The 45,634-nt window shown below is 73.6% G+C and carries 40 protein-coding genes; 14 read left to right on the top strand and 26 right to left on the bottom strand.

Annotation, left to right across the window (positions count from 1 at the left end):
• Positions 1-137: 137 nt before the first annotated feature.
• From ACI79H_RS19090 to ACI79H_RS19070, 5 genes are all read right to left on the bottom strand, one after another.
• Positions 138-1,814 (bottom strand): ABC transporter substrate-binding protein, encoded by a 1,677-nt coding sequence (locus ACI79H_RS19090; protein ID WP_456556003.1) that lies wholly within the window; start codon positions 1,812-1,814, stop codon positions 138-140.
• Positions 1,815-2,040: 226 nt separating this feature from the next.
• Entirely contained in the window at positions 2,041-3,720 is a 1,680-nt protein-coding gene (locus ACI79H_RS19085) for an ABC transporter substrate-binding protein (protein WP_456556002.1), read from the bottom strand.
• Positions 3,721-3,962: 242 nt separating this feature from the next.
• Positions 3,963-5,618 carry an ABC transporter substrate-binding protein gene (locus tag ACI79H_RS19080; protein WP_456556001.1) on the bottom strand — a complete coding sequence of 552 codons (1,656 nt, stop codon included), beginning with the start codon at positions 5,616-5,618 and terminating at the stop codon, positions 3,963-3,965.
• Positions 5,619-5,886: 268 nt separating this feature from the next.
• Positions 5,887-7,566 carry an ABC transporter substrate-binding protein gene (locus ACI79H_RS19075; protein ID WP_456556000.1) on the bottom strand — a complete coding sequence of 560 codons (1,680 nt, stop codon included), beginning with the start codon at positions 7,564-7,566 and terminating at the stop codon, positions 5,887-5,889.
• A gap of 190 nt (positions 7,567-7,756) precedes the next feature.
• Positions 7,757-9,031, bottom strand: coding sequence for a PucR family transcriptional regulator (locus ACI79H_RS19070; protein ID WP_456555999.1), 1,275 nt, complete (start codon positions 9,029-9,031; stop codon positions 7,757-7,759).
• A gap of 100 nt (positions 9,032-9,131) precedes the next feature.
• Between ACI79H_RS19070 and ACI79H_RS19065 the strand changes: the two genes are divergently transcribed.
• Positions 9,132-10,445, top strand: coding sequence for an acyl-CoA dehydrogenase family protein (locus ACI79H_RS19065; RefSeq protein WP_456555998.1), 1,314 nt, complete (start codon positions 9,132-9,134; stop codon positions 10,443-10,445).
• Positions 10,446-10,536: 91 nt separating this feature from the next.
• On the opposite strand, the gene ACI79H_RS19060 is transcribed toward ACI79H_RS19065, so the two are convergent.
• From ACI79H_RS19060 to ACI79H_RS19045, 4 genes are all read right to left on the bottom strand, one after another.
• Positions 10,537-11,082, bottom strand: coding sequence for a hypothetical protein (locus ACI79H_RS19060; protein WP_456555997.1), 546 nt, complete (start codon positions 11,080-11,082; stop codon positions 10,537-10,539).
• A gap of 76 nt (positions 11,083-11,158) precedes the next feature.
• A complete protein-coding gene (locus tag ACI79H_RS19055) occupies positions 11,159-11,680 on the bottom strand; it encodes a hypothetical protein (protein WP_456555996.1) in 522 nt (173 codons plus the stop codon).
• Positions 11,677-12,264: a hypothetical protein gene (locus ACI79H_RS19050; protein ID WP_456555995.1), complete on the bottom strand. Its 588-nt coding sequence runs from the start codon at positions 12,262-12,264 to the stop codon at positions 11,677-11,679. Before ACI79H_RS19050 ends, ACI79H_RS19055 begins: the two co-directional genes overlap by 4 nt.
• Positions 12,265-12,302: 38 nt before the next feature.
• A complete protein-coding gene (locus ACI79H_RS19045) occupies positions 12,303-12,770 on the bottom strand; it encodes a PPOX class F420-dependent oxidoreductase (RefSeq protein ID WP_456555994.1) in 468 nt (155 codons plus the stop codon).
• Between the two features lie 77 nt (positions 12,771-12,847).
• On the opposite strand from ACI79H_RS19045, the gene ACI79H_RS19040 reads away from it, so the two are divergent.
• From ACI79H_RS19040 to pabB, 3 genes are all read left to right on the top strand, one after another.
• Positions 12,848-14,197, top strand: a complete 1,350-nt coding sequence (locus ACI79H_RS19040; RefSeq protein ID WP_456555993.1) for an AI-2E family transporter — start codon at positions 12,848-12,850, stop codon at positions 14,195-14,197.
• 79 nt (positions 14,198-14,276) lie between these two features.
• Positions 14,277-15,239 (top strand): proteasome assembly chaperone family protein, encoded by a 963-nt coding sequence (locus ACI79H_RS19035; protein ID WP_456555992.1) that lies wholly within the window; start codon positions 14,277-14,279, stop codon positions 15,237-15,239.
• Positions 15,226-17,007, top strand: coding sequence for an aminodeoxychorismate synthase component I (gene pabB / locus ACI79H_RS19030; protein WP_456555991.1), 1,782 nt, complete (start codon positions 15,226-15,228; stop codon positions 17,005-17,007). The genes ACI79H_RS19035 and pabB overlap by 14 nt, the downstream gene beginning before the upstream one ends.
• Positions 17,008-17,068: 61 nt before the next feature.
• Here pabB and ACI79H_RS19025 read toward each other — a convergent pair whose 3' ends face one another.
• From ACI79H_RS19025 to ACI79H_RS18995, 7 genes are all read right to left on the bottom strand, one after another.
• A complete protein-coding gene (locus ACI79H_RS19025) occupies positions 17,069-18,730 on the bottom strand; it encodes a catalase (RefSeq protein ID WP_456555990.1) in 1,662 nt (553 codons plus the stop codon).
• Positions 18,727-19,194 carry a Fur family transcriptional regulator gene (locus tag ACI79H_RS19020; protein WP_456555989.1) on the bottom strand — a complete coding sequence of 156 codons (468 nt, stop codon included), beginning with the start codon at positions 19,192-19,194 and terminating at the stop codon, positions 18,727-18,729. The genes ACI79H_RS19025 and ACI79H_RS19020 overlap by 4 nt, the downstream gene beginning before the upstream one ends.
• Before the next feature lie 70 nt (positions 19,195-19,264).
• Positions 19,265-20,131: a formyltetrahydrofolate deformylase gene (purU, locus tag ACI79H_RS19015; protein ID WP_456555988.1), complete on the bottom strand. Its 867-nt coding sequence runs from the start codon at positions 20,129-20,131 to the stop codon at positions 19,265-19,267.
• A gap of 88 nt (positions 20,132-20,219) precedes the next feature.
• Positions 20,220-21,152 carry a non-homologous end-joining DNA ligase gene (ligD, locus tag ACI79H_RS19010; RefSeq protein ID WP_456555987.1) on the bottom strand — a complete coding sequence of 311 codons (933 nt, stop codon included), beginning with the start codon at positions 21,150-21,152 and terminating at the stop codon, positions 20,220-20,222.
• A complete protein-coding gene (gene ligD / locus ACI79H_RS19005; RefSeq protein ID WP_456555986.1) occupies positions 21,149-22,609 on the bottom strand; it encodes a non-homologous end-joining DNA ligase in 1,461 nt (486 codons plus the stop codon). The genes ligD (ACI79H_RS19010) and ligD (ACI79H_RS19005) overlap by 4 nt, the downstream gene beginning before the upstream one ends.
• 1 nt (position 22,610) lies before the next feature.
• Positions 22,611-23,621: a non-homologous end joining protein Ku gene (gene ku, locus ACI79H_RS19000; protein WP_456555985.1), complete on the bottom strand. Its 1,011-nt coding sequence runs from the start codon at positions 23,619-23,621 to the stop codon at positions 22,611-22,613.
• A gap of 124 nt (positions 23,622-23,745) precedes the next feature.
• Positions 23,746-24,351: a DUF1360 domain-containing protein gene (locus ACI79H_RS18995; protein WP_456555984.1), complete on the bottom strand. Its 606-nt coding sequence runs from the start codon at positions 24,349-24,351 to the stop codon at positions 23,746-23,748.
• 186 nt (positions 24,352-24,537) lie between these two features.
• Here ACI79H_RS18995 and ACI79H_RS18990 point away from each other — a divergent pair, with 186 nt between their 5' ends.
• Positions 24,538-24,978: a hypothetical protein gene (locus ACI79H_RS18990; RefSeq protein ID WP_456555983.1), complete on the top strand. Its 441-nt coding sequence runs from the start codon at positions 24,538-24,540 to the stop codon at positions 24,976-24,978.
• 259 nt (positions 24,979-25,237) lie between these two features.
• Positions 25,238-25,636 (top strand): STAS domain-containing protein, encoded by a 399-nt coding sequence (locus tag ACI79H_RS18985; protein ID WP_113832304.1) that lies wholly within the window; start codon positions 25,238-25,240, stop codon positions 25,634-25,636.
• Between the two features lie 51 nt (positions 25,637-25,687).
• Here ACI79H_RS18985 and ACI79H_RS18980 read toward each other — a convergent pair whose 3' ends face one another.
• Together ACI79H_RS18980 and ACI79H_RS18975 are read right to left on the bottom strand one after the other, a co-directional pair.
• Positions 25,688-26,674, bottom strand: a complete 987-nt coding sequence (locus ACI79H_RS18980) for a DNA topoisomerase IB (protein ID WP_456555982.1) — start codon at positions 26,672-26,674, stop codon at positions 25,688-25,690.
• Positions 26,675-26,754: 80 nt separating this feature from the next.
• A complete protein-coding gene (locus ACI79H_RS18975) occupies positions 26,755-28,602 on the bottom strand; it encodes a SpoIIE family protein phosphatase (RefSeq protein WP_456555981.1) in 1,848 nt (615 codons plus the stop codon).
• A 211-nt stretch (positions 28,603-28,813) separates the two neighbouring features.
• On the opposite strand from ACI79H_RS18975, the gene ACI79H_RS18970 reads away from it, so the two are divergent.
• Both ACI79H_RS18970 and ACI79H_RS18965 read left to right on the top strand, forming a co-directional pair.
• Positions 28,814-29,311 carry an ATP-binding protein gene (locus ACI79H_RS18970; protein ID WP_456555980.1) on the top strand — a complete coding sequence of 166 codons (498 nt, stop codon included), beginning with the start codon at positions 28,814-28,816 and terminating at the stop codon, positions 29,309-29,311.
• Complete coding sequence (locus ACI79H_RS18965) at positions 29,308-30,249, top strand: RNA polymerase sigma factor SigF (protein ID WP_456555979.1); 942 nt, start codon at positions 29,308-29,310, stop codon at positions 30,247-30,249. The genes ACI79H_RS18970 and ACI79H_RS18965 overlap by 4 nt, the downstream gene beginning before the upstream one ends.
• 49 nt (positions 30,250-30,298) lie before the next feature.
• On the opposite strand, the gene ACI79H_RS18960 is transcribed toward ACI79H_RS18965, so the two are convergent.
• Entirely contained in the window at positions 30,299-31,516 is a 1,218-nt protein-coding gene (locus ACI79H_RS18960; protein WP_456555978.1) for an SPFH domain-containing protein, read from the bottom strand.
• Between the two features lie 77 nt (positions 31,517-31,593).
• On the bottom strand, positions 31,594-32,031 hold the full coding sequence (locus ACI79H_RS18955; RefSeq protein ID WP_456555977.1) for an NfeD family protein: 438 nt from the start codon (positions 32,029-32,031) through the stop codon (positions 31,594-31,596).
• A gap of 57 nt (positions 32,032-32,088) precedes the next feature.
• Here ACI79H_RS18955 and ACI79H_RS18950 point away from each other — a divergent pair, with 57 nt between their 5' ends.
• From ACI79H_RS18950 to ACI79H_RS18940, 3 genes are all read left to right on the top strand, one after another.
• Entirely contained in the window at positions 32,089-32,826 is a 738-nt protein-coding gene (locus ACI79H_RS18950) for a hypothetical protein (RefSeq protein ID WP_456555976.1), read from the top strand.
• Positions 32,827-32,875: 49 nt separating this feature from the next.
• Positions 32,876-34,324, top strand: a complete 1,449-nt coding sequence (argG, locus tag ACI79H_RS18945; RefSeq protein ID WP_456555975.1) for an argininosuccinate synthase — start codon at positions 32,876-32,878, stop codon at positions 34,322-34,324.
• 168 nt (positions 34,325-34,492) lie between these two features.
• Positions 34,493-34,864, top strand: a complete 372-nt coding sequence (locus tag ACI79H_RS18940; protein WP_456555974.1) for a hypothetical protein — start codon at positions 34,493-34,495, stop codon at positions 34,862-34,864.
• A 4-nt stretch (positions 34,865-34,868) separates the two neighbouring features.
• Here ACI79H_RS18940 and ACI79H_RS18935 read toward each other — a convergent pair whose 3' ends face one another.
• The 4 genes from ACI79H_RS18935 to ACI79H_RS18920 all read right to left on the bottom strand — a co-directional run bounded on the left by ACI79H_RS18935 (position 34,869) and on the right by ACI79H_RS18920 (position 38,035).
• Positions 34,869-36,011, bottom strand: coding sequence for a ferrochelatase (locus tag ACI79H_RS18935; protein WP_456555973.1), 1,143 nt, complete (start codon positions 36,009-36,011; stop codon positions 34,869-34,871).
• A 51-nt stretch (positions 36,012-36,062) separates the two neighbouring features.
• Positions 36,063-36,836 (bottom strand): enoyl-ACP reductase FabI, encoded by a 774-nt coding sequence (gene fabI, locus ACI79H_RS18930; protein ID WP_456555972.1) that lies wholly within the window; start codon positions 36,834-36,836, stop codon positions 36,063-36,065.
• Positions 36,836-37,540, bottom strand: coding sequence for a 3-oxoacyl-ACP reductase FabG (gene fabG, locus ACI79H_RS18925; protein ID WP_456555971.1), 705 nt, complete (start codon positions 37,538-37,540; stop codon positions 36,836-36,838). The genes fabI and fabG overlap by 1 nt, the downstream gene beginning before the upstream one ends.
• Before the next feature lie 93 nt (positions 37,541-37,633).
• On the bottom strand, positions 37,634-38,035 hold the full coding sequence (locus tag ACI79H_RS18920; protein WP_456555970.1) for a DoxX family protein: 402 nt from the start codon (positions 38,033-38,035) through the stop codon (positions 37,634-37,636).
• A gap of 61 nt (positions 38,036-38,096) precedes the next feature.
• On the opposite strand from ACI79H_RS18920, the gene ACI79H_RS18915 reads away from it, so the two are divergent.
• Entirely contained in the window at positions 38,097-38,900 is an 804-nt protein-coding gene (locus ACI79H_RS18915) for a crotonase/enoyl-CoA hydratase family protein (RefSeq protein WP_456555969.1), read from the top strand.
• A gap of 3 nt (positions 38,901-38,903) precedes the next feature.
• Here the strand turns inward: ACI79H_RS18915 and ACI79H_RS18910 are convergent, their stop codons facing one another.
• Both ACI79H_RS18910 and icmF read right to left on the bottom strand, forming a co-directional pair.
• Entirely contained in the window at positions 38,904-39,656 is a 753-nt protein-coding gene (locus ACI79H_RS18910) for a helical backbone metal receptor (protein ID WP_456555968.1), read from the bottom strand.
• Entirely contained in the window at positions 39,656-42,874 is a 3,219-nt protein-coding gene (gene icmF, locus ACI79H_RS18905) for a fused isobutyryl-CoA mutase/GTPase IcmF (protein ID WP_456555967.1), read from the bottom strand. Before icmF ends, ACI79H_RS18910 begins: the two co-directional genes overlap by 1 nt.
• Before the next feature lie 145 nt (positions 42,875-43,019).
• On the opposite strand from icmF, the gene ACI79H_RS18900 reads away from it, so the two are divergent.
• Positions 43,020-44,522: a flavin-containing monooxygenase gene (locus tag ACI79H_RS18900; protein WP_456555966.1), complete on the top strand. Its 1,503-nt coding sequence runs from the start codon at positions 43,020-43,022 to the stop codon at positions 44,520-44,522.
• Positions 44,523-44,584: 62 nt separating this feature from the next.
• Entirely contained in the window at positions 44,585-45,511 is a 927-nt protein-coding gene (locus ACI79H_RS18895) for an alpha/beta hydrolase (protein ID WP_456555965.1), read from the top strand.
• Positions 45,512-45,634: the final 123 nt, after the last annotated feature.

Genomic DNA, 45,634 nt, shown 5'->3' with positions numbered 1-45,634 from the left:
AGTCCCCGCCCCCCCCCCCCCCCCCCCCCCCCCCCCCCCCCCCCCCCCCCCCCCCCCCCCCCCCCCCCCCCCCCCCCCCCGCGGGCCCCGCCCCCCCCCCCCCCCCGCCGCGTGCTGTCGGTCCTGCGGGTGCGGTGCTACTCGGTGGTCCAGACGTGGCCCCACATGGCGGACGCGTTCGCAGCGCCGTTGCCCTTCGTGCCGTCCGGGAAGACCCAGCCGTCCATGTTGCTGACGACGTCACGGGCGGCCATCACGGTCAGCGTCCCGCCGGCGAACGTGTTGGGCACGTTCTCGTTGAGGATCAGGCCGATCTCCTCGATCGCCGCCTTCCGCTCGTCGAGGTCGGCGGTGGCCTTGAGGATCTCCAGCTGCTCGTCGATCTCCGGGCTCTGGAAGGCCGTCATGTTCAACGGCCCCGGCTGGAACGCCTGGCTCAGCAGGATGTACGGGTCGTTGTCGCCGCCGACCCGGGTGCAGCCGGTCTCGTAGTCCCGGGCCAGCATCTGCTGGATCCAGGCCGCCTGCTCGGTCTGCTCGAGCTCCACCTGCGCACCCAGCGCACCCCAGAAGGCCTGGATGATCTGGGACAGCTCGTTGAGGCTGGGGTCCGGCGGGCACTGGAACGTGAACGACAGCTGCGTGCCGACCGGCTGCCCGTCCGAGCGCTCCGGGTCGTTGATGTAGTCGTCGTACAGCTCCTGCGCCTTCTCGACGTCGTAGGTGGGGTAGGCCTCGGCCACCTTCTCCGACCAGTACGGCGAGTCCTCGCTGAAGAACTGCGTGGAGGGCGGCGTGACGCCGGCCCCGCCGAGGACCTCGATCAGGGCCTCCTGGTCCAGCGCGTGGGCCAGCGCCTGGCGGACCCGGACGTCGTCGAACGGCGCGATGCTGGTGTTCACCGTCGTGCCGCCGGAGTTGCTGCCCAGCCACTCGAAGTTGTTGACGCCGTCGATCTCGCGGGCCCGCAGGATGGTGCCCTGCCGGAGGCTCTGCATGACGTCGATGTCACCGCTCTGCAGCGACGCCAGGCGGGTGTCCTCGTCGGGGATGGGCCGGAAGATCAGCTCGTCGAGGTGCGGGAGCCCCTCCTGCCAGTAGTTCTCGTTCTTCTGCAGCACCAGACGGCTGTCCCGCTGCCACTCGACGAACGTGAAGGGCCCGGTGCCGACGGGGTTCGCGCCGGCGTCGGGGCCGAACTGCGCCGCGGCGGTGGGCGAGAACGGCCAGCCCGAGGCACCCGTGAGGATGTCCGGGAACGCCGCGTTGGTCTCGGCCAGGCGGTAGACGACGGTCAGCTCGTCCACCACGTCGAGCGCGTTCACCTCGGCCAGCGTCGCGGCCACCCGCGACGAGGGCGCCTTGAGGTAGGTGTCGAAGACCGTCTTGAGGGCCTCGGCGTCCAGCGGCGTCCCGTCGTGGAACTGGATGCCGGGGCGCAGCGTGAGGGTCCACTCGGTGAGGTCCTCGTTGGACTCCAGCGACTCGGCCAGGTAGGGCTTGACCTCACCCTCCTCGGTCCGCTGCATCAGCGGGTCGTAGATCGCGTACGCGACGTTGAGGCCCGGCTGGTTGAACGTGCCCTCGCCGGGCAGCCAGCTGTTGGTCTCCGCCTCGAGACCGACGGTGATCGAGCCCCCGTCGACCGGGTCACCGGCGTCGACGACGTCGCTCTGCGCACCCTCCTCGACGTCCCCGCCGCCGTCCCCGTCCCCGCCTCCGCACGCAGCGCTCCCGAGCAGGAGCCCCACGATCCCCACGGAGACGAGCGCCCGCTTCCACGGGCCCCGCACCGGGTGCCGAAGTCCTCGCATGTGTTGTCTCCCCGACCATGTCGCGTGCCGACACACGGAGGCGGCCGACCGACCCCTCGGTGTGCGCGCTCCGTGAGCGCCGTCGGAGTGTGCACCACGCCGGTGAGCTGCGTCACTACTTGTTGTCGCTCTATCACGAACGGGTGCGCCACGCGGCGGAGCCGGCAGCACACGCCGAGCGGCCCGGACGAATCGCTCCGTCCGGGCCGCTGCGGTGCGGGTCAGCTCACTCGGTGACCCAGACGAACCCCCACATCGTCGTGGCCCCCGGGACGCCGTCCCCGGCCGTGTCGTCCGGGAAGACCCAGCCGTCGACGTTCTTCACCGTGTCCCGCACGGCGACGTCGGTGAGCGTGTAGCCGGTGAACAGGTTCGGGATGTTCTCCGAGATGTCCAGGCTGATCTGCTCGACCGCGGCCTTGCGCTCGTCGATGTCGGCGGTGGTGCGCAGGGTCTCCAGCCCCTCGTCGATCGCCGGGCTGGTGTACCCGGTGAAGTTCAGCGGGCCCGGCGTGAAGGCGTTCTTCAGCGTGAAGTACGGATCGGCCTCGTCACCGACCCGCCAGCACTGCACGTCGTAGTCCTTCGCGATGCCGTTCTGGATGTGCGCCGCCTGCTCCACCGAGTTGAGCTCCACCTGCATGCCGAGGGCGCTCCAGTACGACTGGTAGAGCTGGGAGAGCTCGGCGAGGGTGGGGTCGGGCGGGCAGTTGTAGGTGAAGGACAGGTCGGTCCCGACCGGCTGCCCGTCGGAGCGCGCCGGGTCGTTGATGTAGTCGTCGTAGTACTCCTGCGCCTGCTCCACGTCGAAGGTGGGGAACGCCTCCGCGGCCTCCTCGGAGTAGTAGGGGCTGTCCGGGCTGAAGTACTGGGTGGCCTCCGGGGTCAGCCCGGTGCCGCCGATGACGTCGATGAGCGTCGGCTGGTCGATGGAGTAGGCCAGCGCCTGCCGCACCCGCAGGTCGTCGAACGGCGGCTTGCTGGTGTTGATGATCGAACCGCCGCTGTTGTTGCCCAGGTACTCGTAGTTGTCCACGCCGTCGACCTCGCGGGCCCGGGCGACCGTCGCCTGCCGCAGGGTCTGCATGGCGTCGATGTCACCGCTCTGCAGGGAGGCCAGGCGGGTGTCCTCGTCGGGGATCGGCCGGAAGGTGATCCCGTCCAGGTAGGGCAGCCCCTCCTGCCAGTAGTCCTCGTTCTTCTCCAGGACCAGCCGGCTGTCCCGCTGCCACTCGACGAACCGGAAGGGCCCGGTCCCGACCGGGTTGGCGCCGGCGTCCTCGCCGAACTGCGCCGCCGCGGTGGGCGAGAACGGCCATCCCGGCGAGCCGGTCAGCACGGAGGGGAAGGCGGCGTTGGGCTGGGTGAGGTTGTACTGCACCGTCAGCTCGTCCACGACGTCCAGGGACCCCACCTCGGCGAGCGTGTTGGCCACGTTCGAGCCCGGGGCCTTCAGGTACTCGTCGAAGACCGTCTTGAGCGCCTCGCCGTTCAGCGGGGTGCCGTCGTGGAACTGCACGTCCGGACGCAGCGTCAGCGTCCAGGCGGTGAAGTCCTCGTTGGGCTCCATCGACTCGGCGAGGTACGGGCGCACCTCGCCGTCCTCGGTGCGCTTCATCAGCGGGTCGTACAGCGCGTAGGCGACGGTGGTGCCCGGGTTGCCGAAGCTGCCCGTACCGGGCAGCCAGCTGTTCGTCTCGGCCTCGAGGCCGACGGTGATCTCGCCGCCCTCGACCGGATCGCCCTGCTCCGAGATCTCGTCGCTGCCCACCTCGGGGGCCGCGCCGCCGTCCTCGTCGCTGTCGCCACCCCCGCAGGCGGCCGTGCCGAGCATGAGAGCGGCGAGACCGGCGCCGGCCAGCGTGCGCCGCCAGCTCCCTCTCGTCAGACGCGGATGTCCTCGCATGTGATTCCTCCTCGACCAGGTGCTGCCGGCACACCGACGGGTCCGGGACCCGTGCGCGTGTGCGCGCTGTTCGTGCGCGGAGGGGAATCCTGCATGCCGGAGGTGACCCGCGTCACCGGGTTGCGCGCATCGATACACCACCGTGACCCAGACCACAGCTCCGTGACCGGGCGGTGACAGCGCCCGGACGCACGACGGCCCGGGCGAGGTGCTCGCCCGGGCCGTCGTGTGCGCTGCTCAGATCAGTCGGTGACCCACACGTGGCCCCACATGACCTGCGCGGTGGCGGCACCGTTGCCCTTGGTGCCGTCGGGGAAGGTCCAGCCGTCCAGGTTCTTGACCGCGTCCCGGGTGGCCATGACGGTCAGCGTGCCGGCGGAGAAGGTGTTGGGCACGTTCTCGTTGAGGACCTCGCCGATGGCCTCGACGGCGGCCTTGCGCGCCTCGATGTCGGTCGTGGTCTTCAGCACCTGCAGCTGCTCGTCGATCTCCGGGCTCTGGAACGCCGTCATGTTCAGCGGGTTGGGCTGGAAGGCCTGGCTGAACACGATGTACGGGTCCCGGTCGGCACCGACACGGGTGCAGCCGGCCTCGTAGTCACGGGCGAGCATGTCCTGGATCCAGGCGGCCTGCTCGGTCTGCTGCAGCTCTACCTGGGCACCCAGCGCGCTGAAGAACGCCTGGTAGAGCTGCGAGAGCTCGTTGAGGCTCGGGTCCGGCGGGCACTGGAAGGTGAAGGAGATGGGCTCGCCCACCGCCTTGCCGTCGGAGCGCTCCGCGTCGTTGACGTACTCGTCGTAGAGCTCCTGCGCCTTCTCCGGGTCGTACGTCGGGTAGCTCTCCTCGAGGGCCTCCGAGTAGTACGGGCTGTCCGGGCTGAAGAACTGCGTCTGCGGCGGGGTGACGCCGGAACCGCCGAGCACCTCGATGAGCGCCTCCTGGTCCATGGCATGGGCCATGGCCCGGCGCACGCGGACGTCGTCGAACGGCGCCCGGCTGGTGTTCATCGTCATCCCACCGGAGTTGCTGCCCAGGTGCTCGTAGTTGTTCACGGCGTCGAGGTCACGGGCGCGGACCACGGTGCTCTGCCGCAGGGACTGCAGGGCGTCGATGTCGCCGCTCTGCAGCGACGAGAGCCGGGTGTCCTCGTCGGGGATGGGCCGGAAGACGATCTCGTCCAGGTAGGGCTTGCCCTCCTGCCAGTAGTTCTCGTTCTTCTTCACGACCAGGCGGCTGTCGCGCTGCCAGCTCTCGAACACGAACGGACCGGTGCCGACCGGAGCGGCGCCGGCGTCCGCACCGGCGGCCGCGGCCGCGGTCGGCGAGAAGGGCCAGCCGGCGGCCAGGACGAGGTTGTCGGGGAAGGCCGCGTTGGGCTCGGCGAGCCGGTAGACGACGGTGAGGTCGTCGACGACGTCGAGCGAGGTCACCTCGGCGAGCGTGGCGGCGAGGTTGGAGCCCGGCGCCGTGAGGTAGTCGTCGAAGACCGTCTTGAGCGCCTGGGCGTTCAGCGGGGTGCCGTCGTGGAACTGCACGCCGGGACGCAGGGTCAGCGTCCACTCGGTCAGCTCGGCGTTGGGCTCCATCGACTCGGCCAGGTAGGGCTCCAGCGTCCCGTCCTCGGTGCGCTGCATCAGCGGGTCGTAGATCGACCACGCGACGTTGACGCCCGGCTGGTTGAAGGTGCCCTCGCCGGGCAGCCAGCTGTTCGTCTCGGCCTCGAGGCCCACGGTGATGGACCCGCCCTCGACCGGGTCGCCGGCCTCGGCGACGTCGCTGACGGCGCCGGCCTCGGCGTCGCCGTTCCCGTCCTCGTCCCCGCTGCCGCAGGCGGCGGTGCCCAGCAGGAGCCCCGCGAGGCCCGCTGCCAGGAGGACCCGCTTCCACGGCCCTCTCATCGGACGCCGGTGCTGTTGCATGTCTGTTGCTCCTCGACCACGTTGCTGTTCCACCCCGACGCCGGCCCGGGAACGGGCATGTCGGGGCGCGGGCGCACGGGGCGCCTGGTCGAAGTGTCCCTGCGGATGTGCGGAGAGTCATTGGGCGGCTCGCAACCGTCACGGACGGTCACCCCCGGCGGTCCGCACAGCGGGGTCGGTGTGCTAACCGCGCGCACGACGACGGCCCGGGCGGGAGGATCCGCCCGGGCCGCCGTGCGCGCTGCGGCTACTCAGCCAGCCAGACGTGGCCCCACATCGCGGTGCCGTCGGGCGTGCCGTTGCCCTCCGAACCGTCCGGGAACACCCAGCCGTCGACGTTCTTGACCTCCTCGCGGACCGCGATCACGGTCAGCGTGCCGCCGGTGAAGGTGACGGGCACCTCCTCGGCCAGCACCAGGCTGATCGCCTCCGCGGCGGCCTTGCGCTCGTCCACGTCGGTCGAGGTGCGCATGATCGCGAGGTTCTCGTCGATCTCCGGGCTGGTGAACTTGGTGACGTTCGGGATGCCCGGCGTGAAGGAGCGGAAGAACACGTAGTACGGGTCCCGCGCGGCGCCGTGCCGCGTGCACCCCGCGTCGTAGTCCCCGGCGATGACCTGCTGGGTGTACGCCGCCTGCTCCACCTGCTCCAGCTCGACCTGCATGCCCAGCGCGTTCCAGAAGGACTGGTACAGCTGGGAGAGCTCGTTCAGGCTCGGGTCCGGCGGGCAGGTGTAGGTGAAGGAGATGTCCTCACCGACCGCCTTGCCGTCGCTGCGCGCCGGGTCGTTCTTGTAGTCGTCGTACAGCTCCTGGGCCTGCTCGGGGTCGTTCGTCGGCCAGGCCTCGGCCGCCTTCTCCGAGTAGTAGGGGTCGTTCGGCCCGAAGAACTGGGTCGACGGCGGGGTGAGCCCGGTGCCGCCGAGGACGTCGATGAGCGCTTCCTGGTCCAGCGCCAGGGCCATGGCCTTGCGCACCCGGACGTCGTCGAACGGCGCCTTGCCGGTGTTGATGTTGGAGCCACCGGTGTTGTTGCCGAGGAACTCGTAGTTGTCGACGCCCTCGATGTCGCGCGCCCGGGAGACGGTGCTCTGCCGCAGCGACTGCAGGGCGTCGATGTCACCGCTCTGCAGGCTGGACAGGCGGGTGTCCTCGTCGGGGATCGGCCGGAAGGTGATCTTGTCGAGATAGGGCAGACCCTCCTGCCAGTAGTTCTCGTTCTTCTCGACCACCAGCTGGCTGTCCCGCTGCCAGCTGACGAACCGGAACGGGCCGGTGCCGACCGGCTGCGACCCGGCGTCCTCGCCGGCCGCCGCCGCCGCGGTGGGCGAGAACGGCCAGCCCGCCGGGTCGGTGAGCAGGTCGGGGAAGGCCGCGTTCGGCGCCGTCAGCGTGTACGTGACGGTCAGCGGGTCGACGACGTCCAGCGAGCTCACGTCGGCGAGGTCGGCCGCCAGCCGGGACCCCGGCGCCTTGAGGTAGGTGTCCCAGATCGTCTTGAGGGCCTGACCGTCCAGCGGCGTGCCGTCGTGGAACTGCACGTCCGGACGCAGCTTCAGCGTCCACACGGTGAGGTCCTCGTTGGGCTCCAGCGACTCGGCCAGGTAGGGCTCGGGGGCGCCGTCGGGCGTCCGCTTCATCAGCGGGTCGTAGATCGCGTAGGCGACGTTGTAGCCCGGGTTGCCGAAGTTGGCCGTCCCCGGGAGCCAGCTGTTGGTCTCCGCCTCGAGGCCGACGACGATCTCGCCACCCTCGACCGGGTCACCGGCGTCCGAGGCATCGACGACCGCGCCCTCCTCGGCGTCGCCGCCGTCCCCACCGTCGGAGCCGCAGGCCGCCGTCGCGATGAGCAGCCCGACGATCCCTGCGGAGGCGACGGCGCGTCCCGTCCGCCGCCACCGTCCCGACCAGTGCGAATGTCCGCGCAATGTGTCCACCCCTCGACGTGTTGCCTGCCAGCACGGGCGACGGCCTGCGGAGGCCGTGGCTGTGCACGCGCGCTCTTCGCGCTGCGGCGAGTGTGCTCCATCACAGTGATCGACGTCACTAGTCGTCATGCCACTGTCACGAGGGGTTCGACTATGCGGACCGCACAACGGAGCCGGTCTAGTGGTCGGGTCAGGCGCTGCCGGCGTCGCCCAGCACAGCCGGCTCGAGCAGGCGCAAGGCCTCGATGGCGACGAACAGGCGGGCGACGCTGCGGGGGTCCTCCAGGGACTGACCGCTGAGCTGCTCCAGCCGGGCCAGCCGGTTGCGCACCGTGTTGCGGTGGCAGAACAGCAGCCGGCCGGTCTCGGTCGAGTTCCCGTTGGTGGCCAGCCAGGTGGCCAGCGTCGCGAGCAGGGTCTGCTGCTCGGCGTCCGGGAGCTCCATGACCGCCCCCAGGAGCAGCCGGGAGACCTCCGTCGAGGTCTCGACCGAGGAGGCCAGCAGCGCGGCCACGGGGTCGTCGTCGATCGCGGTCACCCCGATCGCGCCGGCCGGCAGGCAGCGGCGGGCCACCATCGCCCGCGCCACGGCGGTCGAGGTCTGCAGCGCGTCGTCGTAGGACCGGCTGAGCCCGACCCGCCCGGTGGCCAGGGTGCCCAGGAGCTCGCGGATGGAGGTGACGGTCCGCCACTCGCCGATGGCGACGAGGCCCACGGTGCCGTCGGCGGTCGTCCGCCAGGCCGAACGGACGCCGTGCCCGGCGAGGAAGTCCTCGGCACCCGGGAGGGCCGGTGCGCCGTCGGCGCCCCGTTCGGCCGCCACCGCGACGTAGGGACCGTCCTCGGGCAGGCCGAGCCGGGTCAGGCTGCCGCCCAGCCGGGACCACTCCCCCAGCCGGCCGTCGACGAGGGCGTCGAGCAGCACGCGGCGGCGTTCCCGGTCGGCGTCCAGGAGCGCGGTGAGGCCCTGGTCGTGCCCGGTGGCCAGCGCGCCCGCGTGCTCGTCGAGCACCGCCCACACCAGGACCGACTCGCGCAGGCAGGCCGCCACCTCCTCCGGTGCGCGCACCGCCACCCGCTCGGCGAGGGCGCGCCACACCAGCGACACGGCCGTCCGCACGCCTCGCAGGGCGACGGGCAGCGGCACCTTCTGCTCGGCCAGCCGGCGGCCGAGCGCGACCGCCACCGCCGGGCGCTCCCCCGCCGACGGCTGGGCGCCCAGCCGGGAGAGCACCGAGCCCAGCTGCGCGGTCACGTCGGCGGTGAGGACGTCGGCGTCGAGCCGCCGGTAGGCCTTCTCCTCCGCGCGGAGGACCGCGACGGCCGCGCCCGCGAGGTCGTCCACGCCCTCGGCGAGCAGTTCCGCGGCGAGCGCGGCGAGCACCGGGGCGGCGGTCGCCGCGTCGCCGCCGGGACGGCAGGGCGGGCCCGACGGCGCCTGGTCGGTCTCGAGCGGCTCGGGCACGGGGCCTCCGGGATCGCGGGCGGATTCGATTAGTTAGAGCCTTGCACTTTTCCAGGGGGCCACTAGGTTCGGGGAGACCCGAGCGCCCGAAGGAGTGCGTATGGCTACCGAGACCACCACGGCCGAGCAACTGGACACCCCCAGCCAGGTCCGCCAGGCCGTCAAGGCCTTCCTCGACGAGCAGTGGGACCCGCAGCTGTCCCTCGCGGACTGGCTGGGCCGGCTGGCTGACTCCGGCTGGGCGGTGCCGCAGTGGCCCGCGCAGTGGTTCGGCAAGGGCCTGAACAACGAGCTGGCCGCCGTCGCGTACGACGAGTTCAAGGCGGTCGGCGCCGTCGGGCCGCCGGCGGGCCTGTCCCGCATGCTGGCCGCGCCGACGATCATCGCCCACGGCAGCGACGAGCAGAAGAGCCAGTTCGTGCGGCGGATCCTGGTCGGCGAGGACGCCTGGTGCCAGCTGTTCAGCGAGCCCGGCGCCGGCTCCGACCTCGCCTCGCTGTCGACGCGCGCCGAGCTCGACGGCGACGAGTACGTCGTCAACGGCCAGAAGGTGTGGACCTCGGGCGCCATGGGCTCCGACGTCGGCATGCTCATCGCCCGCACCGACCCCGACGCCGTCAAGCACGCCGGCATCACCTACTTCGCCATCGAGATGGACCAGCCGGGCATCGAGGTCCGCCCGCTGCGGCAGATCACCGGCGAGGCGCACTTCGCCGAGGTCTTCATCACCGACGCCCGCGTCAGCGCCGACAACATCATCGGTGGCCTGAACAACGGGTGGAACGTCGCCCGCACGACGCTGGCCAACGAGCGCGTCGGCCTCGGCGGTGGCGGCTCCCTCGGGTTCCCGCTGTCGGCGCCGGGCGGCCGCCGCTCGAAGCAGCTCCTCAAGCAGTCCGTCGGCGAGTTCATCGACTCCCAGCGCAAGGCCGCCACCGGTGGCCGCGTGCCGGCCATGATGATGGTCCGCAACGGCGAGGCCCTCGCGAAGATGGCCAAGGCCATGGGCCGCGACCAGGACCCGTCCGTGCGCCAGGGCATCGCCCGGGTCCACGCCCTGACGTCGCTGAACCGCTGGAACACCCTCCGCGCGAAGGCGGCGGTGGAGGCCGGCGGCCGCCCGGGCCCCGAGGCGTCCCTCGGCAAGCTCATGGTCTCGCGGATCACCCGCATGTCCCGCGACGTCGGCATGGAGATCGCCGGCCCGCAGGGCATGCTCGCCGGCGAGGACGGCCCGCTGCACGGCGCCCTGGCCCTGCAGTTCCTCGGCGCTCCCGCCCCCTCGATCTACGGCGGGTCCGACGAGGTCCAGCACAACATCATCGGTGAGCGGGTGCTCGGCCTCCCGCGCGAGCCCGACGCGTCCAAGGACGTGCCGTTCCGCTCGCTGCGCACCGGTACGCAGTCGCAGTAGGCACCGCACTCCCACGGAGACCCGTGGTCCGTCCCGAGAGGGTCCGGACCACGGGTCTCCGTGCGTCCGGGGGTCGCGCGGGGCCGGTGGCTCAGGTGTCGGCGGCGTCGCTGGCGGCCTGCGGGTGGCCGCCGAAGACCTCGGCGGCCACCTCGCGGCGCGCCTCGGCCAGCCACTCGTGCTGCTCGTCGGCCTGGTCGATGAGCCGCTCGAACAGCGCGGCGTCCACCCGCCGGTCGACCGCGGCGATCTCGCGCAGCGTCTCGAAGCCCGCCCGCTTGGCGAGGACCGCAGTGGCGATGAACTCGAACTCGATGAGGTCGCTCAGCGGGGACCGGGACAGCAGCCGGCCGTTGAGCTTCGCCCGGGTGACCTTCTCCCCCACCCACGTGGCCAGCAGCTTGTACTGGCGGATCGGCGCACCCAGTGACTCCATCGTCGTCCGCAGGGCGGCGCGCTCCTCGCGCAGCTCGTCCAGCAGCTGCTCGAGCGGCTGCTCGAAACGGCTGCCCTTCCAGCGGCCGATCATGCGGGTGACCAGCTCGATGCCGCCGGTGGCGGCGGCCAGGTGGTCGTTGCAGTAGACGCCGAGCAGGTCGGGGTTGCGCAGCGCTCCCCCGGTGGGCGACTCGGGCACGGATTCCTCCTGGACGACGGCGGGCTCCCGGTCATTGTCGCCGGGAGCGCGACCTCCCGCTCGGCGTACCGGCCGGTCAGCCGCGCAGCAGCACGACCACGCCGGCGCAGGCAGCCGCCCAGAGCGCGCTGGCCAGCGTCCCGACGATGAACCGCTCGGCGGCCGCGGGCGAGCGCAGCTCGGCGAAGCGACCCAGGCCCTTCACGGCCAGCACGACCGCCAGTCCCTCCGGCCAGCCGACCAGGAGCGTGCCGGTCAGCGCGGCGCGCTCCAGCACCCCGATCCAGGCGCCGCCGCGGAGCAGCTCCGGGTCCTGCGCGCCACCACCGACGCCGACCGCGGCCGGGTCAGCGGCGTGCAGCACGCCGGTGGCGACCGGACCGCCCCCGGTCACCGAGGCGAGCATCCCGAGCACCGTGGCGGTGCCCAGCAGGCCGGTCGTGGCGTCGCCGCCCGCCCAGGCCGCCGCGCCCGCGCCGGCGAGGAGGACCGCCATGCCGGCCGCCCGCACCGGGGGCGCGACCGGCCGGTCGAGGAGGGCGAAGGCGAGCCCCACGGCGGCGGTGAGCCCGAGCAGCACGAGGACGAGGACGTTCACCCGGCCGCCCTGGTCAGCAGCCGGGCCGCCGTGGGGCGCAGCTCCCGCTCCAGCTCCCACAGCCCGGCCGCCAGGCGCTGTCCGACCGCCTGCCGCGAGATGCCGAGGGCAGCCGCCGCCTCCGCCTGCGTGCTGCCCTCCTCGACCAGGCCGATCGCCTCCCACGCCTGCGGGCTGCGCCGCTCCACCACCAGGGCCAGGGCGCCGAGCACCGCCTGGGCGTCCTCCGCGTCGGCCGCCACGGCGCCGCGCACCGCGACCCGCGAGGGCCGCTGCTTGGCCGCGTCGACCGCGCGCCGCGCACTCAGGAACGCGGGACCGGTCGCCGCGCGCGTGCTGGACGGCAGCGGCGTCTGGACCGGGCCGGCGCCGACGCCGACGCTCCAGACGCCTTCGCGGAGCAGGTCCAGCACGACGGCGACCACGGCGTCGGCGTCCTCGAGCACACCCTGGAACTCGTCCCCGGCCGTCCGCTCGAAGGTCAGCACCGCGGGCACCGCGGCGGCGAGCCGGGGCAGCACCTCGGCCACCCGGTCACGGGTGCGCCTGCTGTCCCGCTGGTCGACGGTGAGCACATACGGCATACCGCAAGCCTGACACCTTTCATCAGCGGATGCAAGGTTCAGAGCTTGTCGACGACCTCGGGAGGGAATCCGCCCGTGGCGATCGGCCCCCAGCCGGTGACCGTGATCCGCAGCAGCGACTTGCCCTGCCGGACCATGGCCGCGCGGTACTCCTCCCAGTCGGGGTGCTCCCCGCTGATGGCCCGGTAGTAGTCGACCAGCGGGTCCAGCGCCTCGGGCAGGTCGAGCACCTCGGCCACGCCGTCGACCTGCACCCAGGGGCCGTCGAAGTCGTCCGACAGCACGCACAGGGACACCTCGGGCGTGCGCCGGGCGTTGGCCGCCTTGGCCCGCTGCGGGTACGTCGAGACGACGACCCGCCCCTCGCCGTCCACCCCGCAGGTCACCGGCGAGAGCTGCACGCCGGCCTCGCGCCGGCGGGTGACCAGCACCGCCTTGTGCCGCGGTCGGAGGAACTCCAGGAGGGCATCGCGGTCGACGCGGTCGGCGGTGGCGGTCCTCGGCATGACCCGACGCTACGACGCGGGTGTGACGATCGCCGTCCGGGCGGTCGGACCGCGCCGGGTGTGCTCTGATCACCTGCATGAGGTTCCGCCTGCCCGCTCTGAAGCTCGCCCCGCGGGAAGGCGCGGCCCGCCCCGGCGCGGACCGGGCCGACCCGCCGGCGCACGCGCCGCACCCGTCCGGCGTCACCGCCGCGCCGGTCACCGACGGAGTCACCGGGCCGTCGGACACCCAGGCACCGGCGCCGGACGACGGGCGCGGCGCCCGGCTGCAGGCGGCCTCGCGCGTCCTGGCCACCGCCGCCGCCCAGTTCCTGCTCATCGCCGCCGCGGTGGTCGTGCTCGGCTACGTGCTCGGCAAGCTCTGGGTGATCCTGCTGCCCATCGTCCTGGGCCTGCTCGTCGCCACGGTCCTCTGGCCCCCGGTGAGGTTCCTCCGCAGGCACGGCTGGCCGCCGGCCCTCGCCGCGGCCGTGGTGCTCCTCACGTTCCTGGCCGCGTTCGGCGGCCTCATCGCCGCGATCGCCCCGTCGGTCGCCGACCAGGTCGTCGAGCTGGGCGACCAGGCCTCGGGCGGGCTCGAGGACGTCCAGCAGTGGCTGCAGGGCCCCCCGCTGAACATCGACGAGGAGCAGATCGGCGACGCCGTCGACTCCGTCATCGACAACATCCAGGGCAACGCGCAGAACATCGCCAGCTACGCGGTCTCCGGCGCCTCCGCCGTCGGCACCGGCCTCATCAACCTGCTGCTGGCACTGCTGCTGTGCTTCTTCTTCCTCAAGGACGGCACGCGCTGGGTGCCGTGGCTGGCGGCCCAGACCGGCCCCCGGGCCGGCCGCCACGTGGCCGCGCTGTCGCAGAAGACCTGGTCCACGCTGTCGGAGTTCATCCGGCAGCAGGCGCTCGTCGGCTTCATCGACGCCTTCTTCATCGGCATCGGGCTGTGGATCCTCGGCGTGCCCCTCGTGCTGCCGCTGGCGGTGCTCACGTTCTTCGGCGCCTTCATCCCGATCGTCGGCGCGTTCGTCGCCGGCGCCTTCGCCGTGCTCATCGCCCTGGTCGACCAGGGCTTCACCACCGCGCTGATCGTGCTCGGCATCGTGCTGCTGGTGCAGCAGATCGAGGGCAACGTGCTGCAGCCGATCATCCAGGGGCGCGGGTTCAACCTGCACGCCGGCGTGGTGATCCTGGCGGTGACCGCCGGCGGCAGCCTCGCCGGCATCACCGGGGCCTTCCTGGGCGTACCGGTCGCGGCGCTCATCGCCGTCGTCTACCGCTACGCCCGTGACGAGCTGGACGGTCGGGACCCCGAGGTGGCCGCCGACGGCACCCGCAACCGGGTCGAGGGCGGCGAGGACGGCGCGGTGCTGGTGAAGGAGACCGCTCCCCCGGACGCCGACGTCCCGACCGGCCCGGCCACCTCCGGCTGATCACCCGCCGCGCGGGAATGCGCGGGGGCTCCGCAGGGCTGCACCGGCTGACGTCCACCCCGTCCAGAGAGGACCACCCGTGACCCAGCGACCCGAGGACCTCGTCGAGCTCCTCCCCGGCGCGGATCGCTTCCTCGCCCGCGAGGCGGCGGCCGGTGGGCCCGAGGGCGGCCGCCGCGGGCTGGTGCTCGTGCACGACATCGCCGGGGACTTCGACGCCGCCCACGCCGGAGCGATGGCCGGCTCGCACCTGCTGGCCGGGCTCGAGCACGAGGTGATCGCCCGGTTCGACGCCGACGCGCTGGTCGACTACCGGGCGCACCGCCCGCGCATCACCTTCAGCGGCGACCGCTACGAGACCTTCCACGCGCCGGAGATCGCGCTGTACGCGGTGGAGGACGACGCCGGGACGCCGTTCCTGCTGCTGCACGGCGCCGAGCCGGACTACCAGTGGGAGCGGTTCGTCGCCGCGGTCGCCGGCCTGGTCGAGCGCCTGGGCGTCACGACGGTGCTCGCCCTGCAGGCCATCCCGATGCCGGTCCCGCACACCCGGCCGGTGACGCTGACCGCGCACGCCACGCGGCGGGCGCTGATCGAGCAGTACCCGGTGTACTGGGGCGAGATGCGGATCCCGGGCAGCGTCACCGCACTGCTGGAGATCCGGCTCGGCGAGGCCGGCGTCGACGCGCTCGGCATCGCCGCCCACGTGCCGCACTACCTCTCCCAGGCGACCTACCCGGCGGCGTCCCTCACGCTGGTCGAGCACCTCGCCCGGCTGACCGGGCTGCACGTGCCGGTCGAGTCGCTGCGCCAGGCCGCCGAGCTGCACCGCACCGAGGTCGACGAGCAGATCGCCCGGTCGGCCGAGAACACCGCGGTCGTCGCCGCGCTGGAGCAGCAGTACGACGCCTTCACCAGCGCCCGCGAGAACAGCGACCTGCTCAGCGAGGAGGGCGCGGTGCCCACGGCGGAGGAGATCGGCGCGGAGTTCGAGCGGTTCCTGGCCGACCAGGACCGCAAGCACCCCCGTGGCGGCGAGTGACCCCGGCCTGACCGGCGCGGTGCACGGCCGGTTCGACGACCTCGTCGCGGGCTCCGCGCTCGCCTTCCCCAGCGCCGACCGGGTCCTGGTCGCCCGCGAGCCGGCCGACGTCGTCCCTCTGCTCGCCGAGGTGGAGCGGGCGACGACCGACGGCGCCTGGGCGTTCGGCTACCTCGGCTACGAGGCCGCTCCGGGCCTGGACCCCGGCCTGGCGGTGCCCGCGCGGCCGCCCGGCGAGCCGCTGCCGCTCGCGGTCTTCGGGCTCACCACCCGCGTGACCACGCCGTCGCCCGTCGCACCCCCGCCCGGCCGGGCACGCGGGTACGCGGCCGGGCCGTGGCGGCACGGCTGGACGCCGGCCGGTCACCGGGACGCCGTGGAGCGCGTCCGCCGGGCGATCGCCGCGGGCGACGTCTACCAGGTCAACCTCACCGTGCGGATGCGCGCGCCGGTCACCGGCGACCTCGAGCAGCTCTACGCCGACCTGGCCTACGCGCAGCGCGGCTCGTGGGCGGCGTACCTGGACCTGGGCAGCCACGTCGTCGCCAGCGCGAGCCCCGAGCTGTTCCTGGACTGGACCGGCGACCGGCTGCTCACCCGGCCCATGAAGGGCACCGCGCGCCGGGGTGCGAGCGCCGCGGAGGACGAGCTGGTGCGCCGCGGGCTGCTGGCGAGCGGCAAGGAGCGCGCCGAGAACCTGATGATCGTCGACCTGCTGCGCAACGACCTGGGCCGCATCGCCGAGGTGGGCAGCGTCGAGGTGCCCGAGCTGTTCCGCACCGAGCGGTACGAGACGGTCTGGCAGCTGACGTCCGACGTCACCGCCCGCCCGCGCCCGGACGTCGGCCTGGTCGAGGTGCTCCGCGCTCTGTTCCCCTCCGGCTCGGTGACCGGCGCGCCCAAGCACCGGACCATGCAGCTCATCCGCGAGCTGGAGCCCGAGCCGCGCGGCGTCTACTGCGGCGCCATCGGGGTGGTCGCCCCACCGGGGCAGGCGTTCCGTGCGCGGTTCAACGTGGCGATCCGCACCCTCACGGTCGACCGCGCCACCGGCACGGCGGTCTACGGCACCGGCGGCGGCATCACCTGGTCGTCGGACCCCGCGGCCGAGCACGCCGAGCTGCTGGCCAAGGCGGCGATCCTCGCCGAGCCCTACGAGGAGTTCGCGCTTTTCGAGACGCTGGCCCGCCTCCCCGGCGGCACGCTGCGCAACGCCGACCGGCACCTCGCCCGGCTCGCGGCCTCGGCGGCCTGGGCCGGTTTCCCGTTCGACCCGGACGCCGCCCGCCGGCGGCTCGCCGAGGTCGCCGCCGACCCGGCGCCGGCCCGGGTGCGGCTGGTCCTGCGTCGCGACGGGGAGCTGTCGGTGGAGGTGGGTGCCCTGCCGCCCGCGGCCCCGGGCCCGGTGCGGCTGGCGGTCGACGCCCACCCGGTGGACGCCGACGACGTCTGGCTGCGGCACAAGACGACCCGGCGCGGACGCTACAACGAGCGGGCGGCCCGCCACCCGGAGGCCGACGACGTCGTCCTCACCTCGTCCCGGGGCGAGGTCACCGAGACCACCATCGCCAACCTCGCCGTCCGGCTGGAGGGGTGCTGGTGGACCCCGCCGGTCACCAGCGGCTGCCTGCCCGGCGTGCAGCGCGGGCGGCTGGTCGAGGAAGGCCGGCTGCGCGAGCGGCCCCTCACGCCGGCGGACCTGGCCGCGGCCGAGGAGCTCGCCGTCGTCAGCTCGCTGCGCGGCTGGCGCCCCGCCGTCCTGCTCTGAACGCACGGCAGGCCGCGACCGGGGGAACCGGTCGCGGCCTGCCGCAGTGCTGCGGGTGTGCTCAGCCGACGGTGACGTGCTCGTTGGGCACGCAGTGCGTCATGTCCTTGCCGGCCACGTCGCGCGGACCGTTCTTGCCGAGGTTGGCCGCACGGGCCAGCTCGTCCTCGGTGAGGGTCTGCGTCTGCAGCGGCTCCAGGCCGCGGACGTCGTCGGCGCTGATGCCGAGGCCGTCGCCGACCCGCTGGCCCCACTCGTCGTCGCACATGAAGAAGTGCCAGACCATCCGCTCCTGGATGTCCCGGCGGCACTGCTCGAGGGCACCGACCAGGTTGGCGACCAGCTCGTCCTTCTCCCACTGCTCGGAGAGCTGGTAGCGCTCCCCGGCCTGCTGGTAGTCGTTCGTGCGCGGGATCCGCTTGCGGGTGAGCCGGCCGGTGATGACCGGGCCCTGCTCGTCGTGCGTCGGGTACTCCGCCTCGCGCAGTCCGCCCAGGACGGAGGGCTCGTAGTTGACGTGCGGGTTGGTCCCCTCGGCGCGGTCGACGCCGTAGGCCATCTGCCCGTCGCGCTGGTTGGTCGCCACCTTCGCCTTGGGCTGGTTCACCGGCAGCTGCAGGTAGTTCGGGCCGACGCGGTAGCGCTGGGTGTCCGAGTAGGAGAACGTCCGGCCGACGAGCATCTTGTCGTCGGAGAAGTCCAGCCCGTCGACCAGCACACCGGTGCCGAAGGCGATCTGCTCGTTCTCGGTGAAGTTGTCCACCGGCATGCGGTTCAGGGTCATCGTCCCGACCTTGCGCACCGGGAAGAGCTCCTGCGGCCAGGTCTTCGTGTCGTCGAGCGGGTCGAAGTCCAGCTCCGGGTGCTCGTCGTCGCTCATGAGCTGCACGTACAGGTCCCACTGCGGGTAGTCGCCCGCGGCGATCGCGTCGTGCAGGTCCTTGGTGTGCGTACCCAGGCTCTTCGCCTGCGCGGCCGCGGCGTCGGCGGCGCCCCAGGACTTCACGCCGTCCCTGGGGTACCAGTGGTACTTGACCAGGACGCTCTCACCGGCGGCGTTGAGCCACTTGTAGGTGTTGACGCCGAAGCCCTGCATGTTCCGGTAGTTGGCCGGGGTGCCGCGGGGGCTGAAGACCAGCGAGATCATGTGCATGGCCTCGGGGGTCTGGCTGAAGAAGTCGAACGCGCGCTCGGCGACGCTGGCCTCGAAGGTGACCGGGTCCGGCTTCTGCGAGTGGATGAAGTCCGGGAACTTGATCGCGTCGCGGATGAAGAAGACGCCCAGGTTGTTGCCGACGAGGTCCCAGTTGCCGTCCTCGGTGTAGAACTTCACCGCGAAGCCGCGGGGGTCGCGCGCGGACTCCGAGGAGTCGCGGCCACCGGCCACGGTCGAGAAGCGCAGCGCGACGTCGGTGCGCTTGCCCTTCTCCTGGAACAGCTTGGCGCGGGTGTACGTCGCGATCGGCTCGTCGCCGACGGTGCCGTCGGCCTCGAAGTACCCGAAGGCGGTGATGCCGCGGGCGTGCACGACGCGCTCCGGGATGCGCTCCCGGTCGAAGTGGCTGATCTTCTCGAGGAACTGGTAGTTCTCCAGGGTCGCCGGGCCACGCGCGCCCACCGTCCGCTGGTTCTGGTTGTCGTAGACCGGGTGACCCTGACGATTGGTCAGGACCGGGCGGTCGGCCTCGCTCGGGGCTGCGCCCTGCGATGCGACGTCGGTCATGCGGATGCTCCTCCTCGGATGTCGTGCTCAGGGACCTGCACGGCTGTGGCCGCCACCCGGCACTCCCGGCACGTGCCCCAGAAGACGACCTCGGCCTCGTCGACGACGAAGCCGGCGGGGTCGGAGGGGGTCAGGCACGGGGCCGCCCCGACGGCGCAGTCGACATCGGCGACGGCGCCGCACGAGCGGCAGACCAGGTGGTGGTGGTTGTCGCCCACCCGCAGCTCGAAGAGCGCGGGCGCGCCGGCGGGTTCGATCCGGCGGGCGAGCCCCACGGAGACCAGTGCGTCCAGCACGCCGTAGACCGTCTGGGGGGACAGCGTCGGGTGCTGGGCACGGGCGCCGGTGACGATGGTGTCGGCATCGGCGTGGGGCCGGGCGGAGAGGACGTCGAGCACCGACAGCCGCGGCCGGGTGACCCGGAGGCCCGCCTCCCGCAGCCGGTGCGCCCAGGTCGTCTCCATCGCCGACCACTCAACCCGCTTTTCTTGAACCAGTCAAATCAAGGCGAGGTGGCCCCCGCCACGTCCCGGCTCAGGCGAAGACGATGGTGCGCGGGCCCTCGACGACGACGCGGTCCTCCACGTGCCAGGTCACAGCCTGGGCGAGCACCTGCCGCTCGACGTAGCGGCCCACCCGGCGCATGTCCTCGACGGTGGCGCGGTGGTCGACCCGGGCCACCTCCTGCTCGATGATCGGGCCGGCGTCGAGGTCCGGGGTCACGTAGTGCGCCGTCGCCCCGATCAGCTTCACCCCGCGGTCGTGGGCCGCCTGGTAGGGGTTCGCGCCGACGAACGCCGGCAGGAAGCTGTGGTGGATGTTGATCAGCCGCTCCGGGAACCGGGCGCAGAAGTCGGCCGACACGATCTGCATGTAGCGGGCCAGCACGACCAGGTCGACGTCGCCGATCAGCTCCAGCGCCCGCGCCTCGGCCTCGGCCTTGGTCGCCGGCGTGACCGGGACGTGGTGGAAGGGGATCCCCGCGGCTGCCGCGACCGGCGCCAGGTCCGGGTGGTTGGAGATCACCGCGACGATCTCGGCGCGCAGGTCGCCGGCGCGCACCCGGTAGACGAGCTCCTGCAGCACGTGGTCGGTGCGGCTGACGAAGACCGCCACGGTGGGCCGGTGCGCGGCCTCGGCGAGCCGCCACGTCAGCTGCCACTCCCCCGCCACGGCGGCGAGCCGCTGCTCGAGCTGCGCCCGCCGCTCGGCGAGCCGGTCCAGCACGAACTCCAGCCGGAGGGTGAAGGTGCCGCCGCTGGGGTCGGACGAGTGCTGCTGCGACTCGGTGATGTTCGCGCCGAGCTCGGTCAGCACCCCGCTGAGCAGGTGCACGATGCCCGGCTGGTCAGGGCACCGGACGACGAGCCGGCCGAGGTCGCGGGAGGCGGGGGCGGACATGGGTCCGGATCCTCCCAGAACCGCCCCACTCCGGACCCCGGCCCGGCGGGCGCCTCCCCCGGAGGGGTCGGCGGACGGCCGGGTCGGCTCAGGCCTCGGGCAGCGGCGCCCGCGTCGCGCCGGCGACGTCGAACAGGTCGCCGTACTCCGCCACCCGGGCCAGGACGTCGTCGGTCGTGAAGCGCAGCGCCGCCGGGTCCAGCGAGCCGTCCCGCACCGCGTCGACCTCGTCCCAGCCGATCGGCGTGGACACCGTCGCACCCGCCCGGGCGCGCAGCGAGTACGGGGCGACCGTGGTCTTGGCCGGGTTGTTCTGGCTCCAGTCGATGAGCACCTTGCCCGGGCGCAGCGCCTTCTCCATCCGCCAGACGACGTCGTCGGGCGTCTCGGCGGAGAGCTCCTGGGCGAGCTGCTTGGCGTACCGGCTCGGGTGCTCGCGGTCGGTGGGGACGTCGATCGGCGCGTACACCTGCATGCCCTTGGAGCCCGACGTCTTCACCACCGGGTCCAGCCCGTCGGCCTCCAGCCGCTCCCCCAGCCGCTCGGCGACCGCGCAGCACTCGGCGATGCCGGTCTCGGGACCCGGGTCGAGGTCGAGCACCAGCAGGTCCGGCAGCGCCGGCTGCCCCTCGTCGTCCACCCGCCACTGCGGCACGTGCACCTCGAGCGCGGCGAGGTTCGCCGCCCAGGCGAGGTCGGCGGTCGAGCCGAGCAGGACCATGTCCAGGGTCTCCCGGCCGCGCGAGCTGCCCGGGCTCGGGATGGTCACCCGCTGCACCCACTCCGGGGCGTGCCGCGCGCTGTTCTTCTCGAAGAAGGTCTGGCCCTCGACGCCGTCGGGCCAGCGGGTGAAGGTCACCGGCCGCCCGGCCACGTGCGGCAGCAGCACCGGCGCGATGCGGACGTAGTAGTCGATGACCTGCGCCTTGGTGAAGCCGACCTCGGGGAAGAGCACCTTCTCCAGGTTCGACACCGACAGCGTCCGCCCGTCGATCTCCACCCGCTGCTTCGTGGGGCTCACGGCTCGCGCACCACGTCGTCGGGCTCCAGGTCCTCCCGCACGCCCCGCCACACGGGGTGCCGCAGCCGGTCGTCCGCCGTCCACACCGCGTAGGCCACCTCGCCGACCAGGTCGGGCTCCACCCACCGCGCGTCGCGGGTGACCTCCCGCGGCAGCGTCCCCTCGAACGGGGCCGTCGGGCGGGGCGTGAGCGTCCGCTGCAGGTGCCGCAGGTCGGCGTCGCTGAACCCGGTGCCGACGTGCCCGACGTAGACCAGCCGGCCCTCGTCGTCGGGCACGCCCACCAGGAGCGAGCCGATCGTCCCCTCGCGGCGCCCCTGCCCCGGACGCCACCCCCCGACGACGACCGCCTGGGTGGAGAAGTTCTTGATCTTGCGCCAGTCGGGGTTGCGCACGCCCGCGCGGTACGGGGAGTCCAGCCGCTTGGCGACGACGCCCTCCAGGCCGTTCTCCTCGCTGGCCGCCTGCACGTCGGCCCCACCCCCGCGGAACCAGGGGGTGAGCACCCAGCGCTGCCCGGCCGGGGCCAGCTCGTCGAGCAGCTCCCGCCGCTCGGCGTAGGGCCGCGCGCGCAGGTCCTCGCCGTCGAGCGCGAGCAGGTCGAAGACCAGGTAGGTGACCGGCGCGGCGGCGGCCATCCGCGGCACCTCCGGGCCGGTGCGGTGCATCCGGTTCTGCAGCGCGCCGAAGTCGGGCCGGCCGGCGGCGTCCATCATCACGATCTCGCCGTCGACGACCACGTCATGGCCGGCCAGCGCGCCCGGCAGCCGCCCCACCTCCGGGTAGCGCACGGTGATGTCGGTGGCCTTGCGGGAGGAGAGGGACAGCACGCCGCCGCGCACCGTGGCCACGGCCCGCACCCCGTCCCACTTGAACTCGTACCCCCACCGGTCGTCCTCGTCGGGCGGGGGCATCGCGCCGGCGGTCGCCAGCATCGGCGGCGGCGCGGGGGACGGCCCGGGTGGGGCGGCGGCGTCCAGCTTGCGGATGTTCCAGGCGCCGTCCGCGACCGGGAAGAGGGCGTAGCGGCCGGCCAGCTTCTGCCCGTCGAAGGTCACGATGACGTGCCGGTCGTCCCACTTCTCGGTCGCGTAGCGGCCCGCGTCCCAGATCGAGACCTCGCCGCCGCCGTACTCCCCGGCCGTGATCGTGCCGCTGAAGGTGGCGTACTCCAGCGGGTGGTCCTCGGTGGGGACGGCGAGCCGGTTGGGGCCCGGCTCGGTCGGCGGGCCCTTGGGCACCGCCCAGCTCTTGAGGACGCCGCCGCGCTCGAGGCGCAGGTCCCAGTGGACCCGCTCCCCCGCGCGCCCGCGCGGCGTGTGGTGCTCGTGGACGACGAAGGTGTCGTCGTCCCCCCGCGGGAGCGCGCTGCCGGCGGGCGGCACCGGCTCGGCCGTGCGCGCCGGATCCCGCTTGGCGCGGTACTCCGCGAGCGGGTCGTCCCGCCGGGCGGGCACGTCAGGCGCTGCGGCGGGCGCGCTTGGCCGGTGGCTTGCCGGCACCGGCGGTCTTCTCCGCCGCGGTACCGGTGGCCTTCTTCTGGGCCGCCGCCTTCTTCGCCGGCGCCTTCCCGGCGGCCGCCTTCTTCGCCGGGGCGCGCTTCGCGGGAGCCTTCTTCGCCGGGGTCTCCTCCGCGGTGGCGTCGGCGGCGTCGGCGGCGTCGTCGCCGGGGTCGGCCGCCTCCGGGGAGGAGCCGCCCCGGGCGCGCTCGACGCTGCGCCGCAGCGCGCTCATGAGGTCGACCACCGCGGCGCCGTCGTCGTCGGAGACCTCCGCCGGCTGCGCGACCTGGCCCCCGCTCTGCTTGGCCTCCAGCAGCGCGGTCATCGCCTCGCGGTAGTCGTCGGTGAACTCGGTGGGGTCGAAGGCGCCGGACATCGACGAGATCAGCGCCTCGGCCATGGACAGCTCCTGCGGGCGCACGGAGATGTCCTCGTCGAGGAAACCGAAGTCGGGGGTCCGGATCTCGTCGGGCCAGCGCATGGTGTGCAGCACCAGGACGCCGTCGCGGACGCGCATGGCCGCGAGCGACTCCCGCTGGCGGATCGCGATCTTGGTGATCGCCACCTGGCCGGCGTTCTCCAGGGCGTCGCGCAGCAGGACGTAGGGGCGCGTCGCGGGACCGTCGGGCTCCAGGTAGTAGGTCTTCTCGAACTGGATCGGGTCGATCTCGGCCTGGTCGACGAACTGCAGCACCTCGATCTCGCGCCGGGTGCTGAGCGGCAGCTCGTCGAAGTCCTCGTCGGTGAGGATGACGACCTGGCCGTCGGGCAGCTCGTAGCCCTTGGCGATGTCGCTGTACTCGACCTCCTCGCCGTCGATCGAGCACACGCGGCGGTACTTCACCCGACCCCCGTCGGTGGCGTGCACCTGGTGGAAGCGGATGTCCTTGTCCTCCGTGGCGGAGTACAGCTTCACCCCGATGCTGACCAGCCCGAAGGACACGGCCCCGCGCCAGATCGATCGCATGCCGCCCCTTCCCGAGGAGGACCCCCGTGGGTCCCCGGCCGACCCACCGCGGGTCAAGATCACACGATAGGTCCGGGAAGCCCGCTCCGGCAGGTCGACGGCTGCGCGGCGTCCCCCGGTCGGGTCACGGACCGGCGCTGCCCGCCGCGTCGTCCACGCCCTCGGGCTCGTCGTCCTGGACCGAGCCGGTGAGCAGGCCGTTCTGGATGGCGTCGTACACGAACTGCAGGACGTCGGACCCGGCCACCATCGTCATCGTCAGGGCGGCCAGGCGGGTGGCCCTGGGCGCGGTCACGTAGCCGAACACGAAGCCGGTGCCCACCCACTGGGCCAGGCAGAAGGGGCAGGTGAGCAGCTCCCCCACGGCGTGCTTCACCCCGCCGTGCTCGCGCACCTCCTCGGCCACCTCGGCGTGCCCCGACGGCCCCTCGAAGCGGACGAAGGGCGCCCGCACGGGAGCGGTCACCGGGTCCTTCGCGATCCGCCGCGCCAGCCGGAAGGTGGCCACCGTCAGCAGGGCCGCGTCACCGATCGGGATCCTCTCGGGCAGCTCCCGCCCGGAGGAGCGCACGGCGGCGGCCGCGGCCGAGACGAGCCCGACGTAGACGCCCATGGCGCCGAGGTCGGCGCCCAGCGGCCGGGGCTCGCCGTCGGTGTACTCCCGCTTCTGCGTGCGGGCCCACCGGCGGACCGGGGCCCCGATCCGCGCCACCTCGTCTGCGATCGCCATGGCACCGCGCTACCCCCGCTCCCGGCCGGGTGAACGCGGGCGCGCCGACCGTGCGCCACGGCACACCGAGGCATGGCGGCGCGGGTCACGGGTAGGGCGGGTCCACGACGCCGGTCCGCAGGGACCGGCTCCCCGTCCCCCGGGACGACGAGAGCGGGCTCGCCCGCGCGACGAACGGAGACGCGCATGACCGACCCCGGCACCACCGACGGCACCACGCAGACCGAGGGCCAGACCGCCCGCGACGTCTTCCCCGAGGACGACGGCATCCCCGAGACCGCGCTGGACGACTCGCCCACGATGCAGCGCGCCGAGGACCCGCAGATCGAGGCCCTGCCCGGCGAGCGCCCCACCGCCGCCACCGACTTCGGCACCACCGCCTTCGAGCAGGCCGAGGGCGAGTCGCTCTCCGGCCGGCTGGACCGCGAGCTCCCGGACGACGCCGCCGACGTCCGCCCGGCGGAGGACCCGCAGCGCGCGGACGTGCAGCTCGAGCAGGACCTGGACACCACGCCGCGCAGCGATTCCGGGACCAACCGCACCGCCGACGACGTCGAGGCCACCGGCGACGCGGCCGTCGGCGGCGAGGGCCCGGAGGAGTCCGCCGTCCACCTCACCGACGGCTGACCCGCGCCCCCTCCTGCTCCACCCGCCCCGGCGGGCGCGGCCCGACCGCGTCCGCCGGGTGGGTTGGCGCGTCCCCGCCGGGTTGTCTACTTTGGGTCAGCGGTTGAGCAGTCAGCCGTACCGCAACTGGTCCCACGAGGGCCGGCTGCGGCCGCGTCGACCACGCGCGGAACCGGGGGTCATCCGCACCCCGGCCCTGCGGAGCGGTAGATTGACCGGGCGGTGTGCCAGCGCGCCGCCGCCGAGAGGAGCACGATCCGTGACCACTTCCGACCTGCCCGCCGAGGGGCAGCCCGACGTGTCGACCGAGGGCACCGAGGCTCCCTTCGACGACGTGATCACGCTCTCCACCTCCACCGACGAGGACGGCGTGGTGACGGTGAAGGTCGTCGGCGAGGTGGACACCTTCACCGCCCCGGTGCTGCGCTCGACCCTGGACAGCCAGCTCGAGCAGTCGCCGCGCGAGCTCGTCATCGACCTGTCCGGCGTCCAGTTCCTGGGCTCCGCCGGCCTGGCCGTGCTGGTGGAGACGCAGAAGTCCGCCCGCAGCCGCGAGGTCGCCCTCCGCCTGATCGCCACGACGCGCGCCGTCACGCGGCCGCTCGAGGTGACCGGCCTGATCGACCTCTTCACCATCGCGGACAGCACCGCACGCTGAGCTGACGCAGACGGAGGGCCCCGCCGGTTCCGGCGGGGCCCTCCGTCGTCCCTAGGCCGACAGCAGCCGGCAGACCGCCTGCTCGAGCACCCGCTGGACGTCCCGGTCGGCATCGGCCTCGTCGGCGGCCTCCAGCGCGTGCGCGACGGTCTCCCCGTGCTCGTAGTGGTCGACCACCCGCGGGTCGACGTAGCTGGCCTTGCAGACCGCCGGGGTGTTGCCCAGCTGCTCGCTCACCTGCTTGTAGGCGGCGCTGACGATCTTCTTGCGGGCGGTCTTCGACGCGGGCGGGGGCGCCTCGGCCAGCGCCGCAGCCATGAGCACCGTGGCGTTCCACGTCCGGAAGTCCTTCGCGGTGATCTCCGCGCCGCTGATCTCCTTGAGGAAGGCGTTGATCTCGGTGCTGGTGACGTCGCGCCAGGAGCCGTCCTCCACCTGGTAGGCCAGCAGCTCCTCCCCCGTGCCCTCGGGCCGCTCCAGCAGCTGGCGGACGACGGTGGCCGTGGGCCGGTCGGTGAGCTCCACCTCGCGCTCGATGCCGCCCTTGGCGGTGTAGGAGAAGAACGTCCGCTCGCCGCGCACGCGCACGTGCTCGCGGCGCAGCGTGGCCAGGCCGTAGGTGCCGTTCTCCTCCGCGTACTGCTCGCTGCCGACGCGGAAGGCGGCCAGGTCCAGCAGCCGGATGGCCGTGGCCAGCACCCGCTCGCGGTTCAGCCCGCGGGTGCGCAGCGCGGCCACCACCTCGTCCCGGACGTCGGGGAGCTGGTGGGCGATCTCGAGGACCCGCTCGTGCTTCTCGGCGTCACGGCGGGCGCGCCACTGGTCGTGGTAGCGGTACTGGCGGCGCCCGGCTGCGTCGACCCCGGTGGCCTGGATGTGGCCGTTGGGCCACGGGCAGATCCAGACGTCCTTCCAGGCCGGCGGGATGGCGAGCTCGCGGATGCGGTCCAGGCGCTCGTCGCGGATCAGCTGGCCGTCGGCGTCGTGGTAGGCGAAGCCGCGGCCCGCCCGGCGTCGCCGGTAGCCGGGACCGTTCACGTCACTCCGCCGCAGTCTCACCGCCCGGTGATGGGCAGCGGTGACCCCGCGCAAACCCGGCAGCGCGCGCCGTCACCCGCTCAGCGGAGGTCGACCAGACCGGCCAACCCGCTGACCTCGAGCACGTGCCGGGTGACTCCCGCCTCGGCCGCGTGCACCGCCAGGCGCCATCCCTCGTCCCGGGCGATGCGGGCCACGGCGAGCACCACCCGCACCGCGGCGCTGCTGAACAGCGACACGTCGTGCAGGTCGAGCTCGACGCGGGCCGTGCCGCCGTGGCTGGCCTCGAGCAGCCGGATGCGCAGCTGGTCGGCTCCGGCCTCGTCCACCGCGCCGGCGACGCGCACCACCGGTCGGGCGCCGTCCCGGTCCACGACGACGGTGACGTGGTCCGAGCCGTCGCTCGCGGCGACCTCCTCCTCGGCGCTGCGGCGCAGGCGCATGCGCAGGGTCACCGTCGTGCCGACCCGGTCGTCGAGGGTCACGGCGTCGACCAGCTGCCGCATGATCAGCAACCCCCGCCCGCGGTCGCCGGGATCGCGGTCCGGCGTCCGCCAGGTGCCGTCGTCGTGCACCGTCACGGTGAGCACGCCGTCCGGGTCGACCTCTGCCCGCACCTGCATGCGCCCCGGCTCGGTGCCCCGGTAGGCGTGCTCGGCGGCGTTGGCGCAGGCCTCCCCCACAGCGGCCATGACGCCGACGCGGTCGTTCTCGCCCATGCCCAGCCCGGTCAGCCAGGAGCCCAGCCGCCGGCGGATGCCCGGGAGCGCGGCGGGGACCGCGACCAGGTCGAGCAGCAGCGGTTCGAGGCTGGTCGCGCGGCGGTGCGCGACCAGCACGGCGACGTCGTCGGGCCACTCGTGCGGGGAGCGGACCAGCTCGGCGATCTCGACGGCCAGCCCCGCGGCGGTGCCGGGGTCGCCGGCGCCGGGGCGGCCGAGCACCTGGCGGGAGGCGTCGACCAGCGCCTCGAGCGCCGCGGCGTAGTCGCTGCCCGAGCCGGCGAGCGCGCCGTTGGAGAAGAGCACGAGCGTGGCCCCGTGCTCGAGCACGGTGCGGTGCACGGGCGTCCCGGCGCCGGGCACGCTGCCCAGCGGCGGGCGGGGCGTGACCGGGAGGAAGGCGGCGGTGCCGTCGCTGCCGACGACGAGCGGCGCCGGGTGGCCCGCCGTCGTGTACGCGAGGTCGCCCGAGGCGGAGTCGAGCACGCCGTAGAAGACCGATGCTCCCTCGACGTCCTCCATCATCGCGGCGAACGAGTCGAGGTCGCCCAGCACGGCCGGGGGTGCGGGGTCGCGCAGCGCCGTCGACCGCATCGCGCCGCGCAGCCGGCTCATCGCGCTGGCCGCGGCGACGCCGTGGCCGACCGCGTCCCCGACGACCAGGGCGACCCGCCCCTCGCCCAGCGGCACCGCGTCGTACCAGTCGCCGCCGGCCGCGCGCACCGACGTCGCCCGGTGGTAGCTGCCGGCGAGCGCGAGGTCCGGCAGCATCGGCAGGAAGGGCGGCAGCAGCGAGGACTGGGCGGCCTCGACGGCGTCCGCGCCGACCTCCACCCCGCCGTCGGCGTCCGGGTCGTCCCGCTCGATCACCACGACCGAGCCGGGCTGGCCTGCCACCTGCACGGGCCGGAGGGTCGCGGTCACCGCCGGCCCCCCGGGGCCCAGCGTGCCGGTGAGCACCTCGGACCGGCCCGTGCCGATCACCGCGTCCACCACCTCGGCCAACGGCCGGCCGTCGATCACGGGCAGCTGGTCGCGGGCGGTGCCCAGGCGGCGCGCGCTGGCGTTCGCCCACACCGTCCGGGCTCCGCCGGTGAGGCACCAGATCGGCGCGGGGGCCTCCTCCATGGCCGCGAGCAGGGCGGCTGCACCGTCGGCGCCCGGGGCGGGCGGCGGAGGTGGCAGACTGCCCTGGCTGGCGCTCATCCAGGTCAGGAGACAACAGGCCCGCGACCTCGGCAACCGCGCCCACGGCAGTGCTCCGGACCACGTTTGCCGCGGCCCTCCGGCCGGGTAGTCCAGCCCGTCGGCGCGGTACCCGACCGGTCCCCCGCGGGCCCCGGTCCCGACGCCGGCAGGCAGGATGGGCACCGCGCCTCGAGAGCCGAGCGCGCCGGGACGAAGGAGCTGCACACGGATGGTGGACTCGAGGGGCGCCCTCGCGCAGGACGGACGGCGTCCGGAACGCCTGGAGCTCCGGGTGCCGATCACCCCGATGCAGCTGCCGGCGGTCCGGGCGATGGCCGGTGACCTCGCCATCCGGATGGACTACGACCTCGACAGCGTCGAGGACCTCCGCCTCGCCGTCGACGAGGCCTGCGCCACGCTGGCCAGCATCGCCGAGGAGGATGCGCCGCTGACCGTCGTCTTCGAGACCACTCGCAGCGGGCTGCACATCGAGGCGTGGGTGCCCACCGCCGCGGGGGTCGACGTCCCGCGCGACGGTTTCGGGTGGGCGGTCCTGGCCACGCTGGTGGACGCGGTGGACGGCCGTCCGGCGTCCCAGCGGCAGGTGCCCGGCGGCGACGGCTCCGACGCACCGGTCGCGCTGATCGCCATGGACAAGTTCCTCCCCGGGCAGCGTCCAGCGGAGCTGGCCGGCGGGGCGGGGCAGAACCTCTCGGTGGCCCGATGACCCGGTCGCCCGCCACGGATCCCACCGGGATCAGGGTGGACCCGCGGGACGGCCTGGCGCCCGAGCCGCGCGAGGCCCCGGAGCAGGACGAGGTGCGCGCCGCCGGGGAGGGACCCGCCGCCGCGGAGACCGCCGGCGAGGCGGAGGAGGCCCCCACGGCCGACCCGCCGCTGTCGGACAACCGGCGCCGCGCCCAGCGCACCGCGCCGCTGTTCGCCGAGCTCGCCACGCTGGAGAAGGAGGACCCGCGGCGCGAGCGGCTCCGGGAGATCCTCGTCGAGGAGCACCTGCCGCTGGTCCGGCACTTCGCCCGCCGGTTCAGCAACCGCGGCGAGCCCTTCGACGACCTGCTGCAGGTCGGCACGCTGGGTCTGATCGCGGCGATCGACCGGTTCGACCCGACCCGCGGGGTGGAGTTCCTCTCCTTCGCGGTGCCGACCATCACCGGCGAGATCAAGCGGCACTTCCGCGACCAGGGCTGGTCGGTGCGCGTGCCGCGCCGGCTCCAGGAGCTGCACCTGTCGCTGAACGCCGCGGTCGGCGAGCTGGCGCAGAAGAACGGCCGCGCGCCGACGCCCAGCGAGCTGGCCCAGCACCTGGGCATCCCGCGCGAGGAGGTCCTCGAGGGCCTCGCCGTCGCCAACGCCTACCGCAGCAGCTCGCTGGACGAGCGGCTCTCCGGCGACGACGACTCCCCCACCCTCGCCGCGACCCTGGGCGAGGAGGACGCCGCGCTCGAGGGCGTGGAGTACCGGGAGTCGCTGCAGCCGCTGCTGGCCACCATCCCCGCCCGCGAGCGCCGCATCCTGATCCTGCGGTTCTTCGGCAACATGACCCAGTCGCAGATCGCCGCCGACATCGGCATCTCGCAGATGCACGTGTCGCGGCTGCTGTCCCAGACGCTGGCCAAGCTCCGCGAGGGCCTGCTCAAGGACTGACGCACGGAACGGCGAGGGGGCTCCCGGACGGGAGCCCCCTCGCTGCGTCTCAGGCCCGCGGGGTCCCGTCGTCGTCGGCGCCGAACTGCTCGCGGACGGCGGGGTCGGCCGCCGGGCCGGCGTCCCGCACGTCCTGCGTGATCTCCGACAGCGGCGGCGGGCTGGGGATCGCCGGTGCGGAGTCCGCGATGCTGGTCATCTCGATCCGCGCCTCGGGCTGGTCGGCCGCCCGCGGCACCTGCGACTCGAACCAGCTGCTGGTGTCGATGCCGCCGTCCGGCGGGGCCGTGCGCCCGTCCGCCGAGGGACCCACGTCCATCCAGGACGTGCCCTTGTCCGCCCCACCGAGGCTGGCCAGCCCCTCGAGCGCCTTGCTGAACTCGCTGGGCACGATCCACATCTTGTTCGCGTCGCCCTGGGCGATCTGCGGCAGCGTCTGCAGGTACTGGTAGGCCAGGAGCCCCTGGTCGGGCTTGCCGTCGTGGATGGCCTGGAAGACCGTCTCGATCGACTTCGCCTGGCCCTGCGCCTGCAGGAACAGCGCGGCCCGCTCACCCTCGGCGCGCAGGATCCGGCTCTGCCGCTCGGCCTCCGCCTCGAGGATCGCGGCCTGCTTGCGCCCCTCGGCCGACAGGATCGCCGAGGCCTTCTCGCCCTCGGCCGAGGTGATGGCGGCCTGCCGGTGCCCCTCGGCGGTGAGGATGACCGCGCGCTTGTCGCGGTCGGCGCGCATCTGCTTCTCCATGGAGTCCTGGATGGAGTGCGGCGGGTCGATGGCCTTGATCTCGACGCGCGCCACCCGCAGGCCCCACGGCCCGGTGGTGCCGTCGAGCACCTCGCGGAGCTGGCTGTTGATGCCGTCGCGGCCGGTCAGCGCGCCCTCGAGGTTCAGCCCGCCGACGACGTTGCGCAGCGTCGTGGTGGTCAGCTGCTCCATGCCGGTGATGTAGTTCGCGATGCCGTAGACGGCCAGCTTCGGGTCGGTGACCTGGAAGTAGACGACCGTGTCGATGCCGACCTGGAGGTTGTCCGCGGTGATCACCGGCTGCGGCGGGAAGGAGACGACCTGCTCACGCAGGTCGATCGTCGCCCGCACCCGGTCGACGAAGGGCACCAGGATCGACAGACCCGGGGTGAGCGTGCGGCTGTAGCGGCCGAGCCGCTCGACGACCTTCGCCTGGGCCTGCGGCACGATGGTGACGCTCTTGGCCAGGACGAACACCAGCAGCAGCGCGATGACGACCAGGGCGATCAGGGCGGGTTCCACGGGAGCCTCCTCCGTCGGGGGCGGACGCTTCGACCCTCCCACGTCCGCATCCGCAGGTCACGGGCGTGGTCGGCGGTTCACTCCAGTGCGTCGCCCACCACGGCCGTCGCGCCCTCGATCTGCAGGATGCGCACCGTCGTCCCGACCGCGAAGGCCTCGCCGCCGTGCTGGCTGCGGGCCGACCACTCGTCGGCACCCAGCCGGATCCGGCCGCCCGCGGCGTCGACCGCGCGCGTGACGACGGCGGTGCGCCCGACCAGCGTGTCGACCCCGTCGAGCTGCAGCGGGGTGCGGTCGAGCAGGTGCCGCTTGGCGATCGGCCGGACGACGGCCAGCAGCGCGAGGGAGACGGCGATGAACGCGATCAGCTGGAAGGCCACCGCGCCCCCGGCCAGCGCGACCGCCATGCCGCCCAGCGCCCCGCCGGCGAACATGAGCAGGACGAGATCGAGGGTGAGCACCTCGCCACCGGCGAACAGGCCGGCGGCGATCAGCCAGAGCAGCCAGGCAGCCATGCCCGGAGTCTGGCAGAGCCCGCGGCGGAACGCGGGGAGCCGACGTAGCCTCGCCCGGTGCACGACTTCCCCGCGGGCCGGTTCGCCGCCTGGGCCACCGCCTGGCTGACCGGCCGCACCTCCTACGACGAGACCCTCGACGCGGTCACCGGCGACACCGCCCACCGGGTGAGCGGGCTGCCCGGCACCGACGGTGCGGTCCCCCTCGGCGCGGCGCTGAGCGCGCTGCGCGGTCTGGGCGAGCGCCGGTTGCGGCTGGTGCTCCCCGCGCCGGGCGACGTCCGCGGGCTGCCGGCGGTGCCCGGCCTGGTCCCGCTGGCCCTGGAGGCCGGGCAGGCCGCGGTGGGCGAGCGGGTGGTGCTGGTTCCTGAGCCGCTCGGTCCGGAGGTCCTGCAGTGGACCGCCGTCGCGCTGGACGGCGCGGCTCCGCCTCCCCCGCCGGTCGAGGGCACGCTGCGGGCGGCGTCGGGGGCGCTGGACCTGGCGGTCGGCGAGTCCGCACGCACGCTGGCCTCGCTCGACCTCGCCCGCTGGCACCCCGAGGTGCCCGAGCTGCTCGCCGGCCTGGCCCGGCCCCGGCCCGCGGACGGCCTGCCCCCGGACGCCGACCCGCTGGCGCTGTCGATCCTCGGCCGGGCGCTGCGGCTGGCCGCCGTCCTGGACCTGGCGCTGGCCGACGCCCCCGGTGGCGCGGTGAACACGGCCCAGGCCGCCCGCCGGGACGCCGTCCTGCGGCCGCTCGGCGACGCCGTGCGCGAGGCGGTGACGGCGGCGTACAACGCGGTGCCGCGCTAACCCACCCCCACCTCTGCATGATCATGCAGCGTCGTGAATACTTGTGCCCGTGTCCAAGGTTCTCACGTCCCTCCCCGTCGGCGAGCGGGTCGGCATCGCGTTCTCCGGTGGTCTCGACACCTCGGTGGCGGTCGCGTGGATGCGCGACAAGGGCGCCGTCCCCTGCACCTACACCGCCGACATCGGGCAGTACGACGAGCCCGACATCGCCTCGGTGCCCGGCCGGGCCACCGCCTACGGCGCGGAGCTCGCCCGGCTGGTCGACTGCCGCGCCGCGCTGGTCGAGGAAGGCCTCGCCGCCCTGACCTGCGGCGCCTTCCACATCCGCTCGGGTGGGCGCAGCTACTTCAACACGACGCCGCTGGGCCGCGCCGTCACCGGCACCCTCCTGGTGCGGGCGATGCTCGAGGACGACGTCCAGATCTGGGGCGACGGCTCGACCTACAAGGGCAACGACATCGAGCGGTTCTACCGCTACGGCCTGCTGGCCAACCCGGGGCTGCGGATCTACAAGCCGTGGCTGGACGCCGACTTCGTCACCGAGCTCGGCGGCCGCAAGGAGATGTCCGAGTGGCTGGTCGCGCACGACCTGCCGTACCGGGACAGCACCGAGAAGGCCTACTCCACCGACGCCAACATCTGGGGCGCCACGCACGAGGCGAAGACCCTCGAGCACCTGGACACCGGCATCGAGACGGTCGAACCGATCATGGGCGTCCGCTTCTGGGACCCCGCGGTGGAGATCGAGCCCGAGACGGTGACCATCGGCTTCGAGCAGGGCCGCCCGGTCGCGATCGACGGCCGGCAGTTCGCCTCGCCCGTGGACCTGGTCATGACCGCCAACGCCATCGGCGGCCGGCACGGGTTGGGCATGTCCGACCAGATCGAGAACCGGATCATCGAGGCCAAGAGCCGCGGCATCTACGAGGCGCCGGGCATGGCGCTGCTGCACATCGCCTACGAGCGGCTGGTCAACGCCATCCACAACGAGGACACGCTGGCGACCTACCACAGCGAGGGACGCCGCCTGGGCCGGCTCATGTACGAGGGCCGCTGGCTCGACCCCCAGGCGCTCATGCTCAGGGAGTCGCTGCAGCGCTGGGTCGGCATGGCCGTCACCGGCGAGGTGACGATCCGGCTGCGGCGCGGCGAGGACTACTCGGTCCTCGACACCACGGGCCCCTCCTTCAGCTACCACCCGGACAAGCTGTCGATGGAGCGGACGTCGGACTCCGCCTTCGGCCCGGTCGACCGGATCGGCCAGCTGACCATGCGGAACCTGGACATCGCCGACTCCCGCGCGCGGCTGGAGCAGTACGCGCGGATCGGCATGGTCGGCGGGTCGGTGCAGGCCGCGATCGGTGCCGCCCAGGCGGCGTCGACAGGTCTCATCGACGCCTCCGTCCCGGGGGGTGCGGAGACGATCGCCTCCCGCGGGCAGGTGTCGGAGCTGGACGAGGCGCTCGACCGCGCGGCGATGGAGTCCGGCACCGACTGACCCCACCCCGCTCGTCCGCGGAAGAGCGGCCTGCTTTTCCGCGGAAGAGCGGCCTGCTTTTCCGCGGAAGAGCGGTCTGCTTCTCCGCGGAAGAGCGGGGCAGCGACGCCCGGCGGCCGGGCGCCAGAACCCCTGCACCGGCGAGGACCCTCTCGCTAGCGTCCCGGCATGACCGAGCAGCTGACCATGAACCGGGTCATCCACGCGGCGGTCCGGCGCGACCTGGACCGGCTCGCCGATGCCCTCGGGCGCATGGCGGACGGCGACCGGCCCCGCGCGCAGGCGCTGGACCACGCCTACCGGAACCTGCGGACGGAGCTCACCCACCACCACGAGGGCGATGGCGGCGGTGGCGGCCAGCGGCTCGGCCGTCGACGCCTCGGCCGCAGCCCCCAGTGGAAGGCGGTCGAGAAGAAGCTGCGCAGCCAGCCGCTGCCGGTGGCCGGGCGCTTCTTCGCCTGGCTCACCGACGGGATGACCGACGAGAACCGCGCCTTCGGCCGCCGATACTTCAGGGACGTCGCCCCGACCTGGCGCTGAGCCGTCAGCTCGTCGGGCGCGGGCGCGGCGGGGTGAAGCAGCAGCTGGCCGGGCAGTTGGTACCGAGCCGGAGCTCCCCGCCGGCGCGGCGCTCGGCCAGCAGCTCCACCAGCGAGGCCACGAACGCCGGGTGGGTACCGGCGGTGGCGGCGCGGGCGAACACCAGCCCCAGCTCGTCCGCGGTCTCCTTCGCCTCGTTGTCGAGGTCCCAGATGACCTCGAGGTGGTCGCTGACGAACCCGACCGGGAAGAGGACGACGGCCCTCTCCCCCGCCTCGGCGACCGCGCGCAGGTGGTCGTTGACGTCCGGCTCCAGCCACGGCACCGACGGCGGGCCGCTCCGGCTCTGCCACACCAGGTCGACCGGGCGGCCGGGGGCGACGAGGTCGACGACCCGCCGGGCGGCGGCCTGGAGCTCGGCCTCGTAGGCGTGCCCCTCGGGCCCGGCGACGGCGGCCATCGTGTCCGGGATGCTGTGCGCGGTCGCCACCAGCCGGGCCGAGTCCCGGACGTCGGCCGGCAGCTCGGCGAGCGCGGCGGCCAGCGCGTCCGCGTTGGCCCGCAGGAAGCCCTCGGCGTCGAAGTAGTGCGGCAGCTTCTCCGCGGTCGGCCCGCCCGGCGCCCCGGCGTCCCCGGTCATGGCGGCGCGCGCCCGTGCGATGTCCTCGTGGTACTGCCGGCACCCGGAGAACGAGGCATAGGCCGACGTCGCCAGGACGTAGGCGTGCTGGATGCCGTCGTCGGCCATCTGCTGCCAGACGTCCTCGACGTAGGGCGCCCAGTTGCGGTTGCCCCAGTAGACGGGGAGGTCGATCCCGGCGGCGCGCAGCTCCGTCTCCAGCGCGGCGATCAGCGCCTTGTTCTGGTCGTTGATCGGGCTGACCCCGCCGAAGTGGTGGTAGTGCTCGGCCACCTCCTCCAGCCGCTCGCGCGGGATACCGCGGCCGCGGGTGACGTTCTCCAGGAAGGGCATGACGTCGTCGTGCCCCTCGGGGCCGCCGAAGGAGAGCAGCAGCAGCGCCTCGCGGCGGCCGGCCGGGGCGGGGGCCGACGACGGCTCCGCGCCACCGTTGTTGCGGACGGCCAGCGAGGGGTCCTGGTCGGGACGCTGACCGGCAGGGGTGATGTCGACGATGGCGCGGGGCACGTGGGTTCTTTCCTCTTGCGGAGCGGTGCTGGATGCGGGGGATCGGGGAGGTCACACGCCGACGGCGTGGAACCCCCCGTCGACGTGGACGATCTCGCCGGTCGTGGCGGGGAACCAGTCCGACAGCAGCGCGACGACGGCCTTGCCGGCGGGCTCGGTGTCGGTGACCGACCAGCCCAGCGGCGCGCGGCCCTCCCACGCCTCCTCGAACTGGGCGCTGCCGGGGATCGACTTCATCGCCATGCTGCGCAGGGGGCCGGCCGCCACGATGTTCGAGCGCACGCCGTCGGGGCCGAGCTCGCGCGCGACGTACCGGCTGGTGGACTCCAGCGCCGCCTTCGCCGCACCCATCCAGCCGTACACCGGCCAGGCGACCGACGCGTCGAAGGTGAGACCGACGACCGAGGACGGGTCGGCCAGCAGCGGCCGGCAGGCCTGGGTCAGGGAGGCGTAGGACCAGGCCGAGACCTGGAACGCCGTGGCGGCGTGCTCCCACGCGACCTCCGGGAAGCCCTCGCCCATGGCCTCCTGCGGCGCGAAGCCGATGGAGTGGACCACCCCGTCGAGCCGGTCGAACCCGATCTCGCGCAGCCGGTCGGCCAGGCTCGCCAGGTGCTCGGTGCTCGTCACGTCGAGCTCGACGACCGCGGCCTCCTGCGGCAGCCGCTTGGCGATCCGCTGGCACAGCGACAGCGCCCGCCCGAAGTTCGACAGCACCACGGTGGCGCCCTGCTCCTGGGCGAGGCGCGCCGTCGCGAAGGCGATCGAGGCCTCCGTCAGCACCCCGGTCACGAGGACCTTCTTGCCCTCGAGGATCCCGCTCATCAGTGCCCCATCCCCAGTCCGCCGTCGACCGGGACGACCGCCCCGGTGATGTAGCCCGCCGCGTCGCCGGCGAGGAAGCGCACGACGCCGGCGACCTCCTCGGCCGAGGCGTACCGCCCCAGCGGCACCTGCCCCAGGATCTCCTGCTGCCGCGCCTCGGGCAGCGCCGCGGTCATGTCCGTGGTCACGAAGCCGGGCGCCACCACGTTGGCGGTGATGTTCCGGCTGCCCAGCTCGCGGGCGATCGAGCGGGCCAGGCCGACCAGCCCCGACTTCGACGCCGCGTAGTTCGTCTGCCCGGCCGAGCCCAGCAGGCCCACGACCGACGACACGAAGATCATCCGCCCGGAGCGGGCGCGGACCATCTTGGCGCTGGCCCGCTTGGCCACCCGGTAGGCGGCGGTGAGGTTGGCGTCGAGGACGTCGGCGAAGTCCTCCTCCTTCATCCGCATGAGCAGGCCGTCGCGGGTGATGCCGGCGTTGCTGACCAGCACCTCCACCGGGCCCTGGCGCTCCTCGATCTCGGTGAAGGCGCGGTCGACGTCGGCGCTGCTCGTGACGTCGCACTGCACCCCGAACAGCCCGTCGGGGGCACCGCTGCCGCGGTGGGTCACCGCCACGGCGTCGCCCTGCTCGGCGAAGGACCTGGCGATCGCCAGCCCGATGCCGCGGTTGCCGCCGGTCACCAGCACCGATCTGCTCACGTGCCACTCCCCTGCCGACGCCGTCGTCCTGACCCGAACCTATCCGGTGCCCGCAGGTCGCACCGCCTACCGGCCAGTACCGCGGGCCGCCGCTCAGCGGCGCAGGTCGCGCCTCGACCAGCCGCCGCCGTAGAGCGCCCACAGAACCAGGAGCGGCTGGAAGAACAGCCGCACCAGCCGCTTGCGGTCGGTGTCCAGGCCGAAGGCGTCGGTGCCCTCGAGGTACTGCGCGACGTTGCCCGGGAAGATCGCGACGAAGAACGCCGCGAGCAGCGCGCCGACGAGCCGCTCGCGCCTCGGCACGGCGAGGAAGGAGGCGCCGAGGGCGATCTCGGCGACACCGGAGCCCAGCACCGTGAGGTCGTCGTCGACCGGGAACCACGCCGGCACCTGCGCCTGGAACTCCTGCCGCTGGGTGGTCAGGTGCAGCACCCCGGCGCCCACCATCGTGGCGCCCAGCAGCAGGCGGGCGGCGGTGCGCGGGGCGGTGGTCATGCGGCGAGCCTAGGCAGGGGCCGCGTTGACAGCCCGGTCGCGCCACCCGTAGACAGCCTGCATGGACGACGACGTCTCGCGCCGGGTGGCGCTCGAGGTGGCCGACGGCGTGGCGACGGTGCGCCTGGACCGGCCCGAGAAGATGAACGCCCTGGACCCGGCGATGTTCGCGGCCATCCTCGCCACCGGCAAGGATCTGATGACCCGCGACGACGTCGGCGCGGTCGTGCTGCACGGTGCGGGGCGGGCGTTCTGCGCCGGCCTGGACTTCGGTTCGTTCGCCGACATGGCCGACCGCGGGCAGGAGCGGACCCGCGAGCGGAGGGCCACGGCCCCGGAGCAGCTGGGCGCTGCCGAGGCCCTTGCCCAGCAGGTCGTGCACGTCTGGTCGCTCGTCCCGGCGCCGGTGATCGCGGCCGTGCACGGCGTCGCGTTCGGCGGCGGCCTGCAGATCGCGCTGGGCGCCGACATCCGGCTGGTCGCCCCTGACGCGCAGCTGTCGCTGATGGAGATCCAGTGGGGCATCTGCCCCGACATGTGCGGCACCCAGCTGCTGCCCGAGCTGGTCGGCCGCGACGTCGCCATGGAGCTGGCGCTCACCGGCCGGCGGGTGTCGGGCACCGAGGCGGCCCGGCTCGGACTGGCCACCCGCGAGGAGGCGGACCCGCTGGCCGCGGCGCTCGCCCTGGCCACCGAGATCGCCGGGCACAGCCGGGGCGCCACCCGCGCGATCAAGCGGCTGGTGGAGCTCGCCGGGCGGGTGCCGCTGGCCGAGGGGCTGGCCGCCGAGCAGCGCGAGATCGGGCAGCTCATCGGCTCGCCCGAGCAGGCCGCCGTCGTCCGCCGGCGGCTCGGGACCGCCTGACCCTCAGCCGCGGGTGGCGGTCAGCAGCCGGGCGCGCGCGGTCGCCAGCGACGGGCCGTACCAGGTCAGGTCGCGGCCGCTGACCAGCACGGACCGGACGCCCGGGAACGCCTCCGGGCCGTCGTCGGCGGTGAAGGCGTAGGGCTCGTCGGGCAGCAGGACGAGGTCGGGCTCCGCGGCGGCCACCTGCGCGATGTCGACGTGCGGGTACCGCTCCGCGTCCGCGGCGAAGACGTTGGCCAGGCCCAGCCGGGCGAGCGCGTCACCGGCGAAGGTGCGGCTGCCGACGACCATCCACGGATCCCGCCAGATCGGGACGGCGACCCGCAGCGCCGGCACGGGGGCCGGCTGCGCCCACTCCTCCGCCGCCACCCGCAGCCAGTCCGGCTCGCCGGCGTCCAGCGCCTCGACGAACAGACGGCGCATCGAGGTGAGCGCCTGGTCGAGCGACTCGATGACCGTCACCCACACCGGGATGCCGGCCGCGCGCAGCCGCTGCACGTCCAGCTGCCGGTTCTCCTCCCGGTTGGCGACCACCAGGTCGGGGGCGAGCGCGGCGATCGCGGCGCGGTCGGGGTTCTTGGTGCCGCGCACCCGGGCGACGTCGAGCCCGGGCGGGTGCGTGCACCAGTCGGTCGCGCCGACCAGCCGCTCGGGCACGGTCACCGCCAGCGCCTCGGTCAGCGACGGCACGAGCGACACCACCCGCCGCGGCGGCCGTGGCAGCGCCACCGCCGTCCCCAGGTCGTCGCGCATCAGACGTTGCGCCGGTACTGGCCGCCCACCTCGAAGAACGCCTCGGTGATCTGACCCAGCGAGCAGTGGCGCACGGTCTCCATCAGCTCGGCGAACACGTTGCCGCCGGCCAGGGCCACGTGCTGCAGGCGCGCCAGGGCGGCGGGGGCGTCGGCGGCGTGCGCCGCCTGGAACGCGGCCAGCCGCTCCAGCTGCGAGCGCTTCTCGGCCTCCGTCGCCCGGGCGAGCTCCACCGCCGGCGGGGCGTCGCCGGCGTCCGGGGCCAGGAAGGTGTTGACGCCGACGATCGGCAGGCTGCCGTCGTGCTTGCGGTGCTCGTAGAGCATCGACTCGTCCTGGATCCGGCCGCGCTGGTAGCCGGTCTCCATCGCGCCGAGCACTCCCCCGCGCTCGGCGATCCGGTCGAACTCGGCCAGCACCGCCTCCTCGACCAGGTCGGTGAGCTCCTCGATGACGAACGAGCCCTGCAGCGGGTTCTCGTTGCCGGCCAGCCCCCACTCCCGGTCGATGATCATCTGGATGGCCAGCGCCCGGCGCACCGACTGCTCGCTCGGCGTCGTCACCGCCTCGTCGAAGGCGTTGGTGTGCAGGCTGTTGGCGTTGTCGTAGATCGCGCAGAGCGCCTGCAGCGTGGTGCGGATGTCGTTGAAGTCCATCTCCTGGGCGTGCAGCGACCGACCCGAGGTCTGCACGTGGTACTTCAGCATCTGCGACCGCTCACCGGCGCCGTACCGCTCCTTCATCGCGATCGCCCAGATGCGTCGCGCCACCCGCCCGATGACCGAGTACTCCGCGTCCATCCCGTTGGAGAAGAAGAAGGACAGGTTGGGCGCGAAGTCGTCGACGTCCATCCCGCGCGCGAGGTAGCTCTCCACGTAGGTGAACCCGTTGGCCAGGGTGAAGGCGAGCTGGCTGACGGGGTTCGCCCCGGCCTCGGCGATGTGGTAGCCGGAGATGGAGACGGAGTAGAAGTTGCGGACGCCGTGGTCGATGAACCACTGCTGGATGTCGCCCATCGCCCGCAGCGCGAACTCGGTCGAGAAGATGCAGGTGTTCTGGCCTTGGTCCTCCTTGAGGATGTCGGCCTGCACCGTGCCGCGGACGTTGGCCAGCACCCAGGCCCGCAGCTCGGCCGCCTCGGCCTCGTCCGGCTCGCGCCCCTGCTCGGCGCGGAAGGCCTCCAGCCGCTGGTCGATCGCGGTGTTCAGGAACATCGCCAGGACGATCGGCGCGGGCCCGTTGATCGTCATGGACACCGACGTGGTGGGCGCGCACAGGTCGAACCCGGAGTAGAGGACCTCCATGTCGTCGAGGGTCGCCACCGAGACCCCGGACGTGCCGACCTTGCCGTAGATGTCCGGCCTCGGGTCGGGGTCGCGGCCGTAGAGGGTCACCGAGTCGAACGCCGTCGACAGCCGGGTGGCCTCGCTCCCGGCGGAGAGCATCCGGAAGCGCCGATTGGTGCGGAACGGGTCGCCCTCGCCGGCGAACATGCGGGCCGGCGCCTCGCCCGCCCGCTTGAACGGGAAGACGCCGGCGGTGAACGGGTAGGCCCCGGGCAGGTTCTCCGCGCGCAGGAAGCGCAGCAGCTCCGCGTCGTCCCGGGTGCGGGGCAGCGCCACCCGGCGGACCGGGTTGCCCGAGAGCGTCGTGCGGGTCAGGGGCGTCCGGACCTCGGTGCCGCGCACGGTGTAGACGTACTCCTCCCCCGAGTAGGCCTCCACCCGCGCCGGCCACCCGTCGAGCAGCGCGCGCACCTCGGGCAGCAGCTCGCCGGCGGCCGCCTCAGCGGCGGCGCGCGCGGCCCCGGCGGCCTCCCCGTCGAGCACCTCGGCCGCGGTGGTCAGGTGCTGCCGGCGACGGGCGACGTCGGCCTGCGCGCGGGTCGTCGCGGCGTAGCCCCGCACCGCGTCGCTGATCTCGGCGAGATACCGGGCCCGCTGCGGGGGGACGACGCTGGTCAGGCCGGACGAGGCGCGCACGTCCACCCGCGGCAGGACGCCGGGGCCGGCCGCCAGGCCCGCCTCGATCAGCAGGCCGAGCAGGTGCTGGTAGAGCGCGGTGACGCCGTCGTCGTTGAACCGGGCGGCGCTCGTGCCGTGGACCGGCATCTCCTCCCACGGGACGCCGAAGGCCGAGCGGTTGCGCACCAGCTGCCGGGCGACGTCGCGGCGGGCGTCCTCGGCACCCCGGCGCTCGAACTTGTTGATGGCGACGACGTCGGCGAAGTCGAGCATGTCGATCTTCTCGAGCTGGGAGGCGGCGCCGAACTCCGGCGTCATGACGTAGAGCGAGACGTCGCTGAACGGCACGATCGCCGCGTCGCCCTGCCCGATCCCGGGGGTCTCGACGACCACCAGGTCGTAGCCGGCCGCCTGCACCGCCGCGAGGACGTCGTCGAGGTGCTCGGGCACCTGCGCGCCGGCGGTCCGGGTGGCCAGCGAGCGGAAGAAGGTGCGGTTCCGCTCGCCGGTCTCGAGGGCGTTCATCCGGATCCGGTCGCCGAGCAGCGCGCCGCCGCCGCGCCGGCGCGTGGGGTCGATGGCGAGGACCGCGACGCGCAGCTTGTCCTCCTGGTCCATGCGCAGCCGGCGCAGCAGCTCGTCGGTCAGGGACGACTTGCCCGACCCGCCGGTGCCGGTGATGCCGAGGACCGGCACCGGGCGGCGGGCGGCCGCGGCGCGCACCTGCTCGGCGAGCTCCGGGGAGCGGCCGGCCTCGAGCACGGTGATCGCGCGGGCCAGCGCGGCCGGGTCGCCGGCGAGCAGGGCGTCGACGTCGGGGCCCTCCGCCGCGAGGTCGAGGTCGCAGGCCCGGACGAGCTCGTCGACCATCCCGGGCAGGCCCAGCCGCTGCCCGTCGGACGGCGCGTAGATGGTCACCCCGCGCTCGCGCAGCGCCGCGATCTCCTCGGGGACGATCACCCCACCGCCGCCGCCGAACACCTGCACGTGCCCGGCGCCGACCTCGGCGAGGCGCTCCACCAGGTAGCCGAAGTACTCGACGTGCCCGCCCTGGTAGGACGACAGCGCGACGCCCTGCACGTCCTCCTCCACCGCCGCGCGGACGACGGCGTCGACGCTGCGGTCGTGCCCGAGGTGAACCACCTCGGCACCCTGGGCCTGCAGCATCCGCCGCACGATGTTGATGGAGGCGTCGTGCCCGTCGAACAGGCTGGCGGCGGTCACGAAGCGCACGGGGTGGCGGGGTTCGTGCATGCCGGAACCGTACGGCCCGGAGTAGTAGGACGTCCACGTATCTCCGCCGCGCCGTCCTGCGCACAACCAGAGCGGCGTTCTATGAATACGGAGCGCCCGGCGGTACGTTCTGCGGCGTACGTCACGCCTCTGCGAGGAGTTCGGCATGTCCACGATCGAGGCCCCTGCCGGCCGCACCACCGCCCCCGGGACCGAGCACGTCGACGTCCTCGTCGTCGGCGCCGGCATCTCCGGCATCGGCGCCGCCTACCACCTGCAGCAGGAGCAGCCGGGGCGCAGCTTCGTGCTGCTCGACGCGCTGGACGCCCGCGGCGGCACCTGGCGGACGCACCGCTACCCGGGTGCCCGGTCCGACAGCGACCTGTTCACCTTCGGCTACGGGTTCAAGCCGTGGCGGGGTCCCTCCATCGCCACCGCCGACGAGATCCTCGCTTACCTCGACGAGGTCATCGAGGAGAACCACCTCGCCGAGAAGATCCGCTACCGGCACCGGGTGCGGACCGCGAGCTGGTCGTCGGAGGACAAGCTCTGGACCGTCGAGGTGGACCGCGAGGACACCGGCGAGCAGCTCCGCTTCACCACGCACTTCCTGTGGATGTGCCAGGGGTACTACGACCACGACAAGCCGTTCCAGCCGCACTGGCAGGGCATGGACGAGTTCCGCGGCCAGATCGTGCACCCGCAGAAGTGGCCGGACGACTTCGACGCCACCGGCAAGCGGGTCGTCGTCATCGGCTCCGGCGCGACCGCCGCGACGCTGATCCCGGCCATCGCCGAGACCGCCAAGCACGTGACGATGCTGCAGCGCTCGCCGACCTTCTTCATCTCCCGGCCGAGGGTCTCCGAGCTGGCCGAGCAGCTGCGGGCGCTGGACATCCCCGACGAGTGGACGCACGAGATCATGCGCCGTGCCTCGTTCAAGCTCGGCGAGGACCTGTGGCGCATGTCGATCGACACCCCGGACGCGCTGCGCGAGTACCTCATCGGGGAGATGCGGCCGCAGCTGCCCGAGGGCTTCGACATCGACAAGCACTTCAACCCGACCTACCGCCCGTGGCAGCAGCGCCTGGCCGCCGTCCCCGAGGGCGACCTGTTCACCGCGCTCCGCGAGGGCCGGGCCTCCGTCGTCACCGACACCATCGAGCGCTTCACCGCGACCGGCATCCTGCTGACCTCGGGCGAGGAGCTCGAGGCCGACATCGTCGTCACCGCCACGGGCTTCGACCTGTCGCTGTTCGGCAACGTCGCCTTCACCGTCGACGGCGAGCCGGTCGACTTCACCCAGCAGGTCACCTACCGCGGCATCATGATCACCAACGTGCCGAACATGGCCTACGTCTTCGGCTACTTCCGGGCCAGCTGGACGCTGCGCGCGGACCTGGTCAGCCAGTTCGTCTGCCGGCTGCTCACCAAGATGGACGAGCAGGGGACGCCGATGGTCGTCCCGCAGCTGCGGCCGGAGGACGAGGGCATGCCGCTGCTGGACTGGTCGGACCCCGAGAACTTCAACCCGGGCTACGTCATGCGCTCCCAGCACCGGATGTTCAAGCGCGGCGACCGGGAGCCCTGGACGCACCACAAGGAGTACAGCGAGGAGCGGGCGATCCTGCCCACGGCCGATCTCGACGACGGCCTCGTCTACCGCTGAGCCCGCTCGACCCCAGCCACCTCCCACCCATCCCCCAGCCACCCCTGACAGGAGAACCACCCGTGCCGGTCGACCCGCACCTCGCCGCCCTGCTCGCCATGGCCCAGGAGGCCGGCCTGCCCCCGATCTACGAGGGCACCCCGGAGGCCGGCCGCGCGCAGTACCTGGCGATGAACGCCACCCGCCCGGAGACCCAGGTCCCGGTGGGGAGCATCGAAGACATCACCGTCCCCGGTGGCCAGGGCGACCTCCCGGCCCGCGTCTACCGCCCCGAGGGAGAGGGGCCGTTCCCGACGGTCGCCTTCTTCCACGGCGGCGGCTGGGTCATCGGGGACCTGGAGACGCACGACACCATGGCCCGGAGCATCTGCCGGGGCGCCGACGCCGTCGTCGTCGCGGTCGACTACCGGCTGGCACCGGAGCACCCCTTCCCGGCGGCTGCCGACGACGCCATCGCCTCCGCCCGCTGGATCGCCGCCCATCTGGATCGCTTCGGCGGCGACGACAGGCTCGCCGTCGCCGGCGACAGCGCCGGGGGCAACCTGTCCGCCGTGGTCGCGCAGACGCTGCACGCCGAGGGCACCCCGCTGACCGCCCAGCTGCTGATCTACCCGGCCGTCGACGCCGCCGGCGAGTACCCCTCGCGGGTCGAGAACGCGCGCGGCTACTTCCTGGAGCAGCCGACGATGGACTGGTTCTACGGCCACTACGCCGGCGCCTGGGAGGACGCGAAGGACCCGCGCCTGTCCCCGCTGCACTCCGACCTGACCGGCCAGCCGCCCGCCGTCGTGGTCACCGCCGAGTTCGACCCGCTGCGCGACGAGGGCGAGGCCTACGCCGAGGCCCTGCGCTCGGCCGGCGTGCCGGTCGAGGTGAAGCGGTACGACGGGATGATCCACGGCTTCTTCGCCATGGGTGCCGTCTCGCCGGCGGCGCAGCAGGCGGTCGACGAGAGCTGCGCGAGGTTCCGCACCCTGCTGCACGGCTGATCCGCACCACGACGCGGGGGGGGGGGGGGGGGGGGGGGGGGGGGGGGGGGGGGGGGGGGGGGGGGGGGGGGGGGGGGGGGGGGGGGGGGGGGGGGGGGGGGGGGGGGGGGTGGGGGTGGGGGG

Source organism: Blastococcus sp. SYSU D01042 (assembly GCF_054050515.1).
Note: the sequence above shows the minus strand (reverse complement) of the source record. Positions and strands in the feature narration are given on the sequence as shown.

Bases quoted from the DNA above. Each gene is read 5' to 3' on its own strand.
- ACI79H_RS19090 (WP_456556003.1), bottom strand. From the start codon at position 1,814: ATGCGAGGACTTCGGCACCCGGTGCGGGGCCCGTGGAAGCGGGCGCTC.
- ACI79H_RS19085 (WP_456556002.1), bottom strand. From the start codon at position 3,720: ATGCGAGGACATCCGCGTCTGACGAGAGGGAGCTGGCGGCGCACGCTG.
- ACI79H_RS19080 (WP_456556001.1), bottom strand. From the start codon at position 5,618: ATGAGAGGGCCGTGGAAGCGGGTCCTCCTGGCAGCGGGCCTCGCGGGG.
- ACI79H_RS19065 (WP_456555998.1), top strand. From the start codon at position 9,132: ATGGCTACCGAGACCACCACGGCCGAGCAACTGGACACCCCCAGCCAG.
- ACI79H_RS19050 (WP_456555995.1), bottom strand. From the start codon at position 12,264: ATGCCGTATGTGCTCACCGTCGACCAGCGGGACAGCAGGCGCACCCGT.
- ACI79H_RS19045 (WP_456555994.1), bottom strand. From the start codon at position 12,770: ATGCCGAGGACCGCCACCGCCGACCGCGTCGACCGCGATGCCCTCCTG.
- ACI79H_RS19040 (WP_456555993.1), top strand. From the start codon at position 12,848: ATGAGGTTCCGCCTGCCCGCTCTGAAGCTCGCCCCGCGGGAAGGCGCG.
- ACI79H_RS19025 (WP_456555990.1), bottom strand. From the start codon at position 18,730: ATGACCGACGTCGCATCGCAGGGCGCAGCCCCGAGCGAGGCCGACCGC.
- ACI79H_RS19020 (WP_456555989.1), bottom strand. From the start codon at position 19,194: ATGGAGACGACCTGGGCGCACCGGCTGCGGGAGGCGGGCCTCCGGGTC.
- purU (WP_456555988.1), bottom strand. From the start codon at position 20,131: ATGTCCGCCCCCGCCTCCCGCGACCTCGGCCGGCTCGTCGTCCGGTGC.
- ku (WP_456555985.1), bottom strand. From the start codon at position 23,621: ATGCGATCGATCTGGCGCGGGGCCGTGTCCTTCGGGCTGGTCAGCATC.
- ACI79H_RS18995 (WP_456555984.1), bottom strand. From the start codon at position 24,351: ATGGCGATCGCAGACGAGGTGGCGCGGATCGGGGCCCCGGTCCGCCGG.
- ACI79H_RS18990 (WP_456555983.1), top strand. From the start codon at position 24,538: ATGACCGACCCCGGCACCACCGACGGCACCACGCAGACCGAGGGCCAG.
- ACI79H_RS18975 (WP_456555981.1), bottom strand. From the start codon at position 28,602: ATGAGCGCCAGCCAGGGCAGTCTGCCACCTCCGCCGCCCGCCCCGGGC.
- ACI79H_RS18970 (WP_456555980.1), top strand. From the start codon at position 28,814: ATGGTGGACTCGAGGGGCGCCCTCGCGCAGGACGGACGGCGTCCGGAA.
- ACI79H_RS18965 (WP_456555979.1), top strand. From the start codon at position 29,308: ATGACCCGGTCGCCCGCCACGGATCCCACCGGGATCAGGGTGGACCCG.
- ACI79H_RS18955 (WP_456555977.1), bottom strand. From the start codon at position 32,031: ATGGCTGCCTGGCTGCTCTGGCTGATCGCCGCCGGCCTGTTCGCCGGT.
- ACI79H_RS18940 (WP_456555974.1), top strand. From the start codon at position 34,493: ATGACCGAGCAGCTGACCATGAACCGGGTCATCCACGCGGCGGTCCGG.
- fabI (WP_456555972.1), bottom strand. From the start codon at position 36,836: ATGAGCGGGATCCTCGAGGGCAAGAAGGTCCTCGTGACCGGGGTGCTG.
- ACI79H_RS18920 (WP_456555970.1), bottom strand. From the start codon at position 38,035: ATGACCACCGCCCCGCGCACCGCCGCCCGCCTGCTGCTGGGCGCCACG.
- ACI79H_RS18915 (WP_456555969.1), top strand. From the start codon at position 38,097: ATGGACGACGACGTCTCGCGCCGGGTGGCGCTCGAGGTGGCCGACGGC.
- ACI79H_RS18910 (WP_456555968.1), bottom strand. From the start codon at position 39,656: ATGCGCGACGACCTGGGGACGGCGGTGGCGCTGCCACGGCCGCCGCGG.
- icmF (WP_456555967.1), bottom strand. From the start codon at position 42,874: ATGCACGAACCCCGCCACCCCGTGCGCTTCGTGACCGCCGCCAGCCTG.
- ACI79H_RS18900 (WP_456555966.1), top strand. From the start codon at position 43,020: ATGTCCACGATCGAGGCCCCTGCCGGCCGCACCACCGCCCCCGGGACC.